This window comes from Brevundimonas sp. NPDC046655, from assembly GCF_044901625.1.
Classification (GTDB): Bacteria; Pseudomonadota; Alphaproteobacteria; order Caulobacterales; family Caulobacteraceae; genus Brevundimonas.
This window is the reverse complement of sequence record NZ_JBJDPV010000002.1, coordinates 55,108-111,450: the sequence shown is the minus strand read 5'-3', so window position 1 is coordinate 111,450 and position 56,343 is coordinate 55,108. Positions and strand designations below refer to the sequence as shown.

Here is a 56,343-nt window from a genome sequence, read left to right as displayed (position 1 = left end):
GGTCTGCACCAGCAGGGCCGCGATCAGGGCGACGGGGACCTTCTTCACCTGTTCCATCACGCGCCCACCCCCGCCATGCGCCGCCGTTCTTCGTCCGTCAGGAAACTCGCCGCGTTCAGTCGCGCCCACAGCGCATCGCGCTCGACCTGCAGGGCCGGGACCGCATCCAGATCCGGCTCGATCCGGCAGTCGCTGAACCGCCCGCCCAGCCAGCCCGTCATCGCCCCCGCCGCCTTCCTCACCAGCGGGATCACCGTCCCGCGCCAGAAGGCGGCGTTGGCCTCGCGATAGTTGGCGTAGGTCGCATCCCCCGGTATCCCCAGCAGCTGCGGCGGCACCCCGAACGCCAGGGCGATCTCCCGCGCCGCCGCGTGCTTGCCGGCGATGAAGTCCATGTCGTGCGGCGTCAGGCTCATCGGCTTCCAGTCCAGCCCGCCTTCCAGCAACAGCGGCCGCCCGGCGTTGCGCGCCCCCGCATGGGCCTCGCCCAGTTCCGCCTTCAGCGCCTCGAACTGCTCGCCCGTCAGCCGCTCGCCGTCCTTGGCGCCGTAAACCAGAGCCCCCGACGGCCGCGCCGCATTGTCCAGCAGCGCCTTGTTCCAGGCCCCCGAGGCGTTGTGCACGTCGATGGCGAAGGCCGCCGCCTCCAGCGGCGAAAACCCGTAGTGATCGTCAGTCGGATGGAACAGCTTCAGGTGCATGACCGGCGACCAGCCGTCACCATGCCGCGCGATCCGCACCGCCTGCCCGCCGACTGCGTATTCATAGGCCTCGGGCCAGCCCGCGCGACCCGGAACCACCTTCACCCGGTCGGGCCGCAGCGCCCATAACTCGTCCGGCGCGCCGTCGCCATCGACGTCTCCCGACGCCTCGACATAGGCGTTGCCCGCCGTCTGCAACGCGCCGTAAAGCGCCTCCATCAGTTCCCCGCCCGACTGCTCGGGATTGGGCTTGGCCAGCAGCCGCGCCAACGGATGCTCCGTCGTCCGCACGCCCGCGACCATGACCATCAGCGGCGTCGACGCCGCCGCCTCCGCAATCATCCGCACGCAGCGATAGGCCACCGCGTTCTTCGCAAACCCCTCCTCGGCCAGGTGGGCATAGTCGCGCGGCGTCCACCGCGCCCGGCCCGCTCCCGTCAGGGCGATCAGCGGCCCTGCCCGGCTATCCTTGACCTCAGGCGCAGACACGCGCCGCCGACCAAACGGTCGTCGCCAATCCATTGAAATCTCCATGTCTGTCTTCCTTCTCCCCTTGTGGGAGAAGGTGGCCCGCCAGGGCCGGATGAGGGGTGTCGGCGCGAGGGTTGACCGGAAGCCATGCGCCAGCTTCTACGCACCCCTCATCCGTCTTGCTCCGCAAGCCACCTTCTCCCAGAATAGGGAATGTAGGGCGGGTAGGTGAGCAAGAACCTCTTGGTTTTCAGATCGCTGATCGACAAGGAGCGCCCGCTCTAAATGTCGTGCCACCCAAGGTGCCACTTTGCGACAAGATCGGGAAAATCCTTGAACGACAACGTTCTAACTGTAGCACAAAAACGTACTGCAGTGCGAACTGCAGCTATTCGATCACCGGCATGCCCTTGAAGATCGCCGGCGACGGCGGCGGGCCGTCGGTCCAGTGCCAAGTCTGGCGGGTGCGCATCAGCTCCTGCGTGATCTGGGCGGGGACGGCCGGGATGTCGACCGGCGTCGGGGCGTAGGTGCCCGACGGAGCCAGGTTCAATCGGAACCGATGCGGGAAGCCGCCGAAGCGCACTTCGATCACCATGTCGCGGACCATGCCGTCAGGAATGACGATCTGTTCGGCCAGGATGGCGCCGCCGTGGGCCGTGCCGGGATCGATGGTCGTCGTCTCCAGCATGGTCCGTCCCAGAGTGGAGATAGTTTGCCGCAGGCGTCGCTGGATGTGGTCGTGCGACGCCTGCAACTGCCCTGAGGCGCTGCGGTAGGCGATGTCGTGGCGGCGCGGATGGTCCTCCATTTCCTGAACGGTGAGGAAATACTCCACCGCCGCGTCGGCCCAGGCCAGGTTCATCTCGCGCTGGGCGGTCGTGCGCGCGCTGTGGCGCAGATAGTCGAAGTCCTGAACGCTGTAGGGCTGCCCATCCAGATAGAGCCGCACGTCCTCCGAGCCGATGTTGATCGGGTAGCCCGAGGTGTTGAAGGCGGCGATCGAGAAGAAGAACTTCTGGGTGTCGTTGTACCTGACCGGCAGCAGCATGATCGCTCCGGACGGCCCATTCGACACCATCAGGGCGTTGCCGCGCGAGAAGCGGACGCCCACGCCGTGATCGGCGGTCGGGATCATCCGTACCTCCGGTAGCGGCGTGGTGGCGCAACCGGCCAGGACAGCCATGGCAGCTACGACCGCAGTCTTCGGAAACATCGACTTCATCCTCACGATTGTCCCCTTCTGTCAGAACTGAACCGGCGTGCCGGCGATGCGGCCGCAGAACTGGTTCCAGGCGCCTTCGAAGTAGGCGGTGTTCAGTTCTTCGCCGCCGTCGATCAAAGCGGAGGCGTCGCCTGCACGATCCACGCCGGCCTCGAAACGCTGAAAACCTGACATGCCGCCATAGGCGTTTCGGCCGTTCACTTCGCCGCAGAACATCGTCGAACCGTTGGAGTGCTCGATGCGGCGTACATTCCGGAACTGGGCTGACGACGGATCGCGCAGCTTGTTCGTGACCGCCTGACGCGCTGCCGTACGAATGCGCGTCGGCGTCCAGTTCACGGGCGGCGTTCGGGCGCGTTGGGCCTCAACGCAGGCCGCATAGGCGCCGCTGGCGATGTTCCTCATCCGCGCCATGACCGCATTGGGGCTACCGGGCGGGTAGCCGCCATTCGTGGAACAGGCGTCGGCTTGCGCAGATGCGGCGCCTCCGAACGAAACGACCGCAATCAGAACCGAAATGGCGAAGACAATCTTCTTCATCAGAACCCTCCAGATTTAATATGTAGGATATATCCCGTGGTTTAACGAGCGGTGAAGCTGTCGCTTGCCGCCATGAACGGACGGGCGCTGGTGGCGTGGAATCTCAAGAAGCTGCGGACCGAACGCGGCGTCTCGCAGGAGCGTCTAGCTGCCGACGCAGGCATAGATCGCGCCTACTTGAGCGAGATTGAGCGCCAGTTAGGCAACGCGTCTGTCGATCTTCTGGATCGACTCGCTGGTGTGTTGGGAGTGTCAGTTTCGGCGTTCTTCGTGCGGCCTGAGCAAGACGAGAACGCCCCGCAGTCTCTGCGGAGCGGCCGTCGCCCCAAGTCCTAAAGAGGGCTCCTGGCTCTGGATCGTCTTAAGAAGGCCCCCCTTCCGTTGGCCATCCCCCGACGTAGCTATTGCAAACTGTCCCTGCGGCCATGAGCAGAGCATTATCAACCGCCGCGACGAAACTGAGGAAGGAGTTGGTCTTTCGACTGTTCGCGTGATCGGCTACGGTCCCTGCTTGGGGGAGAACCAAGTGGCAGAAGCACCGCAAACACAAAAACTCCGGGACTATCGCGTGGATTGCTGGTCCGTCATGACCGGCATGACCGTCGATGACTACCTTGCCTTGGTTGAGGGCGCGTACCGAAAACGTGGGGGCTTGAAGGGCCAACGCGAACCGCTCAAGACAACGACCGGACGCCGTATCCGCGGGAGGATGGTCGAGGATATCAGACGAGGCGCCATTCTACCGCCGGTTGTGATCGGAGTCGTGATCACCGATGATCTGGATTCCATTGAAGCCATGAGCCCCGACGAGGTAATCGCGCGGGTGACGGCAGACTGGATCGACTCCATCTCAATAATCGACGGCATGCAACGGACCACGGCGCTTCTCGATGCCGTAGAGGCTGATCCGAAAGTCGGTGAGCAAACCGTGCGCGTCGAATGCTGGTTAGCCCAGAGCACGGACAGTTTAATCTATCGCATGCTGGTGCTGAACACAGGGCAGGTTCCTTGGAACATTAAGCGCCAATTGCTGGTGATCTATGCGCCCTTGGTCGAGCAAATGAAGGCGAAGATCAATTTTGAACGACTGCTTAGCTTGGAGAAGGCGGAGCGGCGCTACAAAGGCGGCGAGTTCAGCGCTGACAGCCTAGTTGAAGCGTATCTGGCGTTCGGCATCCGGCGGACGGAGATCGACACTCAGGAGACCTTAGCCGACGAATTCTCACGCTTGGACATAGCAGAGGCGATCGCCTCCAAGAAATACGATCATTATTTCTATCCAATTGTCCAAATTCTGGTGGACGTGGACAAGGCGTTCTCGCGGCTGGAGGCCTCCGATACCGAGGGCTCGGACGAGACCGTGAGCTCGAAATTCACTATCGGCCGGAATATTTTTGACAGCCAACCAGCGCGCATCGGCTTCATCGTCGCCTGCGCCTTGACGGTCCTCGGGCGGTTGGGAATGGATCGAACAGATGCCGACAGCCAAGTGGCATTGGAGGCGATCCAAAGCGCTGCCGCTGAACTCGTGCAAAAGCTCGAGCATATGTCGCCAGAAGACCTGACGGCCTTCTTATCGCTTGACGTGCTACGGGAAAAGCTTGGTGGGCAGAAGCGATCGGCCGTGGGACGGCACGAGCGGGCATTCTTTGAGACAGCGTTCAAGGTGCTGATCGAGGAGAACTTCGCCGTCCCCTCAATGGGGGTGTGCTGGAGAGCCTGACGTGTCCCGCAATCGTATCGACATGAGCAACGCCCTCTTCGGTCGCCTCGCAGATTTCGCTGCTCAGCTCGATGATCCTGTCATCAATCCTGAGGCAGGGCGATGGATCAAGAACGAAGATGCGGGCGACTTGAGGCTGATGTCCCACGCCGAATCCGATGTGCGGATCGTGACTCGCCAAATTCGCTTGGTCCGCATCGAGCACGAGGGAGCTCTTTACTTCTGCACCTTTGGTTTGCCGGAAGCCGATGAGATTCCGCCAGACCTTGAAACGGTTGACGCTACGCCTGGAGTGTTCGCCTTGGCTGTGTTGGAGGCTCAGGTGCGGCCGCCAACGAGCGTGACTGCGGCCGCCATCAAGCAGGCTTTGGACGAGCAATTCATCAACAATGGTGGAGGCTACGGGGGGCACGAACTGTCTGACATCGCACCCCTGTTCCCGTCACTATGCGTTTACCGCGCCACGGGCGTGGCAGACTATCACAACTTGACTGATAGGGTCCTCGGATCGATCCTAGTTCGGACCTACTTCGATGGACCAATTTCGCTCGAACCGGAGACGGTAAAAGTCCTAACGCGGGTTTTCGAAGCGGACTCGCCGCTTATTCCTTATCGCAATCTAGTCCAAGGAGTGCTGTCGATCTCCTGGGAAAACCTGTTCCTTGAGGCGTACCGCTGCGTTGAACAGCTCTACGGCATGAAGCGTTTCAGTACGCTGAAGGCGCAGCTCAATATCGCTGCATCACCGCGCGAGTTGGCCAAGATTATTGAAGATCAACTCTCTTGGCGCCCTAAGGAGTCGGAGGCCTTTGTGGGCCTCGCCTCATTGTGCGGCGAGGCATTGGTGTCGACGGTTTGCACCGGACTATCTGTGCAGGCAGACACGCATGACAAACGCTATTCGCGAATGGCGGAGGAGCTGTATGGCCTTAGGAATATGATAGTGCATTACCGCCCAGCGCACGAGGCAGTGCAGAAGAACGATGCAGACTGGAATATCATAATTCGCGGGATGCTCGATATCGTAGCGCACCTATACAACGACCATGCGGTCGAGTTTTTCGGCCCGGCCGCATAGTGGCTGTGCGGTACTGAAACCACGTCAGGCGTTAGTGCGCACCTAGGAGTGTCCAAGTTTAGAGCCCACTAAAGGTCTTGACGTGGCGCTGGATCTCCTACGACCTCAGTATAAAGCAAGGCCGCCAGCAGCAGCGCCCCCTAAGATCAGCAGCGGCATCCAGCGCGGCTTGAGCCGCCACGCAGCGGCCAGTGCGGCGATGAAGATCAAACCTGCGATCCACAACGACGGCGCCGATTGGGCTGTGGTCCAGGCCAGTTGAAGCGAAGTGGCGGCGATGACGCCGACAACGGCGGCCGCCACGCCTGCCAGGAGGCGGTGCAACGCCGGGTTCTCGACCACGGCCTCCAGGTGATTGAACAGCACCATCGAGAAGGCGAAGGCGGGCAGGAAAATGCCGGCAGTGACCGCCAGCGCGCCCGCCCAGCCGCCGACCACATAGCCCGTGAAGGTGCCGAAAATCACCAGAGGCGCCGGCAGAACGCCGGCCAGCGCCACGCCGTCCAGGAAGACGCCGTCCGGCAACCAGCCGCGTCCGACGGTGTCGGCGCGTACATAGGGAATTGCGGTGTAGGCGCCGCCGAAGGTCAGCAGGCCGCCCTTCAATCCGGCGACGAACAGAGCGGCGAGTTGAGGCGACGGCTCGGCCGAGATCGCGACCGCAGACGGGGCGATCTCCAGATGGAGGCCGAACAGGATGGCGGTGAAGACGGCGACAACGGCGATGGCGACGCCTGCCCACGGCCGTTGCTCCAGGGCGTAGATCAGGCCGCAGGCGGCAAGCGGTATCCAGAAGGGCGCATGGAGGAGAGAGGCGATGAAGGCCCCGATCGCCAGCATCCACAACAAACGGTCTTCCAGGACGTGGGAGCCGATCCGATGCACGGCGCGGATGATGATGGCGACCACGACGATCTGGACGCCCAAAAGCAAGCCGGTCAGGCTCGACTGCCCGGCGATGAAGCGCTCATAGAGCCATGCCGCCGCCAGCATTAGAACGAAGCCGGGCAACATGAAGCCGAGGCCCGCGAGCAGACCGCCGATCCGACCGCGCGCCATCATGCCCATGTGGACGCACAGTTCGTGGGCTTCAGGTCCGGGAAGCACCTGCATCACCGCCAGAAGGCGGTTGAAGCGCGGACTGGAAATCCATCGCTCTTCATCGACGAGGGTGCGGCGGATCATGGCGATCTGGGCGACGGGGCCGCCGAACGCCAGGAAACCGAAACGCAGGAATTTGAGAAACAGCGCCGCCAGCGAAAGGCGGGGCGGACCGAGGGTGTCTGGCGACGTAGTCATGGCCTTGCCTCACGGGTCGCGCGGACGACGACGTGCGTTTGACGCATCGCACCAGCAGGGCAGCCGCGACTGCCTGCCCGCCGATCATAGCGTTACCGGAGGCGGATTGGCAGGGCGACGTCCTGCCGGTTGGAAGCTGACGTCACAGGTACTTGGTGATTTCCCGGAACTCGGCCATCGCCTGCTTCGCCTCGACAGGGTCGCCGTCAGCGGCATGGGCCAAGCAGTGGTCGATGTGGTCGTGGATCAGGGTCTTCTTCGCCGCTGCGACCGCCTTCTCGATGGCGTGAAGCTGTTGGGCGAGATCAACGCAGGCCCTCCTGTCCTCCATCATCTGGATGACGGTCCGCATATGCCCCTCGGCGCGCTTCAGGCGTTTGATGACTTCGGGATGAGACGCGTGAGAGATGTGTGCCATGCAATTTGACCTATCCCCCTGGTGGGGATAGGTCAAACGCGAAAACGCCGCATCGAAAGGCCCGTGATGTTCTCTCCCCTCAGGAACGCCGCCTATCGTCACCTGTTCATCGCCCAGGTGGCGGCCCTGCTCGGAACCGGCATGGCGACCGTGGCCCTGGGCCTGCTGGCGCATGACCTGGCGGGCGCCAGCGCGGGTGAAATCCTCGGCGTGGCCCTGGCGATCAAGATGATCGCCTATGTCGGGGTGGCGCCTTTCGCCAGCGCCCTGGCGTCTCGCCTGCCGCGCAAGACCCTGCTGGTCTCGCTGGATGTGGTGCGCGCTGGCGTTGCGGCTTCGCTGCCCTTCGTCAACGAGGCCTGGCAGGTCTACGGACTTATGACGGTGCTCTACGTCGCCTCAGCCGCCTTCACCCCGGCTTTCCAGGCCATGATCCCCGACCTGCTGGAGGACGAGGGCGAGTACACTAAGGCCCTGTCCTTGTCCCGACTGGCGGCCGATCTGGAAAGCGTCGCCAGCCCCGTGCTGGCGGCGGTGCTATTGGCCTTCATCAGCTATCACAACCTCTTCGTCGGGACCGCGCTGGGCTTCATCCTGTCAGCGGGCTTCGTCGTGACGGCGGTCCTGCCCAAGCTGTCGGCGTCGCAGAGCCTGCCGTTCCTGCGTCGTCTGACCGGAGGCGTGAAGCTGTTCGCCCTGACGCCACGCCTGCGCGGCCTGCTGGCGGTTAGCCTGGCGACGGCGGCGGGCGGCGCCATGGTCTTCGTCAACACTGTCGTCCTGGTGCAGTCGAACTTCGGCCTGTCGCAGCAGGCGACCGCCTGGGCCTTGGCGGCATTCGGAGGCGGGTCGATGACGGCCGCCTTCCTGCTTCCCAAGACGCTGGAGCGGGTGACGGATCGCAGCGCCATGGTGTCGGGCGCCGTCCTGATGACCGCCGTGCTCATCGCCGGTGCGCTGTTCGCCCGCAGCTATCCGGTGCTGATCGGTCTGTGGATCGTCATGGGCTTTGGCTACTCGCTGACCATCACGCCTGCGGGCCGCGCCCTGCGGCGGTCCTCGTCGGCGGCGGAACGGCCGGCCCTGTTTGCGGCCCAGTTCGCCCTGTCGCACGCCTGTTGGTTGATCGCCTATCCGGTCGCGGGGATGGTGTCGGCCGAAGCTGATCCTCAGATGGCCTTCGTCGTTCTGGCGGGACTGTGCGGCCTCGGCGCCCTTCTGGCGCTCTTCGTCTGGCCTGCGCACGATCCGCTGAACCTGCTGCACGACCACCACGACATGGAGCCGGATCACGCGCACCTGAGCGAGGGAATGCGCCCCGATGCGGAAGGCGTAGCACACGCCCACCCTGTTGTGATTGATGACAATCACCGCCGGTGGCCCAAGAATCGCGTGTGACGCCGTAAAGAAATCAGGGCGCGCCGTGCAACGGCGCGCCCTGTCTATAGGTGTCGGGATTTACGTCAGACGACGCGCTTGATCTCGGTATAGGCGCCAATGGTTTTAAGGGTGATGGTTACGGGCTGACCGGTGCGGTTGCGCCAGAACCAGCCATGGCTACCGGTAAAGGCCGCCGTCAGAACGCCTTCCTCCCTTTGGGAGGAGCCCTTGCCGTAGCCGTGGTAGGAGACGCCTGGTCGGTCTGCGTGGGTGTCGAAGTTGATCTTGCCGCCGCTGCTGGTCCAAGTGAAGCGCGCTGTCGCGCCTTCTTCCATGACCAGCTTGATCTCGGCACCTTGATCAGGCTGCAGCGTCAGGACGGTTTCGTCCGTGCGGCCGACGCTGGGCGTGGCCGTCGGGGCGGCGGCTGGAACGGTGGCGGCTGGCGCAACGGGGCTCGGCGACGCCGCCACAGGGACAGCATCTACAGCGGCCGCGTCAGCTGCGGCGTCGGCTTCGGCCTCCTTGGCGAGTTGCTGCTTGATGCGGCCCATTTCGGTGAGACCGAAGACCGAACCGATGCGGGTCGGATCGACGCCGTATTCGGCGGGCAGGACGACGGTGACCAGGAGCACGGAGGCCACAGCGGCGGCGATGCCGGTCGACTTCAACAGTTGGCCCGTGGTCGGCAGGTCGGCTTTGGAGGGGCGGTTTGCATTGTACATGAGGGTGTCTCCGATCACATGACGAAGAAGCCGACGAGCTGATAGCCCGTCAGAATGAAGCCGAGCGTCATCAGCACGACGTTGGTGAGGTAGGCGTGTTTCCAGAAGCCGTTCGTGCGGCGCCAGAAGCCCATCAGGATGAGGATGCCGCCCAGGGCGAGCAGTTGTCCGATTTCGACGCCGATGTTGAAGGCCACGAGGTTCCACAGCAGGCCGTCGGGCGAGAGTTGGAAGTCCTGCAGCTTGGTGGCGAGACCGAAGCCGTGGAAGAGGCCGAAGATCATCGTGGCCGCCTTGGTGGAGGGCTGGAAGCCGAACCACCTTTGATAGGCGCCCATGTTGTCCAGGGCCTTGTAGACGACGGACAGGCCGATGATGGCGTCGACCAGATAGCTGGAGACGCTGATGTTCATCAGCACCCCGAGCAGGAGGGTCGACGAGTGGCCGATGGCGAACAGAGTCACATAGATGCCGATGTCCTTCATCCGGTAGAGGAAGAAGATCACGCCAAACAGGAACAGCAGGTGGTCGTAGCCGGTGACCATGTGCTTGGCCCCCAGATAGACGAAGGGCCAGAACAGGAAGCCTGAAGTCTCCTGGATGTAGCCCTTGTCGCCTGCGGCGACGCCGTGGGCGAGGACCTGGCTGAGCAGGCCTTCAAGGAAGAGGAAGCCGACCGCCAGGACCGCCAGGGTCCAGGGTGATCGAAGCCACGACAGTCGGTCGCGGCAGGGTGCGGAAGTCATGTGCATCCTTGCGATTGGAGGGAAAGCGCGACGTCCGCCGTCATCGGCGGGCATCGGTGATGGGTTGAGGCGCTGACGAGCGGCCGCCCCGAAACAGGGCGGCCGACCGCTTCAGAGCGCCCGACGGCGGCGGAAGGGGAGGTGGTCCAGCCAGGCGGGCCTGGGCCGATCCGTCGGGGCGTCCCGGCCGTGCACCAGGCTGTAGAGCGCCGGGAGCACGAGCAGGGTCAGGATCGTCGAGGAGACGATGCCGCCGATGACGACGGTGGCCAGCGGACGCTGGACCTCCGCGCCGGCGCCGACGTTCACCGCCATGGGGACGAAGCCGAGGCTGGCGACCAGGGCGGTCATCAGCACCGGGCGCAGGCGCGTCAGCGCCCCCTCCCGAATGGCCTGGCCCACGGGCTTGCCCTCTTCGATCAGGCCCCGGATGAAGCTGACCATGACGACGCCGTTCAGCACGGCCACGCCCGACAGGGCGATGAAGCCGACGCCGGCCGAGATCGACAAAGGCAGGCCCCGCAGCGCCAGCGCCGCCACCCCGCCGGTCAGCGCCAGGGGCACGCCGGAAAAGACGATGGCGCTGTCCCGCCAGGAGCGGAACAGCGCGAACAGCAGGCCGAAGATCAGCAGCAGGACCGCCGGAACGACCAGTTGCAACCGCTTGGCCGCCGAGATCAGCTGCTCGAAGGTGCCGCCATAGGAAATCCAGTAGCCGGCGGGCAGATCGACTTCCTGTTCGACGCGCTCGCGCACCTCGCCGATGAAGGAGCCGAGGTCGCGGTTCCGAACATTGGCGGTCACGACGATGCGGCGCTTGCCGTCTTCGCGACTGATCTGGTTCGGGCCGGTCTCCAGCGCGATCGTCGCGATCTCGCTGAGCGGCACGAAGCCGCGCGGCTGACCGTTTGCACCCGGAAGCGGCACCTGAATGCGGCCGATGGCGTCAGTGTTGCGCCGCAGGTCTTCCGGCAGGCGCACGACGATGTCGAAGCGTCGGTCGCCCTCGAAGATTTGCCCCGCCGTGGCCCCGCCCATGGAGGTCGAGATCACCGACTGAACGTCGTCGATGCTCAGGCCCAGGCGCGCAATGGCGTCCCGGTTCGGCGTGATCTGCAGCATGGGCAGGCCGGTGACCTGCTCTGACTGCGGATCGGCGGCGCCGGGCACGGAGCCGACGATCTCCTCGATCTGGGAGCCGAGCGCCACGAGTTGATCCAGGTCGTCGCCGTGGACCTTGATGGCGACGTCGGCCCGGACGCCGGACAGCAGTTCGTTGAACCGCATCTGGATGGGCTGGGTGAACTCGTACTTGCTGCCCGGCACCGCGTTCACCGCCTCTTCCATCTCGCGAACGAGCTGGAGTTTCGGCTTGCGGGGATCAGGCCAGTCCTTGCGGTCCTTCAGCAGGATGAAGGTGTCCGCGACCGAGGGCGGCACAGGGTCGGTGGCGACCGCCGCCGTGCCGATCTTGGCGACGACGCGTTCGACCTCCGGGAACTTCGCCAGACGGGCTTCGAGAGCGGTCTGCATCTCGACGGCCTGGGTCAGGCTAGTGCCGGGGATGCGCAGGGCGTGCATGGCGATGTCGCCTTCGTCCAGGTTCGGCACGAACTCCGAACCCATGCGTGAGGCGATCAGGGCCGCGCCCACGACGAGGGCCACGGCTACGGCGACCATGGCCACGCGCGTCCTCAGGGCGAAGTCGAGCGCCGGCTGATAGCCGGTGCGCGCCCAGCGCATCAGGAAGCTGTCCTTCTCCTGCACCTTGCCGGTGACGAACATCGCCACCGCCGCCGGCACGAAGGTCAGGGACAGGACCAGGGCGGCGGTCAGGGCGATGACCACGGTGATGGCCATGGGGTGGAAGGTTTTGCCCTCGACCCCGTCCAGGGCGAAAATCGGCACATAGACCAGGGTGATGATCAGGACGCCGAACAGGGACGGCCGGATCACTTCGCTGGACGCGCGCGCCGCCAGGGAGAAGCGTTCGTCACGGGTCAGCAGGCGGCCCTGCTGATGCTGGGCTTCGGCGAAGCGCCGCAGGCAGTTCTCGACGATGATGACGGCGCCGTCGACGATCAGGCCGAAGTCCAGCGCGCCCAGGCTCATCAGATTGCCCGACACGCCGGTGCGCACCATGCCGGTGATGGTCATCATCATGGTGATCGGGATGACCGCCGCCGTGATCAGGGCGGCGCGGAAGTTCCCCAGAAGCAGGAACAGCACCACGATCACGAGCAGGGCGCCCTCAAGCAGGTTCTTCTCGACCGTCTTGATGGCCCGCTCGACCAGGTCGGTGCGGTCATAGACGGGCGAGGCGACCACGCCGTCCGGCAGGGCCTTGGCCGCTTCCTCCAGCCGGGCCGCCGCCGCCTGGGCGACGACGCGGCTGTTTTCACCGGCCAGCATCAGGACGGTCGCCAGGACCGTCTCCTTGCCGTTCTCCGTCGCCGCGCCGGTGCGAAGCTGTTCGCCCAGGCCGACTTCGGCGACCTCGGCGATCCGAATGGGCACGCCGCCGCGCGTGGTGATGACGATGTTGGACAGGTCCTGCGTCGTCGAGGCCTGACCCGGCACGCGGATCAGCCACTGCTCGCCGTAGCGTTCGACATAGCCGGCGCCGACGTTGGCGTTGTTGCGCTCCAGCGCCGAAACGACCTCGTCCATGGTGACGCCGAAGGCGGCCAGCCGTTCGGGACGGGGCGTGACGTGGTACTGGCGCTCGAAGCCGCCGATGGTGTTGACCTCGGTGACGCCGGGCGTGTTGCGCATCTGCGGACGGATGACCCAGTCCTGCAGGGTGCGAAGGTCCTCAGGCGAGTAGGGCGTGCCGTCGGCCTTGCGGGCGCCGGGCTTGGCCTCGATCGTGTACATGAAGATTTCGCCCAGGCCGGTGGCGATCGGCCCCAGTTCGGGCGACAGGCCGGACGGAAGCTGGCCGCGCGCGGTCTGAAGCCGCTCGTTGACCAGTTGCCGCGCCCGGTAGATGTCGGTCCCGTCCTCGAAAACGACCGTCACCTGGCTCAGGCCGTAGCGCGAGACGGATCGGGTGTAGGACAGGCCCGGCACGCCGGCGACCGCGGTCTCGACCGGGAAGGTGATGCGTTGTTCGGCTTCAAGCGGCGAATAGCCGGGCGCCTCCGTATTGATCTGAATCTGGACGTTGGTGATGTCGGGCGTGGCGTCGATCGGCAGCTTCTGGAAACTCCAGACGCCGATGACGACCGCCACGAGGACGAGCGCCAGCACGACCCAGCGATGCCGGATCGACAGGCTGATGATGCGTTCAAGCATGGTGACGCATCCCCCTAGTGGTCGTGGCTCGCGCCGGACTTGTCGATGTCCGCGCGAATGAGGAAGGCGCCGTCGACGACATAGGTCGTGCCCGGCTCGATGCCGCCCAGGACCTCGGTCCACTCTTCGGTGCGACGGCCCAGGTCGAGCATGCGCACCTCATAGGTGTCGCCGACCTTGGCGTAGACCACGGTGAAGTCGCGGAACGGCTGCAGCGCCTTGGTGCGCACCGCCAGCGGCACCTCGCCCTGGCCGACCTGCACCAGTCCCGAAACCCCGAGGCCCGGCCGCCAGACGCCGCCCTGGTAGGGCAGTTCGACATGGGCCACGAGGGTCTGGCTGAGCACGTCGTCGGCCGGCAGGATCGCCTCGATGACGCCGCTGGCCGTGTGCTCGCCCGCCTGGCTCTTGATCTCGATCCTTTGACCGACGCGAACGCGTTCGGCGTCGCGCGGATAGAGGAAGAACTCGGCGTGAAGCCGGGTCGGGTCGCCGATCGTCAGCATGGGGGCGCCGCCGCCGGTGATGGAGCCGGGATTGACGTTCTTGGCGGTGATCACGCCCGAGATGGGCGCGGTGACCGAATAGGTCTGGAGGCTTTCGCTCGACTCCACGCGGGCGACGACCTGCCCGCGCGAGACGCGCTGGCCCAGTTCCACGGTCATGGACATCACCCTACCCGGATAGCGGGCGTGAACCTCGGCCTGGCCCTCCGGCGTGATCTCGACCCGGCCGCTGAGCGGCAGGCTCTCGCCGAGAACGGCGGGGCCGGCCTGCTGGGTGGTGACGCCGCCGGCTTGGGCGGCGTCGGCGCTGATGACCGTCCGGCCCTCATAGGACTGATAGGACCAGGCCGAGCGCTTGCCCGCGCGAACGGCGCTGACCGCGACGTCGAACGAGTGGGGCTCGGACACGACGCCCGGACTGGCCAGGTAGTCGTTCTCGGGGGTGAAGACGAAGCGATCCACCTTCGGCCCCAGGCGGCTCAGGGCGATGTTCGCCTGCACCTGCTTGGGATCGAGCGGCTTGTCGTTCAGGTAGGGATAGAGGCGGAAGAGCGGTTCCGGCCCTTCCTCGTAGATGGTCACCTCGATGGCGAAGTCGCCGTCGCGAAGCAGGCGGCCGTTGTGCGGTCCGCGTTCGTAGTCGGCGGCGGCGGCCGCCTCGCCTTCGGGCTTGGCGGCCTTGTCGCCGCCGCCGCAGGCGGCCAGCGTCAGGGCGACGGCGGCCAGGACGCAGCCGAGTGCGGTTGCGGAAGTGCGGGACGTCTTCATGGTTGGGTCTCCAGGCCGAGCAGGTCGGCGTGCGCGCCGGTCAGGCGGTCGAGCCGCGCGCGGTCGTTGTGGAAGGTCTGCAGCACCGCGACGCGACGGGCCTTGGTCTGCAGCAAGGCCGCATGGGCGCTCATCACGTCGTTGTAGGTGAAGCCGCCGCGCGCAAAGCCCTCGCGGACCAGGACGACGGCCCGTTCAGCCTGGGGCTGGGTTTCCTCAGCGATGCGCCGGGCTTCATTGGCGCGGGCCAGAAGCTGCACCTGGAGGCGGGCGATTTCCCGCTCGCGCTCAAGGCGCAGGGCGTTTTGATCGGCCTGGGCCGCCAGACCGTCAGCGCGGGCGCGGTCGATGGCGCCCTGGTTCCGGTCGTAGCGCTGCAGCGGCACGGACCCGCCGAAGACCAGAGCCACCTCATTGTCCCAGATGTGCCGGACGCCGACGCTGACCGTGGGATCGGGCACGGCGCGCGCCTGCTCCAGGCGAACCTGGGCGTCGGAGATAGCCTGGCGGGCGCGGAAGGCTTCGAGGTCCGCTTGGGCCACAGCGCCGGCGGCGACGCGAGCGGCGCTGGTGTCCTCGAAGTCGGAGGCTCCCATTCGGAAGTCGGCGGCGCCGTCCCAGAACTTGGCCAGGACGATGCGCGCGACGCGAACGGCGATCTCGGCCTGATCGAAATCGATCTGGGCCTGAGCTAGTTCGGCCTCGGCGCGCGCCCCCGCGAACAGGGGATCGCGGGCCGCGTTCACGCGACGCTGAACTTCCGTCTGGAAGCGTTCCGCGAGCGAAAGCCGCTCCCGCGCGATCTCCAGCTGGGCTTCTGCCGCCATGGCGTCGACCCAGGCGCGCTGCACCAGTTCGAGGCGATCCAGTTGCGCGATCTGGGCCTGGGCCGTGATCAGCAGGCCTTCGCTTTGCGCCAGGCCGGTGCGGGCGGATCGATCGCCGCCCCGTTCCAGCTTCTGCTCATAGGTCAGGGTGGTTTCGGTTCGCCCCAGAATGTCGCCTCCGCCCAGGGTGGGCAGGTTTTCGACCATCAGACCCAGGGTCGGATTGGGACGAAGGCCGGCCTGGCGGACGCCGGCCTCGACGCCGCGCAGGCGCGCGTCGAGACCCGGTCGCGCCGGATCGGCGGCGGCGGCGCGCCGCAGCGCGCCTTCAAGGGTGAGGGCCGGACCAGAGGCGGCTTCAGCAGAAGCCGGCGACTGGGCAAGCGCGATGGCGGGCGGCGACCATGCCGCCGCCAGGGCGAGCGCGAGGGCGGATACGGCCGCGCCTCGCCCTCGCCATCCGGCAACGCCGGATTGGGAAGGTTTCAAGAGATGTCTCCAACAGGACGCGCACGGCCATAAGGCCGCGCAGGATCAGCTTTTCAGGCGATCAGGCGTTCTGTCTGGGAGGCTGGAGCGGCGCGTCGAGAACGGCGCCGGGCGGCACGGCGTCGGGCGCCGGGCCAAGGTCGAGCGAGGTCACCACGCCCGCGCCGATCGGATGGACAGGCGTCGCCAGGGCCACATGAATGTCGCCCCCGCTGTGATGGTGATGGCTGAGAGGGGATTTGCCGCTTTCATCGGCGACATCCATCGCCTGAGCGTTAGCCGAGCCATCGTCGTTCGTCGCCGCGTCATGGCTGTGACCGTGGTCATGGTCGTGAGCCAGATCGGCTGTGTCTTCATAGGAAACGCCAGGGAACTGAAGGCCGTGTTCGATCCTGTGCTGATTATTCTGCACGCCATGCATCTGCACCGCGACCATGACGGTCACGCCCAGGCAGACGCAAAGGAAACGGAACAAGCGTGGCAAATCGAAATTCCCCGATCGAATTTCGTTACGGGGAAACCGTCCACGATGCAACTGCGTGAAGGTCGCAGCGGTTTGGCCCTACTCGCCTTTATAATCGCGCCGTCGCTTCAGTGGCTCCTGGTCCGGAAAGCGTAGCTGCACTCCGGCTCCGAGCATTCCTGCAGGGATGAATACGACACCAGCGTCTTCCAAAGTTGCAACAAGCAACCGTGCATTTGCCGTTGTGACGGGCGCAGCGGCGTTGGTGCTTTCGGCCTTTCGAACGGTGTTCAGCGCCAGCCCCGTACGCTCAGCCAGATCGGACACGGACATATTCAAAAGCCCGCGCGCTGCGCGCAACTGCGCCCCAGTAACGACGGCGCCGGAGGGGCTTGTGTCGCGCTCAGAATTCATGATTGACCAATAGCACCATATTTGATAAATAGCACCAATACATGAAGGGAGGTGCCTCTATGAATGACGTTAAACCGGATCAACCGACTTGTCCGCTCCATGGAAAGCCGAGCCAACGCCGAACCTGCCGAAGCTGCAATGCTGCCTACATGCGCGGCTACCTTAGCGTTGCGCGTAAAACTCGTCCCACTTCCGCGCTTTTGACGCGAGCACGTCAGCGCGCTGTCCGTCAGGGCGTACCCTATACGCTTCGGCGTCAGGACATCTCCATGCCGCGCCGTTGCCCCGTTCTTGGTCTGCCCTTGACCGTGGGTACGGCGAGGTCCGCCAGTTCCCCCTCTCTTGATCGGATCAATCCCGCCAAAGGCTATCAGCCTGGCAATGTCAGGGTCATCAGCGACCAGGCTAATCGCTTGAAAAGTAACCGCAGTCTTGAAGAGGTCGTCCGACTGAGCCAGCGAGGGGCGCCTGAACGACGCGCGCAATATGCTGCCGTTGCGGCCTACATGGAGCGGGAAGCGCTCTTGGCTGAGGTGAAGCGAAAGGCGGCTATTGACCCGTCGCCGAGTAAGCCTTGGCAGGTGATTGCTGATTTCTTGGAGAACCGCTTTCGCGAATACATTCCACGATAATCACGATTCAATGTAGATTTTGTTTACGCTAATACTGAATTAACCAACAAATCGTCTAGTTTTTGCTATTTTTTTCTTGACTAATGTTTTCGGTTAAGTTTTCGTAAATCTCACTATTAACTCGCACTGACCCACAGGAGATGTGCAACGAAGCAAGGAGAAACCATGAAGAACGACGAACGTGATGCGCCCAGCCTGAGCCCGCTGGAGAACCGCTGGCTGACAGCCGAAGAAGCCGCCGCCTACATCGGCGTGAAGGTCGAGACGCTTTCGAAATGGCGCCTTCGCGGCCACGGCCCTCGCTACTCGGCCGCCTTGCGGCGCGATCCGCGCTATCGCCTGTCCGACCTCATGGAACACATGGCCGCTCAAATGGTGTCCAACACCCGCGAAGCGCGCACCGTTCGCATCTCCTATGCCGCTGACCATTCCCCGATGACGCTACGGCGACCGATGCGCCCGTTGCGATCGGTGCAATCCACGGATCGTGGTTAGTCTCCCCGACGCGCGAACCCTTCACTCGACGGCTCCATCAATTTCACGCCGCCTCGCATACCTGAGAGGCGGCGTCCTCGTACCCCGCCGGCCTAAACATCAGCGCGCCGTCAGGCGCTGGCAGCGCGATCGGCGCTCGTGGATGTGGGGCTTTGGGCCCATATGAACGTTGCCAAATTGAAGGGATGAGGCCTCACCAATTGTAAGACGCCGCATGTCAGAATCTCTGACACGCGGCGCCTGGGGCTGCCTCAAATGCATTGACAGTTATTGTCGGAATTTGCGGCAGGAGAAACGTGCTTCCGGGACGTTACTGCTTATCCGAAGGCGCAGGGCTAAACGCGTGCGGCCCCACCATTCGAGCGATTTCATCGCTCCAGGCATTCTGAGCGGCCCGCACCTTCTCGCGCATTGTACGAACGTTGTAGCGGCGCGAAGGCTGGTTTTCATCGTAGTGGTTGATGACGTGCTCTGCGACACGCTCCGGAAAGCCCAAGTCTTCTTCAATGACAGTGCGTCCGTATCGTCGACCGTCGTACAATTGCAGTTCTTTCGACGGAAGTTCGCCAGCCTCAACCATCTGGTTGCGCATGGCCATAAAGGCACCTCCCATCGACCCCCTCAAGAGGTGGTCGCCGCGCCCACATGTCGGGAAGAGATACGTGCTGGAACTGCGCTCCATCTGCGTCTGGATCAACCGCATAGCCAGCGGAGTCAGAGGCACATAGTAGGGCTTCCGCTTTTTCTTGGTCAGATGTTTCGGAACAATCCAGGTGGCCTCCGACAAATTGATATGCTCCCGCTGCGCGCGAGCAACATCAACGGGTCGCTGGAGTGTCACCAGATAGATCAGCGTCGCAAGCGCGACACTGATCCGCGTGTCCTTACCGGTGGCGCGTGCGACGTTCGCATGCCAGATTTTGGCAAATGAATCCGGATCAAAGTACTCGGGACGTTGTTCCAGATTGTCTTCAAAGAGGGCCGGGAACGACGCGGGGTTTTCGGACAACCACTCCCGATCAGAGATCGCCCAGTTGTACATTCTGCGGACAATGGACTGGATTTGGTTGGCCGTGGAATGCCCATTGAATCGGGGATGGCGGGCATCTATCGCAATCTGGCTTTGGATGCTGCGAACCAAATCCTTCATCTCAGGTTTCGAAATTTCCCTGAAGGGACGATCGCCTATGCGTGGCAACACGAAGCGCCCCAGCAGGTAGCTTCTCGCCTTCTTATCCCCCTCCGAAAAATGCGGGTGGGCCTCGTCGAACAACTCCGCCAGGGCGCTGACCGTTTCCACCTTTCCGCGTTTCGCGGCTGCAATGTCGTCACGACGTTCAACGGCGGGATCAATTCCTTCCAGTTGCAGCGCAGCCAACCGCTGAAGCGCTCCACGGCGTGCGTCTTCGGGCGGAAGGGAAGCTGCGCACAGCCGAAAGTCATTCTTGCTGCCGTCAGTCCTCGGATAGCGGATGTAGTAGCTGGCGGACCCTCCGGGCGTAATCTGGACGTACAGTTGGGGCACGTCTGTGTCCCATAGGCGCACCCGCTTTCCCTGCACATGATCGGCTTGCGCTTTGTCGATCAGCTTGCGCGTCAAGCGGGCGCGATTGCCCTTTCTGTTCTTGTGGTTTGTCATTCTTTACCTCGTTCAAAGTTCGAGGTTCGAGCAGCACTTCCCACGCCAGACAGACCACCCACCGTGCCACTAACAGTGGTCGTAAGTCGTCCTAAGTGATCCCAAATGGCCCCCGAGAGCCTCTCTGACAGCGACCAAAGGCAGCGTTCAGAAATGAGATAACAATCTGAATTACCGTCCATTTTTGGGACACTAGGCAATTCATGATTCTTCAGGCCTTCCTGCTCCCACAAGGGGAGAAGGAAGACCGTCACAACGCCCGCAACCTCGGCTGCGTCTTCCCGGCCAGCAGCAGATGGGTCAGCGCCCACACCAGGGCGTCGGCCCGATCGGGACTCTTGGCCCCCGCCGCCTCGCTCCCTAGGGCCATCATCTCTTCTTCCAGCGCCGGAAACGCCCCGCAGTGGACCACCCGCCCCTGTTCGTAGAGCGCCGCCACCGGCTCGGCCCGCGCCTTCTTCGATCGGCTGGCGTGGACCAGCTTCACCTGCGCCGGACAGTCGGCCTGCCCCAGCAGGGTCCGCACCATCTCCCCGCCCTGATTGGCCTCGGCCAGCACCAGATCGGCCTCGAACTCCGCCGCCGTCTCGGCGACGCGCCGCGCCCATCCGGCGGGCGACAGACCCCGCGCCGAACGATCCGCCAGCACGTATCCGGTCTTGTCCTTCCTGCCCGCCACCACGATGCCGCAGGCGTCGCCGTGGGCGCTGGCCGGCGGGTCCACCGCCACCAACACCCGCTCGAACTTCGCCGGTCGGTTCCCCCGCGCCCGCGCCAGATCCTCGGCCCGGAACAGGGCGCCGTCGGCCTCGACGATCAGCCCCTCCATCTCCTGCGCCTCCAGCCGCGTCCCGGCGTAGAGGGCCTTCAGATGGCTCAGGAACCCCGGCGCCAGATTGTCGGTATTGGCCGCCGTCGCCAGCCGCGCCTTGACCACCCCCGGCTCGGCCAGCAACCGCCGCAGCGCCGCGATCGGCCGCGGCGTCGTGGTGATCGCCAGCTTGGGATCGCCCCCCAGCCGCAGCCCGAACCTCAGGTTCGACAGCGTCGCCTCCGCGTGCCGCCAGGCGCAGAACTCGTCCGCCCAGGCCGCATGAAACTGCGGCCCACGCAGACTGTCCGGGTCCTCCGCCGAGAAGGCGTAGGCCGCAGACCCTGACGGCCAGATCAGCCTTCGTCGCCCCGCCTCCCAGCGCGGCCGGTTGTCCCTCGCGGCTTGGGCCTTCAGCCCTGACGGTCCCTCGACCATGACCTCGCGCACGTCGTGCAGCGCCGGCCCGACCAGGGCGAAGGTCCAGTCCTTCTCCCGCGCCAGTTCATTCAGCCAGAACCCCCCGGCGAAGGTCTTGCCCGACCCCCGCCCGCCCAGCAGCACCCAGGTGCGCCAGTCGATGTCACGCGGCGCGATCTGTTCGTCGTTCAGCCTCGGCGTCGCCCGGATCCATGCCCGCAACACCCGGATCTTCTCCTCGCGCGGCAGCGCCTCGATCCAGTCCCGCAGCAAGGGACTTGCGCTCGAAAGCTGCGACGAGATGATCGACACGGGCGAAGAATTCGGCCTGGAGCCCGGCCAGTTCGGCGTCGCTGACATCACGATCGTCTTCGCTCATTTCATCCTCTTCGGGGGTCTTGCGGGCGGGCCGCGACCGCAGGGCCGCCACCGCCTTGGCCGTCCGCGCCAGAACGCCCACCGCTCGCGCCCGCTTCTCGGCCTCCGCCACGTCGAGCGGAGCCTCCGCGGCGGCGACCACGGCGATCGCCTCGTCGGTCAGGGCCTTCAGCCGGTCAAACACCGCCTCCAGCCACCCCGTTTCGTCCCTTTTTCCCGCCATGCCTGAACCATAGCCGACCAGCGTCCTCAGGCTGGCGAACAGCCGCCAGCACAGATCAATCCCGGGGTTTTTCAGGGTTTGGCTGCGGCGACTGCGACAGCCGCCGAGGGATGACGTCAGCTCGCCAGCGCCGCCGGATCGCCGCCCGCCAGCCAGTGGGCCAGCGCCCCGGCCAGCTCGGGGATCTGGATCGGCTTGGCCAGATGCCCGTCCATGCCCGAATCCAGGCAGCGCGCCACCTGGTCCGCCTGGACGTTGGCCGTCAGCGCAAGGATCGGCGTGCGATGCCCGCTCCCCGCCTGCATCCGTCGGATTTCCCGCGTCGCCGTCAGCCCGTCCATGACCGGCATGTGCACGTCCATCAGCACCAGGTCATAGGTCCCGGTCTGCATCGCCTGCACCGCCTCGGCGCCGTCGCAGACCGTATCGATCTCCAGCCCCAGTCCGCGCAGGATGGCGCTGACCAGTTCCCGGTTCCCCGGCGCGTCGTCGGCCATCAGGATGCGCCCGCCGGCCAGACCGCCCGGCGTCGGCATGTCTTCGTCACTGGCAAGCCGCCCGATCACGCCGCCCTGAATCAGAGGCGTCTCGAACCAGAAGGTCGCCCCCTCGCCCGGCTTGCTGTCGACGCCGATCTCGCCGCCCATGATCTCGATCAGCCGCCGCGAAATCGCCAGCCCCAGACCCGTGCCGCCATAGACCCGTGTCGTCGAAGCGTCGGCCTGCGAGAACCGCTCGAACAGGACCTCGATCTTCTCGGCCGGGATGCCGATGCCGGTGTCCGTCACCGCCACCCGCAGCCGCCAGCGCCCGTCGGGGTCTGGCGCTCCGCCGACCCGCAGCGTCACCCCGCCCTTGCCGGTGAACTTCACCGCATTGGACAGGAAGTTCAGCATCACCTGACGCAACCGTCCGGCGTCGCCGGTCAACACCTCGGGCATGGCGGCGTCAGCCACCACCTTCAGGCTCAGTCCCTTGGCCTGGCACTGTCCCTCGATGATGGCCGCCGCTCCATCGACCAGGGCCGCGACCTGGAAGGGCTCGGGGTCCATCTCGATCGCGTTGGCTTCCAGCTTGGAATAGTCGAGGATGTCGTTGATCACCCCCAGCAGGGCCTCCGACGCCGTGGCGATGCGCTCCACATAGGTCCGCTCTTCGGGAGGCAGGGCCTCCGATCCCTGCAACAGGCCCGAAAAGCCGATCACGCTGGTCAGGGGCGTGCGCAGTTCGTGGCTCATGTTGGCTAGGAATTCGCTCTTGGCCTGGGCGGCCTTCTCGGCCCGCTCCTTGGCCTCGATGACCTCGTCCTCCAGCAGTTTGCGCTGGGTCATGTCGCGGATCACCACCACCACGTCGTCGACCTGGCCGTTCTCGTCCTTCAAGGCCTTGAAGGTGCACTCGACCCAGATGGTGTGACCCTTGCGGTGCACGGCGCGGTGCTCCAGCCGTGTCGGCGTCCCGGTCTTCACCGCCTCGCCGATGGCCTTCAGCACCAGATGGCGGTCCTCCGGGTGAACATAGTCCGTCGACTGCCCGCTCATCTCCTCGAAGGTCCAGCCCAGCAGTTGCTGGATGGCCGGCGAGATATACTTGCTCGACCCGTCCATCTTCACGCGAGTGATGACGTCGCCGATGTTTTCAGCCAGCAGGCGATAGCGGCCTTCGTCGCGCCGGGACCGCGCCAGGACCTTCTCCTGCTCGGTGACGTCCTGAAAGACGCCGAACATGGCGACGACCCGCCCCGTCTCGTCGACCTCGGTCTCGGCGTGGGTCAGGATCCGCCGCTCTTCACCGTCCGGCCGAACGATATGCAGCTTGGCCATATAGCCCTCGCCGTCCTCCAGTCCCCGCTGGATCATCTCGGTCAGGGCCTGACGATCGCCTTCGACATAGAAGTCCAGCGCGCTGTCCAGATTCGGGTCGAAGCTGTCCCGATCGACCCCATGGATGCGATAGACCTCGTCCGACCACTCGACGACGCCGGTATTGCGCTCCAGCCGCCAGTGGCCGACGCCCGACATCTGCTCGACCAGCCGCAGGGTCTCCAGACGCTCGTCGCGGATGCGCGCGGCCTCGATGCCGGCGATGATGTCTTCGGCCATGCCGGCCAGCAGCCTGAGTTGCTCCTGCTCCCGATCGCTCGGCATCGGCAGGCTGTGGTCGTGCAGGACGCTCAGGGCGCCGATCGGCGCGCCATCCGGCCCGCACACGGTCGCGGCGGCGAAGAACCTCAGATTGGCGTGCCCCGTGACGATGGGGTGGCCGTTCACGCGCGGGTCCAGGGTCGTGTCGGGGATCACCAGCACCGCCCCGCGTCCCATCTCGGTCACCAGGGGCGCCAGGCTATTCTCCCGCGGCGTCCGCGTGGAGCAAAGACCGGCGTTGGAACGGATGACGGCCTCGGTCGGCGTCAGCAGGGTCACCACCGCCGCCCGGCAGTCGAACATCGTCGCCGCCAGATCGACCAGCCGGTGGAACGGCCCGGCCGGGGCGTCGAGCGCCTCGATGCTCTTGGTGGTGAATGACAAAGGCGACCCCTCCCGTAGCCTTCCTTCTCGCCGATACGGGCGAACGAAACGTTATCAGCCGGGGTTTTTCGACCCGCGTTCGACCATCCATTCCGGCGCCTCGAAGTCCAGGGCGTCCTCCTCGGTGGCCAGGGCCGTCTCGGAAATCGTCTGGCGGCGGATCGAGACCCCGGCGGTATGCACCGTCTCGGGATCGCCCGAGACCAGCGGATGCCACCAGGCCAGTCCCCGCCCCTCATGCACCCGGCGATAGGCGCACGACGGCGGCAGCCAGCGCAGCCCGCCGATCTTGCCGGGCGTCAGCTTGATGCAGTCCGGCACGTGCTCCTGGCGGTTGGCGTAGTCCGAGCAGGTGCAGCGGTCCGGATCGAACAGCTTGCAGTGCACCCGCGTCGGCACGATCTCGCCGGTGTTCTCGTCCTCGAAGCGAATGACGCAGCACAGGCCGCACCCGTCGCACAGGCTTTCCCACTCGGCGGCCGACATCTCCGTCAGCGGTGTTGTTTCCCAGAAGGGTTTCATGGGCGGGGCCTATACGCGGCCAAGGCCGATCTGTCGCCCTTCTCCCTCCCCTTTATGGGGAGGGTGGTCGCGCAGCGACCGGGTGGGGAGGGCGAGGTGAAGCAGACGCAGCGCTTGATCAGCGAAAACGCCCCCACCCGTCTGCCGCTTCGCGTCAGCCACCCTCCCCATGAAGGGGAGGGAGAATTACTCAGTGCGTCACGCTCTTCGAGAACAGGTTGATCACCACCACCCCGCCGACGATCATCACCAGACCGACCACCGCCGGCAGGTCCAGCTTCTGCTTGAACAGGAACAGGCCGATCACCGAGATCAGCACCACCCCCAGCCCGCTCCAGATGGCGTAGGCCAGCCCCACCGGCATCTGTTTCAGCGCGATGGTCAGCAGGTAGAAGGCCAGGCCGTAGCACAGCGCCAGCCCGACCGTCGGCCAGAGCCGGGTGAACTGCTGCGACTGCTGCAACAGGGTCGTGCCCAGCACCTCAAAACCGATGGCGCCCAGCAGGGCGGCCCAGGTGATCGGGTTCATTCCGCCGCCCCGGCGCCCGGCGCCTCGCGCAACTGGGTCCCCGGCGTCATGAAGGACAGCAGGGCCTTGCGCTGCTCGCGCGACACTGGGTGGGTGCCGAACACGTCCGACATCCACAGGCCGTCCGCCATCAGCCGCAGCATCAGAGCGTCGTCGGCGCCCACCGGGTCGGTCGGATCATCAGCCGTGATCTTCTCGATCCACATGGTCCAGCGGCGCGCCAGCGGCGTCCGCACGGCGCAGGCGGCCAGCACGGCCCGGCCGATGCTGACGTCGCGCGGCGTCACCGGATCATTGACCACCGTCCGCAGATAGGCCCGCGCATTGCGGCCATAGGGCTCGGGGTCCTTCGCCGCCTCGGCCAGCACCTCGTCCACCATCATCTGTCCCAGATGGTCGATCATCCCTTCCAGCAGGACCTGCTTGTTGGGGAAGTGGTGCAGCAAGGCTCCCTTGCTGAACGGCAGCCGCTCGACCACCGCGTCCAGGGTGAAGCCCAGCGCCCCCTTTTCGGCGGCCACCTCGATGGCCATGTCGATGATCTCGGCGCGAGTGGCCTGGGGCGAGCGGCGGCGGGTTTGTGCGTCCATCCGCCCCCAATACCGTCCAGACGGTATGTAATCAAGCGATGGCCTGTCGCACCCCCTTCGGTCTATAGGGACGGCCCTCCTTCCCGCTTTACCGGTCGCATCGTCTTCATGGCTGCACGTCCCCCCCTCGTCGCCCTCAAGGACGTCCGCCTGCAGGACGGCCAGCGCCCGCTGTTCGACGGGGTCGATCTGGCGGTCGAGCCGCGCAGTCGCGCCGCCGTGGTCGGCCGCAACGGGGCCGGCAAGTCGACCCTGATGAAGATCGTCATGGGCCTGATCGAGCCGGACAGCGGCGACCGCGCCGTCCAGGCCGGCACCCGCTTCGCCTATGTGGCCCAGGAGCCGGACATCACCGGCGACACGCTTCTGGACTACGCCGCCTCCGGCGGGGCCGAGCGCTGGACCGCGGAGAGCTGGCTGACCACCTTCGGCCTCAACCCCGAAAAACCCGCGCAGAACCTGTCCGGCGGCGAGACCCGCCGCGCCGCCCTGGCCAAAGCTTTTGCCGAGGAGCCCGACGTCCTGCTGCTGGACGAGCCGACCAACCACCTCGACATCCTGGCCATCGAACTGCTGGAGAACGAGCTGGTTCAGGCCCGCTTCGCCGTCCTGGTGGTCAGCCACGACCGCGCCTTCCTGAACAAGGTGACCAACACCGTCCACTGGCTGGACAACCGCCGCGTCCGCACCCTGAACAAGGGCTTCGACGCCTTCGACGACTGGGCCGCCAAGGTTCAGGAAGAAGAGGCCCTGGCCCTCGAGAAGCTGACCAAGACCATCGAGCGCGAGACCGAGACCTTCTATCGCTCCATCACCGCACGGCGCACCCGCAACGAGGGCCGCGCCCGCAACCTGGCCGCCCTGCGCGCCGAACGCGCCGAGAAGATGAAGGACGTCCCGCGCGGCCTCCATCTGGGGGTCGATTCCGGCGCGGTGTCCGGCAAGCTGGTGGCCGAGCTGAAGGGCGTGACCAAGGTCTTCGGCGACCGCACCATCTTCAGGAACCTGACCACCCGCGTCATGCGCGGCGACCGTCTGGCCATCGTCGGCCCCAACGGCGCGGGCAAGACCACCCTGGTCAAGACCCTGCTGGGCGAGCTGGCGCCCGACGAGGGGACCATCCGCCTCGGCGCCAATCTGGAACCCGTCTATCTGGATCAGTCGCGCGAGGGGCTGAAGTCGGACATGACCCTGTGGGACGCCCTGACGCCCGGCGGCGGCGACAGCATCATCGTGCGCGGCTTCTCCAAGCACGTCGCCGCCTACGCCAAGGACTTCCTGTTCCAGGAAAGCCAGCTGCGCCAGCCCATCTCGACCCTCTCGGGCGGCGAGCGCAACCGCCTGCTGCTGGCCCGCGCCCTGGCCAAGCCCGCCAACATGCTGGTCCTCGACGAACCGACCAACGACCTCGACATGGACACCCTCGACAAGCTGGAAGAGCTGCTCGAGGGCTATGACGGCACCCTGATCCTGGTCAGCCACGACCGCGACTTCGTCGACCGCCTGGCCACCTCGACCATCGCCATGAATGGGCGCGGCGACATCGTCGAGACCCCCGGCGGCTGGCAGGACTTCCTGCGCCAGAACCCCACCTTCCTCGCCCCGCCCCCGACCCACGCGGAGAGCGCCCCCGGGGCGCGTCGGGTCGAGAAGGCGGAGCCTTCTGACCGCGCCCCCAAAAAGACGGTGAAGCTGTCCTACAAGGACGCGCGGCGTCTGGAAGAGGTCGAAAAGCTGATGGAGACCCTGCCGGTCGAGATCGCCAGACAGGAGGCCATCCTCGCCGACCAGAGCCTCTACACCCGCGACCCCGCCGCCTTCGACCGCGCCATGAAGGCCGCCGACAAGGCGCGCGCCGACCTCGAAGCCGCCGAACTGGACTGGCTGGAGCTGGAAGAGAAGAAGGCCGCCCTGGCGGGGTGAGGCCGCGCCTTCGCCGCGAGCGGACGGGCTGGAGGTCAGCTAAGGGTGGAAAGCCAATCTCTCAGCTGTCGGCTCGGCGCCGAAGATGTATGAGCGGATAGGGCCTTCCCTGACCATCAAGAGCAGATCGCCCGATCTGTTCGAAGCCTAGATGTTCGTAGAAGCCGAGAGCCTTCGGATTCTGCTCGTTCACATCGACCGTCAGGTCTGGATGCGCGGCAAGAGCCTTATGAACAAGGGCTTTGCCAATACCTTTGCCATGTTGATCCGGGTCTGCAAAAAGCGCCTCAAGATGCCCTTCATGCAAGAACATGAAGCCGAGCGGCGCATCAGAACCATCAACGGCAAGAAGCAGGGACACCTGCGGGAAAAAGCCTAGAAGCTCAGCCTCGATGGCATCGCGGTCGCCTGTGGCAAGGAAGTCGTGGGTAGCGTCAACGGCCGCGCGCCAGATCTCCATAACGCAAGGCAGATCGGAAGGGATGGAAGGGCGAAAATCTAACATGCTCTGTCTTTTCCCGTACCAACATTCGTCCGCTAAGGGTGGAAGGCGGAAGTTGGGTTATGGAGAATCAAAAGGTGAGGGATGCCAAAACGGCGAAGCCCTCTAGTCGTTGTCATTGAGGTGCGCGATCCACTTTTCGATGCCGGCAGTATCGGTAATCAGTCCGGGCCAGACACGGGCCGGAACCGCAGGCTCGTTGTTGGCTCGAGAGCTCTCCCGATAGACCTTCATCGGTACGAAGGCGGTAGCGCGGCCGCTAGGCAGCGGAATGTAACGAATTTCATTGTACAGCGTGTCGGCGGAGGTTTCATGCCCCAACTGGACAGCACCCAAGGCGGTCAAAATGTCGACGGCATCCAGGCAGGCAGACGCGCAGCCGTAGTCCGTCAGGACGTATGTCTGGCCAGCGACCGGGTTTTCGAGGTCGGTTGACCTCGTCGACTTTCCCTCGTCCGTTTCATGGAAGAGACGATTACCGGCGTCCCTTGCGGCCTTCATCCCATCAATCAGGCGGTTCAGGTAGGCGAGCGTGTCGGGCTGGCCGTTGAACTGGTCGCGATAGCTTTCGAGCTTGGCTAAATTGTCGGACGAAGCGCGCCAGTCTATGCTGGTTGATCTCACAGCATGGGCATCGAAATAGTCGGCGCCCCATATCGTTTTCGCCAGGGTGCTTATCCAGGTCGAGGACCCGCCATTGTTGCCGCGAAGGTCGAAGACAAGAACGGGCGCAGCGCGTAGTTCGGCTACCCTTACCTCGGTGGCCGTGAGCAAGCTGGTCAGCTGCTGGCCCTCGGGCGTGCGCGGATCCGCGGTGAAGTTACCTAGCTCGATCCAAAGCCCGTGGGCCCAAGGCCTGATCGTCGTGGAGGCCGCGAACCTTTCGCCACCGGCGGCTGCGATCCCTGCGTCGCGGTCAACTGGAGCGAGGGGGCGCCAGGAAAGGGTTTGGCGCGTGGTGCGGCCATCTATCGTGAAGTCACATTGCTCGGGACGCCGGACATAGGGATTGCCCGCGTCGACCAAGGTCCAGACCGCATGGCTGACCCGGGTCGAGCGCAGGGACCAGCGGCCGACCTCACGTCCGATCATCTCATGTCCCAAGGCATCGGCGGGACGACCATCGCAGGCTACCAGAATCGAGCCTATCGGAGGGGCTACAGCGTCGCGGCTGAAGACAACCTCGTATCGATCTCCGCCAGGCGCTGAGCGAAGCCCAACCAAGAATCCGGGCCACTGAACAAGCGTCGGCTCCGGATTGTCCTTGATGTTTGTCAGCCCGAGGTGACCGTCGTCGAACGAGGACGCGTATTCGGTCAGAGCTGCACGCCAAGCGGAATAGCTGTCTGCGGTTTGGGCGCGATCAAGTGCGAGCGCCAATCCCGCTTCCAACGAGACATTGAAGGCCGGATTCGCAGCGTCGACGGGTCCAGGGTGGTTATCCGCAATCAGGTCGTGGAATGCTTGCGCATCTTCTCGCAAGGCTTGCCCCCAAGGAACCGCATGTGGCTCAACCTGTGCCGCCGCCCCCTCAGGCGCGGCAACGCAGAGGCCCAACAAGGCAGCTGTGATTGCATATCTCATGGAAGCTCCCCGAACTAAGCCGAGCGTGAGGCCTCAACGGGGTGTCAGCTAATTAAATATCGGTCATGCCAAGCCTCTGGGCGGGGGGCATGCCGGCACCTGTTCACTGGGCCAAGCATGCGCGCCTGAACGTCCGCAACGGGGCGAAAGCGGACTTCTCCTAGCCGTCACCCCGGACGGCCCGAAGGACCGATCCGGGGTCCAGGCGTTCAACGCAATGGCACGGGCGCAGAAACCACAGCCGTCTGGGTTCCGGGTTCGCTTCGCGCCCCGGAATGACGGCCCGAGATCAACTTACCGCCGCGCCATGGTCACGGCGCCGATCTGTCCGCCGATCGGCAGAAGGCGGACCCTCATGCTGGCCGCGCCGCTGAATCCGCCGCGCGTCCGGTCGGTCAGGGTGAAGATCATCCTGAAGCCGTCCTGGGCCATGACGACGACCAGCTTGCCGTCCCGGATGCGACATTCGGCGGGCTCGCCGTCGAGGACGCAGGTGAGCCGTCCATTGGCCTGAGCCGCGACCGTCAACGGAAAGTCGAGCTTCCGCCCCCCGTCCCTGGCCTTGAAGGTGATGCTGACGTCCTCACGCTCGGAAGGCGTGATCGCCAGCCTCCAGTCGCCGACCACCTCCCGGCTGGTGATGGGCGCTTGAGCCCAAGCCGCCCCGCCCATCACCGACGACAAAAACAGAGCCGCACCCGCCGCCTTCAGCCTCGCCATGACGCCCCCCGAGATTCTCCCCCGCCAGCATCGGACGCCCACGCTGAACTGACCCGTGAATTTTCAGCAAGATTCGGCAGGGGCCGCCCGCCTCAGCGCAGCACCTCGTTGACGTCCGCCAGGACCACGTCGTGCATCTGGTTCAGATAGGCCTCGTAGTAGCCCTTGTGCGAGGCGCCCACGAGGGTCAGCATCTTCACCCCCGGCTTCGCCCCCATGACGTCGCGCATGTTGGCGACCATACGCAGGTTCCGCGTCTCATAGGCCGCCAGATACATCCGGCCGAAGCCCTCGGGCGAGGGGTCCTTCTGGGCCGCGCCGAAGTCGCTCTCATAGGCCCGGCGCATCGCCTCGGCGCTGTTGTAGTAGCGATAGAGGTTCAGCAAACCGTCCGGCTGCGACAGCCCGGCCGTGACCGGCGCTTCCGCCGCCTTGCGCTCTTCGCTCGCCGGATTGTTCCAGACCTGACGGATGGCCCGGACGAAACCCTTGATGTCCGCCGGATAGCGGTCCGCCGAGTGGTCGTCGACGCTCCACACCCGCTCCAGCCCCAGCCGCGCGGCCAGGACGGCGGCGACGGAATCGCTCTCGTTGATGCTGTCGATCTGCTTGTTCAGCTGCGCCACCAGCTCAGCGTCCAACCCCTCGCCCTCGCGGCGCTCGGCCGGCGCCAGACGCAGCCACTGGACGAGGGCCGAGGTCGGCTCGCCCGCCGCCAGGAAGACCGCCGCCAGACGGCGACGCTGCTCGGGCGTCGGCGCCGCGGGCCATTCCGCCAGCAGCCGCTCGGCCTCGGCGTTGGCCGCCGGGACGTCCAGTCCAGTCTGCTGACCGGCGTGGTCGACGTCCGGGCAATAGTCGCCGATCGACTCGGCGTACCGCTGCGGATAGCGGCGCATGGCGTCGCATTGCAGGCCCGAGACGTTCTCGGTGGCGATCACCTCCGGCCCCCAGGCCGCCAGACGATCCAGCAGCGGCGCCAGCATCTCGGCCTTCACCGTATCGCCCATCTGGGCCAGGTGGGGCGAGCCCACCACCAGCACCTGATTGAGCGGCCCCGCGGGCGGCCCCTTCAGCTGGTCCGGGTGGAAGGCGGGGCGATAGGTCTGGGCGGCGGCGGCGGACGCCCCCGTCAGAGCCAGAACCGCGCCCAGGACCAGAAGACGGGCGGAAGAACGCGCAGTAATCACAGCTGACAACCTTGAAGGATCAAGAGCGCCGCCGACGACGGCTCAAGCGGGACCGTTAGACGAAGTCGTGTTCGCCGCCTCGTTAAATCCCGCTCATCTTCAAGATCCGCGCTTTCCTGTGGACCGTCGCAAACCCATGATCCTTGAGCGCGAATTCCGTCCGCCTACAGATATCCACAGACTTGTCCACCAGGGCCGGGGCGGTTCCGCACAGCCGGGCCGATCCGGGCGCTTGCCGGATAGCGGATTCCGCGAGAACGTCAACAGGCCAACGGGACACGGCGGCGCGGAAATCCAAGATCCAGCAATGGGTTAGAGGGCTTCAAGCGAACCGGTCCGGCTCTCTGACCCAGGGTCCCAAAGCCTCTTCGGAGGACGCGGAGACACCGAGGCAGGGCCACAGGCTCCCGATCCTTCAGCGCCTCGGCGCGGGGATCACGGAGAACCAGGCCGGGATCGAAGACGACGCGTCCCGACGACGCGCCCGACACGACCAGGGGCCGCCAGGAGACCAGCCGACGCCGCCGGGTTCGCCCGAAAGCGCCGCAGCGAAATCGGTTCGGACGCTCGCGTCCCTATGCGGATCTTCGTTTCGGAGAAAAGGCCAGGCCCTGACCCGAACGGCCAGGTCCAACCCGGACTTGGCGAGGGGACGTGATCGGGCTTCGGCCAGGGTCGCGTCCCCTCGCTCAATTCCGCTCGCTCAAAATCCCCTGGCCTGGTTCCAGTGTGCAGTGCGGCGCCGCCGACCTTTCCAAGTTCGCCGCCGCCGCCTAAACCATCCCTCAATGACCTTCGACCGACTCTCCCGCCGCAATCTGCTGCTGGGCGCCGCCGGCCTGACCGCCGTCAGCACCCTGTCCGCCTGTGGTCGCGCCGAGGCCCCGGTCGACGAATCCGGCCGGGTTCGCCTGCGCGTGGCCGCCGGGGGGCCGGTCACCGCCGCCCATGGCGGCTTTTATCAGGCCATCGCCACCGGGGCCTATGAGCGACGCGGCCTGAACGTCGAAATCCTGACCGGCGCCGCCGGGGCCGACGTCCCCGCCCTGCTGGCCGCCAGCGCGGTGGAACTGGCGATCGGCGTCGACAGCTTCGCCCCCATGCGGCTGATCGCCGACCGCGCCCCGGTCAAGGCCGTCGCCGCCTTCCTGCAGAAGGACCCCGTGGTCCTGATGGCCCGGCCCAACCAGCCGCTGGAGACCCTGTCGGCCCTGCGCGACCGCCCCATCCTGATGAGCCCCGCCGACCAGGCCGGATTCTGGAACTGGCTGCGGACCCGCTTCGAACTGGCGTCCGATCAGGTCCGCCCCGGCACGCCGGAGGACAACCTCAAGGCCTTCCGCGACGACCCGAAATCAGTTCTGGTCGGCCGACTGACGACGGGCGATCCCGCCATGATCGCGCGCGAGGCCGGGTTCCAGCCGCGCGTCCTGATCCCGGCCGACGACGGCTATCCCTCCTACGCCGGCCTGGTTCTGGCCCCCAACGCCTTCGCCCGCGACAACGCCCGGGCCCTGCGCGACTTCATCGCCGCCTCGGTCGAGGGCTGGCGCGACTATGTCCACGGCGACGGGTCCAAGGGCGACGCCCTGATCCGCCGCGCCAACCCCGAGCTGAACCAGCGGCTGCTCAACGCCGTGCGCGACAGCCTGCGCACCGAGGCCGTGGTCGACGGCGGCGACGCGGCCCTCTACGGCCTGGCGACCATGACCCCCGACCGCTGGCAGGCCTTCGCCGAACAGACCGAGGCCGCCTACCCCTCGCCCCCTGACTGGCGCGAGGCCTTCACCACCCAGTACCTGCCCGGTCGCGGCTAGGCGCGTTAGCAGCGGATTAAGTCGTGCGCGCCTAATCTGCCGACTGAACGCCGACCGCAGCAGGAGGCCGTCCGTGCGACGCCCGCCGATCACCGCCATCCTGACCGCCGGGGCCTGCGCCCTGGGTCTGGCCGCGCCCGCCGCGGCCCAGACGCCTGCGCCCCAGTCTGCTGCGCCCTCCAGCGCCAACGCCGCCGGTCTGCGCTACCTGTCCTGGCCCGGTCGCACCTACCGCCCCGCCACGGTCGCCCCGTCGCCCGAGGCCGCCGAAGCCGCGCCCGTCGTCGCCGCATCCACGCCCGGCCGTTCGCCCATCATTCCCCACGGGGGCCATCCCGCCGCTGCGCCCGCCCCGAGCGCCGCTTCGCGTCAGGGCCTGACGCCCGCCAGCGCCTGGATCGGATCACAGGCCCCTGCCTACGCCCCGCAACCAGCCCCTGCCTTCGACGGCGCCGCCCAGGCGCCCATGGTCCGCCCCTACGTCACCGCGACGCCCGCGCCTGCCCCTGCCGTCGCGCCCTGGAGTCACGGCCGCGTTGCCGCCGCCGCCCCGCCCCGCCCCGAGACCGCCCCGGCCCCGGCTCCAGTTCCGGAGCCCGCTCGCGCCGCGCACATGACGCAGGGCGGCTATTTCGCGGAAACCGCCGAGCCCTCGCCGCCGACCGCGCATCCAGCCACGCCGGTCGTTTCACAGCCTGCCCCCATCGCCGCGCCGCCCGAGCCGCGCGACCGGACGCCGACGCCCGCGCCCGTCGGGGTCGCGCCCCCGGCTACGGCTCCTGCCCCGGTTGCTGCCATGGCCGCCGCTCCGGCCCCTGCGGTCGAAGCTCCCGCAGTCGATCGCCCTGCGGACGCCGTCGCGCCCGATCCCATGGCGCCGCGCCGCGACGCTCCGATCTTCCGTCTGCAAAGACCGGCGCCCGTCGCCAGCGAAGCCCAAGCGTCCGGCGCCCCTGTTCAGGGTCTGGCGCAAGCTCAGCCGCAGGCTCAACCGGCCCCGGCCGCCGACGGCTCCGCGGCCCAGGGCGGCGCCCGCTATTATTCGGTCCACCGCCAGGCCGGACGCCAGCCCGACGCCACCCCCCTGCCCCCGCCGGTCTATCTGGACGCCCTGCCGGTGGAACTGAGCTCCACGCCCGCCTCGACCGACCTGGCCGAACCGCCCGCCGCCCCCAATCTGATCCGCAACGCGAACGGCCGTCTCCAGGCCCTGCCCGCCAACGAAGACCCGATCCTGCCATGAGCGACGGCGCCGCCCTGCCCCCGGCTACTGACGCCGACTCGCGTCTGCCCGACCTGATCGCCCTCGCCAAGGAGCCCTCCAGCGAGAAGCGACGCGCCCTGCTGCGCGAACTGACCGACACCTTCTTCGGCGCCGCCGAGCGCACCGAGGCCGAAACCGCCCTCTATGGCGCGGTGTTCAGCGACCTGACCGACGCCATGGAGGTCGCGGTCCGGGCCGAACTGGCCGAGCGTTTCGCCGCCGCGCCGGACGCCCCGCGCCAACTGATCCGCCGCCTCGCCAACGACGAGGCGGAGTCCGTGGCCCATCCGGTGCTGCGCGCCTCGCCGGTCCTGACCGAGGCCGACTTGATCCACGTCATCCGCTCGCGCGGCCAGGGTCATATCCGCGCCGTCAGCCAGCGCGCCTCGGTGTCCGAGGCTGTGTCCGACGCCATTGTCGAACGCGGCGACGACGAGACGCTTGGCGTCCTGCTGGGCAACGACGGCGCCCAGATGTCGCGCGCCGCCTGCGAGGCCGCCGTCGAGCGCGCCCGCGCCAACCCGGCCCTGCACGCCCCCACGGTCGAGCGCGCCAGCCTGCCGGCCGACCTGCTCAACGAGATGTATTTCGAGGTCGAGGCCCGCCTGCGTCAGCGCATTCTGGAACAGAACGCCCGCATGGATCCGGCCCTGCTCGAAAGCGCCCTGGCCGCCGGACGCACCCGCGTCGCCACCGACGACGGCGCCCTGCCGCCCGACTACGCCGAGAGCCTGGCCTATGTCGAGGAACTGAACGTCGCCAGCCAGCTGACCCCGCCGGTCCTGGCCCGCTTCCTGCGCTCGGGCAGCCGGACCTCCTTCCTGATCGCCCTGTCGCAACTGGCCGACATCGACTTCCACACCGCCCGCCAGATCGTCGAGCGGCGCGAACTGGACGCCCTGGCCGTGGTCTGCAAGGCCGCCGACCTGGATCGCGCCCTGTTCCTGACCTACGCCGTGGTCCTGCTCAACACCGACGGCGACGCCATGGGCAAGGCTCGCGCCTACGCCGGCATGTACAACGACCTGACCGTCGAGGCCGCCCAGCGCACCTTGCGCTTCTGGCGCATGCGCAAGGCCATGCACGCGGCGTAAACAACAACGCAACGCCTCTCCCTCCCCTTCATGGGGAAGGTGGTCGCGCAGCGACCGGGTGGGGAGGGCGTGGCGATATCGAACGCAGGGCCTGACTTGCCGAAGCGCCCCCACCCGTCTGACGCTTCGCGTCAGCCACCCTCCCCCAAGTGGGAGGGAGAAACGGCGCAAAACAAAACGCCCGCCCTCCTTTCGGAGAACGGGCGCTGCATCCAACCTGAAAGGTCGGGTCTTACTTCTTGGCGCGGGTGGCGCGGGCCGGTTTGCGGCCGCCCTGGCCCAGGCCCATCTGCTTGGCCAGGTCCGAGCGGGCCTTGGCGTAGTTCGGGGCGACCATGGGATAGTCCTTGGCCAGGCCCCACTTCGCCCGGTATTCCTCGGGGCTCATGTTGTATTTGGTGCGCAGGTGGCGCTTCAGCGACTTGAACTTGCGGCCGTCTTCCAGGCAGATCAGGAAGTCGGGCGTAATCGACTTGCGCACCGGAACCGCCGGTTCCTTGGGCTCGGGCTCGACTTCCACCGGCGCCGAAGACACGCCGGCCAGGGCCGCGTGAATCTGGGCGATCAGGCCGGGCACAGCGTCAGCCGAGACGGTGTTGTTGCTGACATAGGCCGACACGATGTCCGCCGTCATTTCCAGCAGTTCGGGTTTTTCTTCCATGGGGGTCGCCTGTTGCAGGAGCCAAACACGTTCGACTGATCAATCCCGACCCGTCGGAGGTTGGTTTCATACGTATGTTTGTCGAATATGGCAATGCAAGCTTAGAACCGCGTCCTGCAGGCGCATTCTTCTACTCATCTGCACTGAATTCAGTCGTCGCGCTTCAGCGACCGAAGTTATCTGCAAGCGCCAGCATCGCCGCGCGCTCGGGCGCGGAGTATTCGTCGATCAGTTCTTCGTCGCCCTCGCGGATCGCCCGAAGCAGGGCCGGCGTCAGGGCCGAGGACAAAGACCAGTTCCAGTAACGCAGCACCGTCTGGGCCCGGTCGACCGCCAGCATCTCATAGGTGATCTGCACCCGCTCCCAGTCCGGATGGACCTCGCCGTCAGCCGTCAGTTCGGGCCGGCGCATGGCGCGCCACAGGGTCTGCAGGTCCAGCCGGGACAGGCCGGTGGCCTTGCACAGGATGGCCAGGGGCTCGCCCCCGGCGTCGCCCATGATCTTGGCCGAGGTCAGGGGCTTGACGCCCGACAGATAGCCGATCTCTCCGACCAGTTCGCGCGTCATGCCCTGCCCCGCGGCGGCGACGGCGGCTTCCAGACCGCTGTACGGGCTCTTGTCGATGGCGGCGCGATTGCGTTGCCGTCGCTCGATGAACTGCAGGGCCTTGCGCGTCACCGGGTCGGACCAGCCTTCGGCGGCGGCCACGGCGAACAGGTCCTCGACGCTGTCCTGCAGGACCTCGCGCGACACCGCGAAGCGCTGCAGCACGATGCGGCGTTCCTCGGCCCCGCACCACCAGAACATGACATAGGCCCCCGACGGCCGCAGTTCAGGGCGCTTCAACAGCGACGCGCACAGGGCGCGGCTCTGACGGCTCAGGGCGACCACGCCCTCGATGGCGACCTGGGCCAGACGGGCCGAATTGTTCTTCAGCACCGCCTCGACGACGGCGTCTTCGCCGAAGCTCAGCAGAGTTTCGGTGACCACTTCCGACAGGCCGCGTCGCTCGGCGATCAGCAACCGATGCTCGATCCCGGCGTCGCGGGCGCAGCCGATCAGGTCGACGTCGGTCAGGGAGGCGCACTGCTCGATCAGGGGGGCCGCCACAGACGGCTCGTCGCGCAGCAGCAACCGCGCCAGACTGTCCGGCAGCTCCGCCAGGGGCGCCAGACGCACGGCCACGCGGCGTCGCTCATCGACCGGGGCCAGGCGCAGCATCTCGACCAGCAGGTCGCCCGTCACCGCCCGCTCAAAGGCGTTGATCCGACTGGCGGGCAGACAGACGACATCGGCCAGCCGCCGCAGCAGCGTCTGGCGCGCTTTCGACGGCCCGGTCGGGGCGTCGGCGTCGGAACTGACAGCCGGAATCGACATGGCTTCTACCCTAAGGCGAGCCGGTTAACCGCGCGTGAGGGGCAAGAACTCTCCCTCCCCTTCATGGGGAGGGCATAAAGCGGCCTGCCCTACAGCCCCTCGAACAGGGCCGTGGACAGGTAGCGCTCGGCGAAGCTGGGGATGATGGCGACGATGGTCTTGCCCGCGTTCTCGTCCCGCGCCGCCAGTCGGAAGGCCGCCGTCAGGGCCGCGCCCGAGCTGATGCCGACAGGAACCCCTTCGACGCGCGCCACCTTGCGGGCCATGTCGAAGGCGTCCTCGTTGGAGACCTGCTCGACGCCGTCGATCACGGCGCGGTCGACGATGGACGGAATGAAGCCGGCGCCGATGCCCTGGATCTTGTGCGGGCCCGGCGCGCCGCCCGACAGGACCGGCGAGGCGGTCGGCTCGACCGCGATCATCTGCACCGAGGCCTTCTTGGCCTTCAGGGCATGGCCAACGCCGGTGATGGTGCCGCCGGTGCCGACGCCGGCGACGACGATGTCCACTGCACCCGCCGTGTCGTTCCAGATCTCCTCGGCCGTGGTGACCTCATGGATGACCGGGTTGGCGGGGTTTTCGAACTGCGAGGGGCTGACGGCGCCGGGCGTGCGGGCCAGCAGGTCCTGCGACATGGCGATGGCGCCCTTCATCCCCTGCTCGGCGGGGGTCAGCACCAGCTCGGCGCCCAACAGGGCCAGCATCTTGCGGCGCTCGATCGACATGCTCTCGGGCATGACCAGGATCAGCTTGTAGCCCTTGGAAGCGGCGACGAAGGCCAGGGCGATGCCGGTGTTGCCGCTGGTCGGCTCGATCAGCACCGAGCCGGGCTTGATCTGACCCGCCTGCTCCAGCGCCTCGACCATGGCCACGCCGATGCGGTCCTTGACCGAGGCGATCGGGTTGAAGAACTCCAGCTTGGCCAGCACCGTGGCCTTGGGCTGATGCTCCGCCGTCAGGTTGGGCAGCCGAACCAGGGGCGTGTCGCCGATGGTGTCGATGATGCTGTCATAGACCCGGCCGCGCCCGGCCTTCTTGTGGCGGCTGGCGTCATAGGCGGTGTCGGACATGGGGAGGGCTCCGTTCGGCGGTTTCAGCCTAAGTGACAGCCCTTATACGCCCGAGGCAAGATCGCGCCGCACAGGAATTCTAAGCCCTGCCTTAGACGAAGCGCGGATGCTAGAATGGAGCGTCACGGAGATGCCGCCATGAAGCGTCTGGTTCTGTCGATTCTTGTAATCCTCGGACTGCTGGCGGCGGGTGGAGCCGCAGCCTTCCGCTTCAGCCCCTGGCCCTCGGCGCTCCTGGTGCGTCAGGCTTTCGACAAGGATTCGGCTCGCACCAACGCCGCCCTGGCCGAACGGGTCCCGGCAGGGGTCCGCTCGCAGCTGGACCTGACCTATGATCCGGCTGACCGGAACGGACGGCTGGACCTCTACCTCCCCCCGGCGGGCGCCGCGCCGGACGGCCCCTTGCCCATCGTCGTCTGGGTCCACGGCGGGGGCTGGGTGTCGGGCGACAAGGGTCAGATCGGCAACTACCTGAAGATCCTGGCCGCGCGCGGCTTCGCCACCGTCAGCGTCGACTACACCATCGCCCCCGAAGCGCGTTACCCGACCCCGGTGCGTCAGGTGAACGCCGCCCTGGGCTGGCTGGACGCCAACGCCGAGACCCTGGGCATAGACCGCAACCGCATCTTCCTGGCGGGCGATTCCGCCGGCTCTCAGATCGCCGCCCAGGTCGCCAACCTGACCGTCGATCCGGCCTATGCTCGCCTGACAGGAATCAAGCCCAGCCTGACGCCGAAGCAGTTGCGCGGCGTCGTCCTGCATTGCGGGGCTTATGATGCGGCGCTCGTCGACATGGACGGGCCGATGGCCGGCTTCATCCGCACCGTGGTCTGGGCCTACCTGGGCCGTCGCGACTTTCAGGATGATCCGCGCGTCGGCGAGATGTCGGTCATCCGTCACCTCAGCCCGGCCTTTCCGCCCATCTTCATCTCGGGCGGCAACGCCGACCCCCTGACGCCCCAGTCATCGCGTCTGGCCGAAGTCGCCAGGGACAGGGGCGTAGCCGTCGACACCCTCTTCTATCCCGCCGATCATCAACCCGCCCTGGCGCACGAGTATCAGTTCAACCTCGACCTGGCCGACGCCCGCACCGCCCTGGACCGCAGCGTCGCCTTCCTCAACCGCCACGCGGCGCCCCTCAACCCAGCCCCCGCCGCGCCGGGTCAAAGGGCAGAACCTCGCGGATCGAGATCAGGGTCTTGAAGGCCCGCACCCGGGCATCATCGTTCAGCACCTCACGCGTGAAGACCTCATAGGCCTCCATGGTCGGCACGCGGACATAGAGGACGAAGTCGGTCTCGCCGGTCACGTACCAGGCGGCCTGGACCTCGGGTCGGGCGGTCAGGCTCTCGATCAGGGCGTCCAGCACCCCTGTGCCCTCGCGTTCCATCTCGACCAGGACGTGCATGGTCAGGGCGCGCTCCAGTCGGCCTTCGTCGATCACCGCAACGTCGGCGACGATGACGCCGTCCTCACGCAGACGGCGCAGGCGGCGCGACACCGCCGATTCCGACAGCCCCACCTTGTCCGCCAGAATGCGCGCGGGCTGCAGATTGTCGCGCCGGACCAGATCCAGCAGCCTTCGGTCGAATTCGTCCAGTGTGACGGTTTCGTGCACCTGCCCTCACTCTAACGCTGTTTTCTTGCATTCTATCAGCAGATTTCAGCGAGAAACACAGACAGCTTTTCATTAGGTTCCCGGCCGATGTCCTCCCTGAGCCTTCACCTGAATTCGCCGCGCCTTTCGGCCGCCCTGCCCTATCTCGCTTTGGTCGGCGGGATGGTGTCGCTGGCGGTCGGGACCTCCTTCGCCAAGGGCTTGTTTCCGCTCGTCGGCGCCGAGGGGACGGCGGCCCTGCGCGTCGGCCTGTCGGCCCTGGTCCTGATGGCGATCTGGCGGCCATGGCGGTTCCGCCTGACTCGCGCCGACGCCGGTCGAGTGCTGTTGTACGGCCTGGTCCTGGGCCTGATGAACCTCAGCTTCTACATGGCGCTGCGCACCATTCCGCTCGGCCTGGCCATCGCCATTGAGTTCGCAGGCCCGCTGACCCTGGCCCTGATCCATTCGCGCAAGGTCGTGCATTTCCTGCTGGTCGGCCTGGCCGTCAGCGGTCTGGCCATGCTGCTGCCGATCTGGAGCGGGATCGAGGGGCTGGACCCGGTCGGGGTCGCCTACGCCGCCTTTGCCGGCCTGTGCTGGGCCCTCTACATTGTCTTCGGCAAGCGGCTGTCGCACATGCACGCCGGTCAGTCGGTGGCGCTCGGCATGAGCACCGCCGCCCTGGTCATCCTGCCCTTCGGCGCCTCTGCGGCGGGCCTGGCCCTGTTGGCGCCCGCGGTCCTGCTGATGGGTCTGGGCGTCGCCCTGGTGTCCAGCGCCCTGCCCTATTCGCTGGAGATGATCGCCCTGCGCCACATCCCCAAGCGCACCTTCGGGGTCCTGCTCAGCGTCGAACCGGCCATCGGCGCCATGGCGGGAATGGTGCTGCTGCATGAACAGCTCAGCTCTCTTCAGTGGCTGGCCATCGGCTGCATCGTGGCCGCCTCGATCGGCGCCGTCCTGACCGCTCCAAGGGGCCAGGCTCCGGCCGAGCCCGGCGCGCCCGCCTGACGCCCCGACGTCCATGAAGACTCTGCTCGCCTGCCTGCGCAGCCCTCTAGGCAACATCGCCGTCGGGCTGATCTTCGGCCTGATCCTCGCCGTCGTGATGCGGCTGGCGATTCAGCGCGTCTTCTAAGGCATCAGAACTCCGTCCAGGCCTCGGACAGGCCGCCGTTGGCCACGGCGCGCAGCCGCGTCCGCTGGCTATCCAGCGCGGGTGGCGGTCCGGACTGAAGACGAGGCGCAGACGCCAGTTCGCGCACGACGCCGCCCTTTTCCTGCCCTGTGCGGAAGCGCCCGACCAAGCGCGCCAGACCCTCCGCCTCGGTCTTGAGGCTGAGCGCGGCCGCCGTGCTCTGCTCGACCATGGCCGCGTTCTGCTGGGTGACCTGATCCATCTGGTTCACCGCCGCATTGACCTGACTGAGGCCCGACGACTGCTCCTGGGACGAGGCGGCGATCTCGGCCACCAGGGCGTCCATCTCGCCCACCTTGCCGGCGATGGCGTCCAGCGAGGCCCCCGCTTCGCCGACCAGTTTCACGCCTTGCGCCACCTCAACGGCCGAGGCCGAGATCAGGGTCTTGATCTCCTTGGCCGCCTCGGCGGAGCGCTGGGCCAGGGCCCGCACTTCCGAGGCCACAACCGCGAAGCCGCGCCCGCTGTCGCCCGCCCGCGCCGCCTCGACCCCGGCGTTCAGGGCCAGAAGATTGGTCTGGAAGGCGATCTCGTCGATGACGCCGATGATGTCGCTGATCTGGTCCGAGCTCTTGCGGATGCCGTCCATGGGGGCGATCGCCTCGCGCACCACCGCGCCCGAGCGGTCGGCCTGTCCGCGCGCCTCGCCCGCCACGGCGGCGGCCTGACGCGCGCCCTCGGCGCTGCGCTTCACCGTGGCGGTGATTTCGTCGAGGGCGGCGGCGGTCTCCTCCAGCGAAGCGGCCTGCTGTTCGGTGCGCCGCGACAGGTCGTCCGAGGCGCTGGAGATTTCATCCGAGCCGCCGCGCAGGCCTGACACCGATTGCAGCACCTGGGCCAGGGTCTGCCCCAGACACTCGACGGCGTTGTTGAAGTCATTCTTCACCTGGCCGTGGGCGCCGCTCATCTCCTGCTCGATGCGCGCCGTCAGGTCGCCGTCCGACAGACGCGCCAGACTGCCGGCCAGGGCCTCGACCAGGGCGTTCTGGGCCGCCTCGGCGCTCAGGCGTTCGGCTTCGCGGCGGGCGAACTCCTGTTCGGCCTCGGTGATGTCGACCGCCAGCTTGATGACCTTGGCCGGGCGGCCGTCCGGCCCCATGACCGGGTTGTAGCTGGCCTGCAGCCAGACCTCGCGCCCGCCCTTGGCCAGACGCCGGAACTTGGTCGCCACGAACCGCCCGGCGTTCAGGTCGCGCCAGAAGGCGGCGTAGGCGGGGTCAGCCGCCTCCGTCGGATCCATGAAGGTGCGGTGATGCTGACCCCGGATCTCGTCCAGGCTGTAGCCCATCGTTGTCAGCAGGTTGTCGTTGGCGTCCAGGATGCGGCCGTCCAGATCGAACTCGATCACCGCCTGGGATCGGCCGATCGCGGCCATCTTGCTGTCGAGGTCATGGAGCTTCTGCTCCACATCACGCTTCTGACGACCCTTGCCGAACATCCAGCCCGCTCCCTGGCGATGACTTGCTGATGACGCCACTGTTCGCGAAATGTAAAATCTGAAACCTTAGTTTTTCTGCGGTGCGGCATAAGGGCATTCCCGTAGGCCGGCTTCACCGCTCGTTAACCACGATGGCCCATTCGTTAATGGGTAAGGCACGGCGTTCGGATCGACCCGATCGCAGCCTGAGGGGCCCCCTGCTTGCGCAATCTCGTCGCCGCCGTTGAAGCGATCGACCCGCTGGTCGTCACCGGCAAGGTGGCGGGCGTCAGCGGCCTGCTGATCGAATCTCGCGGCGGCCTGTCGCGCCTGGCGGTCGGCGCCCGGGCCGAGATCGAGCGGCGCGGCCAAGCCCCCCTGCCCGCCGAGGTCGTCGGCTTTCGCGACGCCAAGGCCCTGCTGATGCCCTTCGGTCCGGTCGAGGGCGTGGCCCCCGGCGCCGACATCCGCATCATCGACACCGCCGCCAGCGTGCGCCCCACCACCGCCTGGCTGGGCCGCATCATTGACGCCTTCGGCCAGCCCATCGACGGCCTCGGCCCCCTGCCGCAAGGACCTGCGCCCTATCCCCTGCGCGCCTCGCCGCCGCCGGCCCATTCGCGCGGCCGGGTGGGCGAGCGTCTGGATCTGGGCGTGCGCTCGATGGACGTCTTCACCACCACCTGCCGGGGTCAGCGCCTGGGCATCTTCGCCGGTTCGGGCGTCGGCAAGTCGGTGCTGCTGTCCATGCTGGCCAAGCAGGCCACCTGCGACGTGGTGGTCGTCGGCCTGATCGGCGAGCGGGGCCGCGAGGTCCGCGAGTTCATCGAAGAGACCCTGGGCGAAGAGGGCCTGCGCCGCGCCGTGGTCGTGGTCGCCACCTCGGACGAACCGGCGCTGAAACGGCGCCAGTCGGCCTATATGACGCTCGCCGTCTCCGAATACTTCCGCGATCAGGGGCTGGAAGTCCTGTGCCTGATGGACTCGGTCACCCGCTTCGCCATGGCCCAGCGCGAGATCGGTCTGGCCGCGGGCGAGCCGCCGACCACCAAGGGCTATACGCCGACCGTCTTCACCGAACTGCCAAAGCTGCTGGAGCGCGCCGGTCCCGGCCCGATCCGGCCTGACGGCACCGAGGCCGGGCCGATCACCGCCCTGTTCACCGTCCTGGTCGATGGCGGCGACCATGACGAGCCGATCGCCGACGCCGTGCGCGGTATCCTCGATGGCCACATCGTCATGGACCGCAAGATCGCCGAGCGCGGCCGCTTCCCCGCCATCGACGTGCTGAAGTCGGTCAGCCGGACCCTGCCCGGCTGCCAGACCCCGCCCGAGCGCGAGTTGAATCGCCGCGCCCGTCAGTGCCTGTCGGCCTATGCCAACATGGAAGAGCTGATCAAGATCGGCGCCTATCGCAGCGGGGCCGACCCCATCGTCGACCGCGCCATCGCTCTGAACCCCGCGCTCGAGGACTTCCTCGGCCAGGACAAGGACGACCATACCAGTCTGGACGAGAGCTTCGTGCGGCTGGAGGCCATCCTCAACCAGGGCATGGTCGCCCCCTAGGGCCTTCGCCGACCGTCGTTCCAAAGTATTAACCCCCGCAACCGCATCGTGACGCCATGACCGCCTGGGCCCAATCCTTGATCCGCATCTCCAACTACGAGGTCGAGACGCTGCAGAAGCGCCTGGCCGAGGTCGCGGCCCGCAAGGCCGAGGCCGAGATGCGCGTCGCCGTCCTGGACGCCGAGGTCGAGATCGAGCGCCAGAACGCCCGCCTGGACCCGTCGTCGGGCATGATGCTGCAAGCCTACCTCAAGGGCTGGGCGCTGAAACGCGCCGAGGCTGAAGGCACGGTCATCGCCATCGGCGCCGAGGAAGAAGGCGCCCGCGACGCCCTGACCAGCGCCTTCGAGGAGCTGAAGAAGTTCGAGCACGTCGCCGAGACGACCCGCCTGAACAAGCTGCTGGCCGCCGCCAAGCGCGAAACCGCCGCCTTCGACGAAATGGGTCTGCGCCGTCGTGCCGAGGGCTGACGCCCGATGATCAATCGTCGCGCCGTCCTGGCGACGCCGCTCGCCCTGGCCGCCTGCGGCTCGGCCGAACCGCCGGCGGCGCCGCCGACCATCGCCCCGCTCAAGGCGACCGCCCCCTTCCCCGTCGGCCTCAGCGCCATGACGGGTCAGTTCGACGACCCGCAATGGGTCGATCTGGTCCGCACCCACTTCAATCAGCTGACCCCCGAGTGGGAGATGAAGATGGAGCGGATCTTGTCGCCGACGGGCGGCTATGACTTCTCGGCCGCCGACCGCATCGCCGCCTTCGCCCGCGATCACGGCCTGCGGCTCTATGGCACCACCCTGATCTGGTACGCCCAGGATCACCCTCACTTCCACGACCTGAGCCAGACGCAGTTCGAGGCCGACTACGACCGCTGGATCGCCACCGTCGCCGGGCGCTATCGCGGCCAGGCGGTCGGCTGGGACGTGGTCAACGAGCCGGTGGCCGAGAACGGCGACGGCCTGCGCGACTGTCTGTGGAGCCAGCGCCTGGGCCAGGACGGCTACATGATCCGCGCCTTCGAGCAGGCGAAGCTGGCCGCGCCCGACGCCGTCCTGTTCATCAACGACTACAACCTCGAGAACAATCCGAGGAAGGGCGCGACCTTCCTGCGCACCGTCGAGCGCCTGCTGAAGGCCGGGGCGCCGATCGGCGGTCTGGGCACCCAGTCGCACCTCGACATCGAGATCCCCGCCGGTCAGATCACGTCCTTCATGCGCGAGTTGGCCGCCTTCGGCCTGCCCATCCATGTCTCCGAGCTGGACGCCTCGCTGCGGGCCGACCGCCGCCTGGACACGCGTTCGCGCGATGAGAAGCTGGCGCAGCAGAAGGCCCGCGTGGTCGAACTGGCCGGGGCCTTCATGGCCCTGCCCCCGGCCCAGCGCTTCGCCTTCACCGCCTGGGGCCTGCGCGACACCGACAGCTGGCTGCGACGCGAGCCCGAGGACGACGGGCGCGACCAACCCCTGCTGTTCGACGCCCTGGGCCGACCCAAGCCGCTGGCGGCGGCGCTGGAGACGGTGTTCCGCGGCTGATTTACCGGAAGGCAACGCCGACCTGATCTAACGGCGTCATGAAGCTGATCCACGCCCTTCAGGACAACGCCGACCCCAACTCGCTGGTGTCCCGTTTCCGCCGCGCCCGCGCCAGGCGCGTCACCGCCCTGATCGAGGCCATCCACGCCGAGAAGGGCGCGGTGCGGATCATCGATCTGGGCGGCGAGCCGGAATACTGGAACCTGTTCCCGCGCGACTTCCTCGACGCGATGAAGGTCCGCATCACCCTGGTGAACCCCGGCGGCTTCGAGGCCGTGGACCAGACCCTTTTCGACAATGTCGACGGCGACGCCTGCTCCCTGCCCCAGTATGCGGACAACAGCTTCGACCTGGTCCATTCCAACTCGGTCGTCGAGCACGTCGGCGACTGGGTGCGGATGGAGGCCTTCGCCGCCGAGGCGCGCCGACTGGCCCCGCGCTACTACGTCCAGACCCCCTATTTCTGGTTCCCGATCGAGCCCCACTTCTCAGCGCCCTTCTTCCACTGGCGCAGCGAACAGAGCCGGGCGCGCGCCCTGATGCGTAAGGGTCACGGCTTCTCGCAGAAGGCCCCCGACGTCGGCGCCGCCATGCGCGACGTCCAGCACGCCCGCCTGCTGGACAAGACCCAGTTCCGCTTCCTGCTGCCCGACGCCGAACACCACGACGAGGTGGTGCTGGGCCTGACCAAGTCCCTGATCGCGGTGCGGGGCTGAGCCATCTGCCCTTGATGAGCGAAGGACACGCGCTCAAGCAGGCCGAAGGCCGTTAGCGCCCCAACAAAAACAAAACGCCCGCCGGTTTCCCGGCGGGCGCTTCAATCTTCGGACCTGAGTGGAGGCTCAGGGCGTCATTCAGGCGGCGACGTTGATCGCGCCTTCCGACGGGTCGCGCAGGACGTAGCCGCGGCCCCAGACGGTTTCGATGTAGTGCTTGCCGCCGGCGGCCGTCGCCAGCTTCTTGCGCAGCTTGCAGATGAAGACGTCGATGATCTTCAGCTCGGGCTCGTCCATGCCGCCGTACAGGTGGTTCAGGAACATTTCCTTGGTCAGGGTCGTGCCCTTGCGCAGCGAGAGCAGCTCCAGCATCTGATATTCCTTGCCGGTCAGGTGCACGCGGTGACCATCGACCTCGACCGTCTTGGCGTCCAGGTTCACGGCGATCTCGCCGGTGTGGATGATGGCCTGGGCGTGACCCTTGGAGCGACGGACCACGGCGTGGGTGCGCGCGATCAGCTCGTCCTTGTGGAAGGGCTTGGTCAGGTAGTCGTCGGCGCCGCCGCCGAAGGTCTTGACCTTGGTCTCGATCTCGTGGCTGCCCGAGAGGATCATGACCGGCGTATTGATCTTGCCGACGCGCAGCTGACGCAGAACCTCAAGGCCGCTCATGTCGGGCAGGTTCAGGTCCAGCAGAATGAGATCGTAGTCATAGATCTTGCCCAGATCGATGCCTTCTTCACCCAGGTCGGTCGTATAGACATTAAAGCCTTCCGACTTGAGCATCAGTTCGATGCTCTGGGCCGTGGCGTGATCGTCTTCAATCAGCAGGACGCGCATTCATGCCCCTCCAGGCAAAGCTTTGGTTCGGCCGCCAAGGGAGCGACAGCCGGGTAACCTTGTTCCAACGTTAACGGGTCAAAACCTTAAGAAGGGTTAACGGGTCCCGATATGAAACGCCTAAGGTGATTTGCGAATCGCCGTCCAGAGTCCCGAGTCAAGGATTCGTTAATTTATTAACCATGCGACGCGCCTTGCCCCCTTGACGCGCGCATCATCCCCCGTCGCGCATCCATCGCTCCACAGCCGATCCCGCGCCCCACAAGGCGAAACGACCGATTCTGACGTTAGTTAGGACAAGATTCCTAACCCACCCCTCTGTACGACACATGATGGGGACGACAGAAAAATAGGTTCGGGAGCAACTGACGACATGGAATCCTATCGGGCCGAGCCCTATCGCGTGCCGGTGACGGAGGGCGACCGCATCCGCGCCGACGCGGCCCTGCATCTGGCGGCCTACGCCTTCGGGGTTCCGGCCAGCGAGATGCTCCGGCGTGAACGGACGCGCCCGCGCGCCTGCCGCGCCCGCTGGTCGGCCATGTATCTGGCCCATGTCTCCTACGGCTGGCCGCTGGAGCGGGTCGGCCACGCCTTCGGCCTCAACCGGGCCACCGCCTCGACCGCCTGCCGCTGGGCCGAGGACGCGCGCGACGACGACCGGTACGACGCGGTGATGGATGGGCTGGAGTCGGGCCTGCGCGCTGTCTCGGAACTGCCCGCCGTCGACCTGGCCGTGATGGCGGGAGGCGGCCGATGAGCCGGATGCTGGAGCGCGCCCGCTCCCTGCTGGACCGCCCCGGCGCCTGGCTGGACCAGTCGGACGGGGCCTATCCCTTGCGGCTCGGCGGCGACCGGCGCGGGCGGGTGGTGCTGACCCTGGACGAGGCGGCGTTTCGCGCCCTGATCGAGCGCCCCGGCCTGAGGCGGCGCGACGGCGGCGGCTGGCTGCCCCGCCCGGCGCCCGCCCGCAACACCTCGCTGTCGCCCTCGCCGCCCGGCCGTCCCGGCCTGATCGAGGGCGAGCGCCCGGTCATGGAGGCCGACGGGCGCCTGACCACGCGCCGCGCCAATCTGGGCGAAAGCCCCGTCGCCTGGCTGGCCCGGCGCAAGGACGCCTCGGGCCGCCCCTGGCTGACCCCGGCCGAGGTGGCGGCGGGCGAACGCCTGCGGGCGGACGGCGAGATCGCCCTCAGCGGCCCCTCCCTGACCATGCGCTGGGACGCCCTGCCCCGCTCAAGCGGCGGCAGTTCCGCGCGCGTCGAGCCGAGTGACCGCGCCCTGTCGGCCTCGGCCCGCGTCGAGGCGGCGCTGAGCGCCTGCGGCCCGCGTCTGCGCGCCCTGGTCGAGCGCGTCTGTATCCACGGCACGTCGCTGCAACTGGCGGAACAGGACCTGTCCCTGCGTCGTCGCCAGGGCAAGACGGTGCTGAAGCAGGGGCTGCAGGCCCTGGCCGATCACTACGGGATCGGGTGAGAAACAGACGCCCTGAACGTCCGCTAAGGGTGGTTAGCCGACGTTCGATCGGTGGCCAGCTTTGTTGATTCCCCGCCAGAAGGTGATGCCGGAAGAGGCCATCAACACGCCCACGCAAAACCCCCATAGCTTTGCGGCAACTACCAGTGAGGGGAATACCCCAAGCCATAGGTCTTTCGACGTCAGAACATTCTGAACGGCGACGAAGATGGGGTTCAGCGCTAGCAGCAGGGCTCCAATGGGCCATGACAACAGGATGATCTTGCCCATTAGGCCGAAGAAATGGGCCCAGGGATTTTGGCTCGCAGGGGCATCGCTCATCAGCAAAGGTTACTGAAGCTACTTCTTCTGGGAAAGGCTTGGTGCGAGCGTCCGCAACGGGTCGATTTGCGAAATAGGTGTCCCGCCCGAACGCAGACTCGCGCGCCCCAGTCACCCCGCCGTCATCCCGGCCGTAGAGAATCGAAGAGCCGGGACTCAGGCGATTGCACCTGATGGGGCGAGGCTTGAAATCCGCCGCCTGGGTCCCGGGTTCTGCTGCGCAGCCCCGGGATGAGGGCGGCGAAGGTTTAGCCCGCGTGCAGTTCCTGCTTCACGCGTTCGGCCAGGGTCTTGATGTCCAGCGGCTTGGGCAGGAAGGAGACGCCGGTCTCGTCCTGCAGCAGGTCCGAAAAATCGCTCTCGGCGTAACCCGAGATGAACATGACCGGGGCGTCGCCGAGGAAGGGTCGGGCCTTCCTCAGCAGCGACGGACCGTCCAGCCCCGGCATGATGACGTCGGAGATCATCATGTCGATCTGGCCGGCCCATTCCTCGGCCAGGATCAGGGCCTCCTCGCCGTCGCAGGCCTCGATCACCTCATAGCCGCGCTGGCGCAGCAGGCGGGCGGCGATGCCGCGCACGGCGGCCTCGTCCTCGACGAACAGGATGCGGCCGGCGCCCGACAGGTCGCGCGGCGCGGCCTTGACCGCCTTTTCGACCACCGGGGCGGCGACCAGCTCCTCGGCCGAGGCGGCGGGCAGGAAGATGCGGAAGGCGGCGCCGGCGCCTTCAAGGTTCGTGACGCTGATGTGCCCGCCCGCCTGCTGGACGATGCCATAGACGGTGGCCAGGCCCATGCCGGTGCCTTCGTTGACCGCCTTGGTGGTGAAGAAGGGCTCGAAGATCTTGTCCAGCAGTTCGGGCGGCACGCCGGGGCCGGTGTCGGACACCTCGATCAGGGCGATCTCGCCCGCCGCCTCGCGCCAGCCCATGTCGCGGGCCTGGGCTTCGGTCAGGCGGCGGGTCTTGATGGTGACCACGCCCGCGCCCGGCTCGACCACGCCGCGCATGGCGTCGCGGGCGTTGACCGCCAGGTTCATGACGGCGGTCTCCAGCTGGCTCTTGTCGGCCAGAACCAGAGGCATGTCGCGGCCGTAGTCGGTCTCCAGACGGACGTCCTCGCGCAGCAGGCGGCGCAGCAGGACGGCGAACTCGCCGACCAGTTCGCCCAGATCCAGACGCTCGCGCCGCACCGTGGACTTGCGCGAGAAGGCCAGCAGCTTCCTGACCAGATCGGCGGCGCGGATGCCCGTCTGACGGATCTGGTTCAGGCCGTCATAGGAGGGATCGCCGACCGGGTGGCGCTCCAGCAACTCGGACAGCTGCATCTGGATGGCGGTCAGCAGGTTGTTGAAGTCGTGGGCCACGCCGCCCGCCAGCTGGCCCACGGCCTGCATCTTCTGGGCCTGCGACAGCTGCAGCTCCATCGACTTCTGGGCCGAGACGTCGAACAGCCAGACGCGGCGCTTGTCGCCTTCCGGCGCGACATAGAGGTGCAGGTGACGGTCGGGATAGGCGCGAGCCACCAGCTCGATCGGGCCGGAAGACCCGGCCGCCAGCTTGGCCTTCGCCTCGGTCACGCCCGCCAGATCGAACAGGTGGCCAAACGCCGCGTCGCCCGAGGCGGCCGGGCCGGTCAGGACGGCCAGGGCGGCGTTGGAATCCTCTGCCTTGCCCGCGAACAGGTCGTCGCCGGCGATCACCGTCGAACCGAAGGGCGCGCCGGCGGCCATGGCGCGGGCCTCGCCGCTGACCTTGGCGGGGGCGGCGACGGGGGCGGCTTGCGGCACCGGCAGGACGGCGTCAGGCGCGGCGCGGACCAGGAAACGCCCCTGCCCCGCCTGACCGATCAGGACCTCGATCTCGCGGGCGCCGATCTGGACGATGGCGCGGCCCTGATGGCCTTCGCGAGCCTGGGCGAAGGCCATGTAGAGGGCTTGCGCAGACTTGCCGCGCGGAAGCGAAGTGACGGCGCCGTTCTCCTCGGCCCAGGCGGCGTTGTAGGCCAGGACCTGACCGGACGGCCACACCAGCGCCGCGGGCTCGGCCATGGCGTCCAGCATCTCGACCGCCGTGTCGCCGTGAGCCCGGCGCACCTCGGCCCGGCCGAAGGCGAACAGCCAGATCACCGCCGTGGCGCCCGCCGCGAAGATCAGGATCAGACCGGGCGCCGTGAAGGCGTTGGCGCGAAACGCCGGATAGACCATGGCCGCGACCGCCAGGGAGAAACCCAGCGCCATCACCACCAACAGGGGATCAAAGGTCGGACGGCGCGTCATCGCCGCCTTCGGCCGGGAAATCGTCATGGCGTCCTGCCCGCGCGAATCATTAACCATCAGCATACCGAAGCTCGTTCGTGCGCCCTAACGGGACGCCTCTCCCTCCCCTTCATGGGGAGGGTGGTCGCGCAGCGACCGGGTGGGGAGGGCGTGGCGACAAGGGCGCAGCGCTTGATCAGCCAAGCCGCCCCCACCCGTCTGACGCTGCGCGTCAGCCACCCTCCCCATGAAGGGGAGGGAGAAACACGGCGCTGCAATATCACCGCCGCTTCCGTCCCTGCATGACGAAGCCGATCACCTTGGCCGCCGCCTCGAAATGTTCACGCGGGATGACCTCGTCCACCTCGACCGTCGCATAGAGGGCGCGGGCCAGGGGCACGTTCTCGACGATCGGCACGCCGCTCTCCTTCGCCAGCTCCCGGATGCGCAGAGCCACCGCGTCGACGCCCTTTGCGACGCAGATGGGGGCGCCGTCGCCCTGATCCGGCTCATAGCGCAGGGCCACCGAATAGTGGGTCGGGTTGGTGACGATCACCGTGGCGCCCGGCACCGCCTGCATCATGCGCTGGCGACTGCGCTGCATACGGATCTGACGCAGCTTGCCCTTCACGTGGGGGTCGCCCTCGGTCTGCTTGAAGTCTTCCTTCATCTCCTCTTTGGTCATCCGCATCCGCTTGGCGAAGCGGAACTTCTGCCAGATGAAGTCGGCCCCGGCGGTGAAGCCCAGGAAGATCAGGGCGGCGATCATCAGCGATCCCGCAAGATCCCGCGCGAAGGGCAGGATGGCGGCCGGGCTCATGGCCGCCAGGTTCTCGAACTCGCGGGCGTGGGGCTTCAGCACCCACCAGCAGACCGCGCCGATGGCGATCAGCTTCAGGAAGGTCTTGATGAACTGGACGATGCCGTCCGGCCCGTAGATGCGCTTGAAGCCGGACAGCGGGCTGACCGACGACCACTTGGGCTTGAGCTTCTCGGCGGTGAACATGAAGCCCGACTGGGCCAGATTGCCCCCCACCCCGCCGACGATGACGGCCAGCATCAGGGCCGCCAGGAAGGGCGTCACGGCCCAGACCGCCCTCATGCCGATCTCGACCCCGGCGCCCGCCTCCAGCCCGCCCAGCATGGCGTGCGGCTCGGCCAGGAAGGGCAGCATGTCCTCGGCCATCTGCTGCGAGAAATAGCCGCCGCCGATCAGCAGCACCGCCACGGCGCCGGCCAGGGACATGGCCGCCGCCACGTCCGGCGACTTGGCGACGTCGCCCTTCTTCCGCGCGTCCTCAAGTTTTCGCGGGGTGGCCTCTTCGGTTTTCGACTCGGGATCGGAACCTTCAGCCAAGGCTCCCTCCCGTGAACACTCGCGTCAGGGCGCGATAGCGGTCGATGAAGATGGTTCCCATCACGCCGAGGCTCAGCGCGAAGATCGAAAGGCCCAGAAGGACGCTGAGCGGAGCGGCGGCGAAATAGACCTGAAAGGCCGGCATCACCCGCGCCACCAGACCGGACGCCAGGTTGAAGATCAGGGCGAAGACCAGGACCGGCGCCGCCAGCTGGACCCCCAGCATGAAGCTCTGCCCCAGGGTCCGGACAGCCATGGCGGCGAAGTCGGCCGCGATCATCGGCTTGGCGGGCGAGATGGTCTCGTAGGAGCCCAGGATGCCGGCGATGAACAGGTGATGGGTGTTGGTGGCGAAGATCAGCGTCACCCCCAGCAGCATCAGAAAGGCCGACAGGGTCGAACCCGGCGAGGCCTGCAGCGGGTTGGCCGTCTGGGCGAAACCGAGGGTGGTCTGCTGCGAGATGATCTCGCCCGCCGTGACCAGGGCCGTCATGAAGCTGCGCAGGATGACGCCGATGGCCAGACCGGTCAGGACCTCGCGGATGATCCAGCCTGCCATGCCGCCCAGGGTCGGCGGCAGGGCCGGCAGGGTCCCCGCCACCAGCGGCCACATGACCAGCGACAGCAGCAGGGCCAGCGACAGGCGCACGCGCGGCGGCACATAGCTCTCGCCGATGCCGGGGATGGTCATCAGGATCGCGCCGATCCGCGCGAAGATCAGCCCGCCGGCCCAGATCTGATCGGCGGTGGCGTAAGGCTCCATGCGGCGACTACATCCCGGCGATGCGGGCGGCGATCTCGCGCATGAAGCCGCCCAGCAGCGCCCCCATCAGCGGCAGGAACAGCAGCAGCGAGACGAAGATGGCGATGATCTTGGGCGCATAGATCAGGGTCTGTTCCTGAATCTGCGTCAGGGCCTGAAACAGACCGATGACCACGCCAACCACCAGGCCGACGACGAGCACGGGGGCGCACAGCTGGATCGTCAGCCAGATGGCGTCACGGCCAATATCCAGAACTTCCGCGCCGCTCATCACCACTCCCGGGAACTCGGCAGAAAATGCCGACAGGATGGTTAACAGGCCGTTTAGGAAACACAGCTTCATCCCTCGCCGATAGCGATGCTAGCGTCACCATATGGGCAAGAGACGACAAAGACCTGCGCTAGGCGGCAGCCTGCCGGCCCTTCTCGAAGCGCTTGCGGACCAGCTCGACCAAATGCGGCCATCCTCAGAGCTTGTGAATAAAGCCGTCTCGCTGCTGGAAAGCACTCCTCCTAGCCGATTTGTCGAGATCGACCGCCAAATCCGCGACCTTGGACGGCTCTATCACCACCGCTACCTGCCTGACGATCGGCTTGGCGGCTGGCTGCGGCTGCTTGCCCGTTCGAACCGCAAGACCGGTCCCAGCGCCGATCTGATTATGCTGAACCACCAGCCCGCCCTTGCTCCCATCTTCCTCAGCCACGGGGACGGGCGCGTACGAGAGGCCGCTCTCGATCATCTGACCGAGATCAAAGCGCCCTATATCGTCTGCGCGATTGCACTACGCCTGAACGACTGGGCAGGCCCCGTGCGCTACGCGGCGATCGAATGCGCCGATCGATTGCTAGGGGCGACGTCTCCGACCGTTCTCGCCGAGGCTGCGAAGGAAATCCTGCCTCGTCGCTCAACCTGGACCCGCGGCGACAGTGCCCTGTTACGACTGGATGCGGCCTTTGCTCGAGCCGATGTCGTGCAGGCCATCGTCAATCACCTTGCCGCCAGCGTCACTGGCCCGTGCATTCGCATTCTCGCAGAGGTCAGCCGCACGGACGTTGTCGACATCTGGCTTGAACATCTGGCCTTCAACGCCGCTCAGCCCAACGTTCGAGCCTTGGCCTATCGCTTCCTGATCGAAGAAGAAGCCGCGTGGCCGGAAGGCTTCGAGCACGTCTGGATCGATAAGACTTACGGCATGGAACGCAGGATTCGACGCTACGGAAATCGCAGCCTCAGCATCACGACAGACCGGGCGCATCTAATCGCCGCCGGGGCAAAAGACCGAGCCGCCGCTGTCCGTCTTGCGGTCGCTGACTCATTGGTCCGACACCGGCACAGTCTGCCTGACCCCGCAGGACTGGCCAAGGAGTTGAGCAAGGACAAGCACCCCGGCGTCCGCCTGCGCGCACAGTTCGTTTTGGACAACGTCTGATCTGACGGCTGGATTGATCGGCCGGTCCGGCTATATGGACAAGCCATGACCGACCACGCGCACAAACCCTCCGTCTCGCAGGCCGAAGCCGAAGCCGCCGTCCGCACCCTGATCCAGTGGGCGGGCGACAATCCCGACCGCGAAGGTCTGCTGGAAACGCCCAAGCGGGTGGCCAAGTCCTATCGCGAGCTGTTCCAGGGCTATGAGGTCGAACCGCGCGAGTATCTGGAGAAGACATTCGAGGAGGTCGGCGGCTACGACGAACTGGTCGTGCTGAAGAACATCCGCTTCGTCAGCTTCTGCGAGCACCACATGCTGCCGGTCGTCGGGGTGGCCCACGTCGGCTACCTGCCGACCGACCGGGTCGTCGGCATCTCCAAGCTGGCGCGCGTGGTGCGCGGCTTCGCGCGTCGCCTGCAGATCCAGGAAAAGATGACCTCGGACATCGCCCACGCCATCCAGGACGTCCTGCGTCCCCACGGCGTCGGCGTGGTCATCGAGGCCGAGCACAGCTGCATGACCATGCGCGGCGTCGACGTCCCCGGCGCCAGCCTGTCGACCAGCTGCCTGCTGGGCACCGTCCGCGAAGACCCCCGGACGCGCGAGGAGTTCCTGCGCCTCGTCCGGGGCTGACCCTCGCGCCCTAGGCCCTGATGAAGGCCAGCAGGTCGGCGTTGATGACGTCGGCGTGGGTGGTGCACATGCCGTGCGGCAGGCCGGGATGGATCTTCAGCGTCCCGTTCTTCAGCAGCGGCGCCGACAGCCGGGCCGAATCGTCGATCGGCACGATCTGATCGTCGTCGCCGTGCAGGACCAGGGTCGGCACGGTGAT

55 protein-coding genes and 1 pseudogene (2 of these 56 cut by a window edge) are annotated in these 56,343 nt (G+C 66.6%); 20 read left to right on the top strand and 36 right to left on the bottom strand.

From position 1 onward, the window contains the following. The 4 genes from ACI2KI_RS08260 to ACI2KI_RS08245 all read right to left on the bottom strand — a co-directional run. Positions 1–57: the beginning of a hypothetical protein gene (locus ACI2KI_RS08260; RefSeq protein WP_404619133.1), read on the bottom strand. The gene continues 168 nt to the left of window position 1, outside the view; 57 of the gene's 225 nt are visible here — the first part of the coding sequence; the start codon lies at positions 55–57; the stop codon falls past the left edge of the window. Further along, positions 57–1,235, bottom strand: a complete 1,179-nt coding sequence (locus ACI2KI_RS08255; RefSeq protein ID WP_404619131.1) for a phage portal protein — start codon at positions 1,233–1,235, stop codon at positions 57–59. Before ACI2KI_RS08255 ends, ACI2KI_RS08260 begins: the two co-directional genes overlap by 1 nt. Positions 1,236–1,560: 325 nt before the next feature. Further along, the gene (locus ACI2KI_RS08250; RefSeq protein ID WP_143255462.1) at positions 1,561–2,388 is read right to left on the bottom strand and encodes a hypothetical protein; all 828 of its coding nucleotides are present in this window, start codon (positions 2,386–2,388) and stop codon (positions 1,561–1,563) included. A gap of 30 nt (positions 2,389–2,418) precedes the next feature. Continuing rightward, a complete protein-coding gene (locus tag ACI2KI_RS08245) occupies positions 2,419–2,937 on the bottom strand; it encodes a hypothetical protein (RefSeq protein ID WP_076224212.1) in 519 nt (172 codons plus the stop codon). Between the two features lie 51 nt (positions 2,938–2,988). Here ACI2KI_RS08245 and ACI2KI_RS08240 point away from each other — a divergent pair, with 51 nt between their 5' ends. From ACI2KI_RS08240 to ACI2KI_RS08230, 3 genes are all read left to right on the top strand, one after another. Then, the gene (locus ACI2KI_RS08240; RefSeq protein WP_232624015.1) at positions 2,989–3,273 is read left to right on the top strand and encodes a helix-turn-helix domain-containing protein; all 285 of its coding nucleotides are present in this window, start codon (positions 2,989–2,991) and stop codon (positions 3,271–3,273) included. Positions 3,274–3,523: 250 nt separating this feature from the next. Next, positions 3,524–4,660 carry a hypothetical protein gene (locus ACI2KI_RS08235; RefSeq protein ID WP_076224209.1) on the top strand — a complete coding sequence of 379 codons (1,137 nt, stop codon included), beginning with the start codon at positions 3,524–3,526 and terminating at the stop codon, positions 4,658–4,660. A 1-nt stretch (position 4,661) separates the two neighbouring features. After that, positions 4,662–5,738: a hypothetical protein gene (locus ACI2KI_RS08230; RefSeq protein WP_076224207.1), complete on the top strand. Its 1,077-nt coding sequence runs from the start codon at positions 4,662–4,664 to the stop codon at positions 5,736–5,738. Positions 5,739–5,843: 105 nt separating this feature from the next. Here the strand turns inward: ACI2KI_RS08230 and chrA are convergent, their stop codons facing one another. Then, complete coding sequence (gene chrA / locus ACI2KI_RS08225; RefSeq protein ID WP_076224205.1) at positions 5,844–7,037, bottom strand: chromate efflux transporter; 1,194 nt, start codon at positions 7,035–7,037, stop codon at positions 5,844–5,846. A 142-nt stretch (positions 7,038–7,179) separates the two neighbouring features. Then, positions 7,180–7,455, bottom strand: a complete 276-nt coding sequence (locus ACI2KI_RS08220; protein ID WP_076224204.1) for a metal-sensing transcriptional repressor — start codon at positions 7,453–7,455, stop codon at positions 7,180–7,182. A gap of 66 nt (positions 7,456–7,521) precedes the next feature. On the opposite strand from ACI2KI_RS08220, the gene ACI2KI_RS08215 reads away from it, so the two are divergent. Further along, positions 7,522–8,853: an MFS transporter gene (locus tag ACI2KI_RS08215; protein WP_076224202.1), complete on the top strand. Its 1,332-nt coding sequence runs from the start codon at positions 7,522–7,524 to the stop codon at positions 8,851–8,853. 65 nt (positions 8,854–8,918) lie between these two features. Here the strand turns inward: ACI2KI_RS08215 and ACI2KI_RS08210 are convergent, their stop codons facing one another. The 7 genes from ACI2KI_RS08210 to ACI2KI_RS08180 all read right to left on the bottom strand — a co-directional run bounded on the left by ACI2KI_RS08210 (position 8,919) and on the right by ACI2KI_RS08180 (position 16,983). After that, positions 8,919–9,560, bottom strand: a complete 642-nt coding sequence (locus ACI2KI_RS08210) for a transmembrane anchor protein (RefSeq protein WP_076224200.1) — start codon at positions 9,558–9,560, stop codon at positions 8,919–8,921. Positions 9,561–9,574: 14 nt separating this feature from the next. Continuing rightward, the gene (locus tag ACI2KI_RS08205) at positions 9,575–10,306 is read right to left on the bottom strand and encodes a HupE/UreJ family protein (RefSeq protein ID WP_076224198.1); all 732 of its coding nucleotides are present in this window, start codon (positions 10,304–10,306) and stop codon (positions 9,575–9,577) included. A gap of 111 nt (positions 10,307–10,417) precedes the next feature. Beyond that, a complete protein-coding gene (locus ACI2KI_RS08200; RefSeq protein WP_046653314.1) occupies positions 10,418–13,603 on the bottom strand; it encodes an efflux RND transporter permease subunit in 3,186 nt (1,061 codons plus the stop codon). A gap of 14 nt (positions 13,604–13,617) precedes the next feature. Continuing rightward, complete coding sequence (locus tag ACI2KI_RS08195; protein ID WP_076224196.1) at positions 13,618–14,877, bottom strand: efflux RND transporter periplasmic adaptor subunit; 1,260 nt, start codon at positions 14,875–14,877, stop codon at positions 13,618–13,620. Then, on the bottom strand, positions 14,874–16,193 hold the full coding sequence (locus ACI2KI_RS08190) for a TolC family protein (RefSeq protein ID WP_083673975.1): 1,320 nt from the start codon (positions 16,191–16,193) through the stop codon (positions 14,874–14,876). The genes ACI2KI_RS08195 and ACI2KI_RS08190 overlap by 4 nt, the downstream gene beginning before the upstream one ends. A 61-nt stretch (positions 16,194–16,254) precedes the next feature. Then, entirely contained in the window at positions 16,255–16,629 is a 375-nt protein-coding gene (locus ACI2KI_RS08185) for a hypothetical protein (protein WP_232624029.1), read from the bottom strand. A gap of 126 nt (positions 16,630–16,755) precedes the next feature. Continuing rightward, entirely contained in the window at positions 16,756–16,983 is a 228-nt protein-coding gene (locus ACI2KI_RS08180) for a hypothetical protein (protein ID WP_232464046.1), read from the bottom strand. Positions 16,984–17,339: 356 nt separating this feature from the next. On the opposite strand from ACI2KI_RS08180, the gene ACI2KI_RS08175 reads away from it, so the two are divergent. Further along, on the top strand, positions 17,340–17,702 hold the full coding sequence (locus ACI2KI_RS08175; RefSeq protein WP_404619123.1) for a hypothetical protein: 363 nt from the start codon (positions 17,340–17,342) through the stop codon (positions 17,700–17,702). Positions 17,703–17,867: 165 nt separating this feature from the next. Further along, complete coding sequence (locus ACI2KI_RS08170) at positions 17,868–18,197, top strand: helix-turn-helix domain-containing protein (protein WP_052748048.1); 330 nt, start codon at positions 17,868–17,870, stop codon at positions 18,195–18,197. Positions 18,198–18,507: 310 nt separating this feature from the next. Here ACI2KI_RS08170 and ACI2KI_RS08165 read toward each other — a convergent pair whose 3' ends face one another. The 7 genes from ACI2KI_RS08165 to ACI2KI_RS08135 all read right to left on the bottom strand — a co-directional run bounded on the left by ACI2KI_RS08165 (position 18,508) and on the right by ACI2KI_RS08135 (position 25,837). After that, positions 18,508–19,836: an integrase arm-type DNA-binding domain-containing protein gene (locus ACI2KI_RS08165; protein ID WP_128720229.1), complete on the bottom strand. Its 1,329-nt coding sequence runs from the start codon at positions 19,834–19,836 to the stop codon at positions 18,508–18,510. A gap of 250 nt (positions 19,837–20,086) precedes the next feature. Next, entirely contained in the window at positions 20,087–21,292 is a 1,206-nt protein-coding gene (locus ACI2KI_RS08160; RefSeq protein WP_404619120.1) for a DNA-packaging protein, read from the bottom strand. Next, the gene (locus ACI2KI_RS08155; RefSeq protein WP_292084165.1) at positions 21,231–21,668 is read right to left on the bottom strand and encodes a hypothetical protein; all 438 of its coding nucleotides are present in this window, start codon (positions 21,666–21,668) and stop codon (positions 21,231–21,233) included. Before ACI2KI_RS08155 ends, ACI2KI_RS08160 begins: the two co-directional genes overlap by 62 nt. Before the next feature lie 116 nt (positions 21,669–21,784). After that, a complete protein-coding gene (locus ACI2KI_RS08150; protein ID WP_404619118.1) occupies positions 21,785–24,196 on the bottom strand; it encodes a PAS domain-containing protein in 2,412 nt (803 codons plus the stop codon). A gap of 54 nt (positions 24,197–24,250) precedes the next feature. Then, a complete protein-coding gene (locus tag ACI2KI_RS08145) occupies positions 24,251–24,718 on the bottom strand; it encodes a YcgN family cysteine cluster protein (protein ID WP_404619116.1) in 468 nt (155 codons plus the stop codon). Positions 24,719–24,908: 190 nt separating this feature from the next. Further along, a complete protein-coding gene (locus ACI2KI_RS08140; RefSeq protein WP_404619114.1) occupies positions 24,909–25,247 on the bottom strand; it encodes an SMR family transporter in 339 nt (112 codons plus the stop codon). Next, positions 25,244–25,837, bottom strand: coding sequence for a TetR/AcrR family transcriptional regulator (locus ACI2KI_RS08135; protein WP_404619112.1), 594 nt, complete (start codon positions 25,835–25,837; stop codon positions 25,244–25,246). The genes ACI2KI_RS08140 and ACI2KI_RS08135 overlap by 4 nt, the downstream gene beginning before the upstream one ends. A gap of 108 nt (positions 25,838–25,945) precedes the next feature. On the opposite strand from ACI2KI_RS08135, the gene ACI2KI_RS08130 reads away from it, so the two are divergent. Beyond that, the gene (locus ACI2KI_RS08130) at positions 25,946–27,760 is read left to right on the top strand and encodes an ABC-F family ATP-binding cassette domain-containing protein (protein ID WP_404619110.1); all 1,815 of its coding nucleotides are present in this window, start codon (positions 25,946–25,948) and stop codon (positions 27,758–27,760) included. Positions 27,761–27,821: 61 nt separating this feature from the next. On the opposite strand, the gene ACI2KI_RS08125 is transcribed toward ACI2KI_RS08130, so the two are convergent. The 4 genes from ACI2KI_RS08125 to ACI2KI_RS08110 form a co-directional block, all read right to left on the bottom strand. Then, positions 27,822–28,265, bottom strand: a complete 444-nt coding sequence (locus ACI2KI_RS08125) for an acetyltransferase (RefSeq protein WP_404619108.1) — start codon at positions 28,263–28,265, stop codon at positions 27,822–27,824. Between the two features lie 102 nt (positions 28,266–28,367). After that, positions 28,368–29,744 (bottom strand): hypothetical protein, encoded by a 1,377-nt coding sequence (locus ACI2KI_RS08120; protein WP_404619106.1) that lies wholly within the window; start codon positions 29,742–29,744, stop codon positions 28,368–28,370. A 396-nt stretch (positions 29,745–30,140) separates the two neighbouring features. Next, positions 30,141–30,566: a hypothetical protein gene (locus tag ACI2KI_RS08115; protein WP_404619104.1), complete on the bottom strand. Its 426-nt coding sequence runs from the start codon at positions 30,564–30,566 to the stop codon at positions 30,141–30,143. A 92-nt stretch (positions 30,567–30,658) separates the two neighbouring features. Further along, complete coding sequence (locus ACI2KI_RS08110) at positions 30,659–31,756, bottom strand: DUF5694 domain-containing protein (RefSeq protein ID WP_404619102.1); 1,098 nt, start codon at positions 31,754–31,756, stop codon at positions 30,659–30,661. Between the two features lie 788 nt (positions 31,757–32,544). Here ACI2KI_RS08110 and ACI2KI_RS08105 point away from each other — a divergent pair. From ACI2KI_RS08105 to ACI2KI_RS08095, 3 genes are all read left to right on the top strand, one after another. Continuing rightward, entirely contained in the window at positions 32,545–33,573 is a 1,029-nt protein-coding gene (locus ACI2KI_RS08105; RefSeq protein ID WP_404619100.1) for an ABC transporter substrate-binding protein, read from the top strand. Positions 33,574–33,646: 73 nt separating this feature from the next. Beyond that, positions 33,647–34,816: a hypothetical protein gene (locus ACI2KI_RS08100; protein ID WP_404619098.1), complete on the top strand. Its 1,170-nt coding sequence runs from the start codon at positions 33,647–33,649 to the stop codon at positions 34,814–34,816. After that, the gene (locus ACI2KI_RS08095; RefSeq protein ID WP_292084177.1) at positions 34,813–35,931 is read left to right on the top strand and encodes a DUF2336 domain-containing protein; all 1,119 of its coding nucleotides are present in this window, start codon (positions 34,813–34,815) and stop codon (positions 35,929–35,931) included. The genes ACI2KI_RS08100 and ACI2KI_RS08095 overlap by 4 nt, the downstream gene beginning before the upstream one ends. A gap of 232 nt (positions 35,932–36,163) precedes the next feature. Here ACI2KI_RS08095 and ACI2KI_RS08090 read toward each other — a convergent pair whose 3' ends face one another. The 3 genes from ACI2KI_RS08090 to cysK all read right to left on the bottom strand — a co-directional run bounded on the left by ACI2KI_RS08090 (position 36,164) and on the right by cysK (position 39,040). Next, entirely contained in the window at positions 36,164–36,592 is a 429-nt protein-coding gene (locus ACI2KI_RS08090; RefSeq protein WP_404619096.1) for a MucR family transcriptional regulator, read from the bottom strand. A gap of 163 nt (positions 36,593–36,755) precedes the next feature. Beyond that, positions 36,756–37,970, bottom strand: a complete 1,215-nt coding sequence (locus ACI2KI_RS08085; protein WP_313472239.1) for a DUF2336 domain-containing protein — start codon at positions 37,968–37,970, stop codon at positions 36,756–36,758. 89 nt (positions 37,971–38,059) lie between these two features. Beyond that, complete coding sequence (cysK, locus tag ACI2KI_RS08080) at positions 38,060–39,040, bottom strand: cysteine synthase A (RefSeq protein ID WP_404619093.1); 981 nt, start codon at positions 39,038–39,040, stop codon at positions 38,060–38,062. A 138-nt stretch (positions 39,041–39,178) separates the two neighbouring features. On the opposite strand from cysK, the gene ACI2KI_RS08075 reads away from it, so the two are divergent. Continuing rightward, the gene (locus tag ACI2KI_RS08075; protein WP_404619091.1) at positions 39,179–40,243 is read left to right on the top strand and encodes an alpha/beta hydrolase; all 1,065 of its coding nucleotides are present in this window, start codon (positions 39,179–39,181) and stop codon (positions 40,241–40,243) included. Here the strand turns inward: ACI2KI_RS08075 and ACI2KI_RS08070 are convergent. Then, complete coding sequence (locus tag ACI2KI_RS08070) at positions 40,179–40,658, bottom strand: Lrp/AsnC family transcriptional regulator (protein ID WP_404619089.1); 480 nt, start codon at positions 40,656–40,658, stop codon at positions 40,179–40,181. The genes ACI2KI_RS08075 and ACI2KI_RS08070 overlap by 65 nt on opposite strands. Before the next feature lie 87 nt (positions 40,659–40,745). Between ACI2KI_RS08070 and ACI2KI_RS08065 the strand changes: the two genes are divergently transcribed. Then, positions 40,746–41,651: a DMT family transporter gene (locus ACI2KI_RS08065; protein WP_313472243.1), complete on the top strand. Its 906-nt coding sequence runs from the start codon at positions 40,746–40,748 to the stop codon at positions 41,649–41,651. A gap of 131 nt (positions 41,652–41,782) precedes the next feature. Here ACI2KI_RS08065 and ACI2KI_RS08060 read toward each other — a convergent pair whose 3' ends face one another. Further along, entirely contained in the window at positions 41,783–43,276 is a 1,494-nt protein-coding gene (locus ACI2KI_RS08060) for a methyl-accepting chemotaxis protein (protein WP_404619086.1), read from the bottom strand. A 201-nt stretch (positions 43,277–43,477) separates the two neighbouring features. Between ACI2KI_RS08060 and fliI the strand changes: the two genes are divergently transcribed. The 4 genes from fliI to ACI2KI_RS08040 are packed head-to-tail and all read left to right on the top strand — an operon-like array spanning position 43,478 to position 47,066. Next, on the top strand, positions 43,478–44,821 hold the full coding sequence (gene fliI, locus ACI2KI_RS08055) for a flagellar protein export ATPase FliI (RefSeq protein WP_292084186.1): 1,344 nt from the start codon (positions 43,478–43,480) through the stop codon (positions 44,819–44,821). A gap of 56 nt (positions 44,822–44,877) precedes the next feature. After that, positions 44,878–45,291, top strand: coding sequence for a flagellar export protein FliJ (locus tag ACI2KI_RS08050; protein ID WP_404619084.1), 414 nt, complete (start codon positions 44,878–44,880; stop codon positions 45,289–45,291). 6 nt (positions 45,292–45,297) lie between these two features. Beyond that, on the top strand, positions 45,298–46,350 hold the full coding sequence (locus tag ACI2KI_RS08045; RefSeq protein ID WP_404619082.1) for an endo-1,4-beta-xylanase: 1,053 nt from the start codon (positions 45,298–45,300) through the stop codon (positions 46,348–46,350). A 38-nt stretch (positions 46,351–46,388) separates the two neighbouring features. Beyond that, positions 46,389–47,066 (top strand): methyltransferase domain-containing protein, encoded by a 678-nt coding sequence (locus tag ACI2KI_RS08040; RefSeq protein WP_404619080.1) that lies wholly within the window; start codon positions 46,389–46,391, stop codon positions 47,064–47,066. 138 nt (positions 47,067–47,204) lie between these two features. On the opposite strand, the gene ctrA is transcribed toward ACI2KI_RS08040, so the two are convergent. Next, positions 47,205–47,906, bottom strand: a complete 702-nt coding sequence (ctrA, locus tag ACI2KI_RS08035; protein ID WP_207825828.1) for a response regulator transcription factor CtrA — start codon at positions 47,904–47,906, stop codon at positions 47,205–47,207. 373 nt (positions 47,907–48,279) lie between these two features. On the opposite strand from ctrA, the gene ACI2KI_RS08030 reads away from it, so the two are divergent. Together ACI2KI_RS08030 and ACI2KI_RS08025 are read left to right on the top strand one after the other, a co-directional pair. Then, complete coding sequence (locus ACI2KI_RS08030) at positions 48,280–48,666, top strand: chromosomal replication initiator DnaA (RefSeq protein ID WP_404619078.1); 387 nt, start codon at positions 48,280–48,282, stop codon at positions 48,664–48,666. Next, complete coding sequence (locus ACI2KI_RS08025) at positions 48,663–49,382, top strand: DUF6456 domain-containing protein (protein WP_404619076.1); 720 nt, start codon at positions 48,663–48,665, stop codon at positions 49,380–49,382. The genes ACI2KI_RS08030 and ACI2KI_RS08025 overlap by 4 nt, the downstream gene beginning before the upstream one ends. Before the next feature lie 33 nt (positions 49,383–49,415). On the opposite strand, the gene ACI2KI_RS08020 is transcribed toward ACI2KI_RS08025, so the two are convergent. The 5 genes from ACI2KI_RS08020 to fliQ all read right to left on the bottom strand — a co-directional run bounded on the left by ACI2KI_RS08020 (position 49,416) and on the right by fliQ (position 54,355). Next, a complete protein-coding gene (locus ACI2KI_RS08020) occupies positions 49,416–49,703 on the bottom strand; it encodes a hypothetical protein (protein ID WP_404619074.1) in 288 nt (95 codons plus the stop codon). 248 nt (positions 49,704–49,951) lie between these two features. Next, positions 49,952–51,982, bottom strand: coding sequence for a cell cycle histidine kinase CckA (gene cckA / locus ACI2KI_RS08015; RefSeq protein ID WP_404619602.1), 2,031 nt, complete (start codon positions 51,980–51,982; stop codon positions 49,952–49,954). A 259-nt stretch (positions 51,983–52,241) separates the two neighbouring features. Continuing rightward, positions 52,242–53,318 (bottom strand): flagellar biosynthesis protein FlhB, encoded by a 1,077-nt coding sequence (flhB, locus tag ACI2KI_RS08010; RefSeq protein WP_404619072.1) that lies wholly within the window; start codon positions 53,316–53,318, stop codon positions 52,242–52,244. Next, positions 53,311–54,081: a flagellar biosynthetic protein FliR gene (fliR, locus tag ACI2KI_RS08005; RefSeq protein WP_292084197.1), complete on the bottom strand. Its 771-nt coding sequence runs from the start codon at positions 54,079–54,081 to the stop codon at positions 53,311–53,313. The genes flhB and fliR overlap by 8 nt, the downstream gene beginning before the upstream one ends. A gap of 7 nt (positions 54,082–54,088) precedes the next feature. Then, entirely contained in the window at positions 54,089–54,355 is a 267-nt protein-coding gene (fliQ, locus tag ACI2KI_RS08000) for a flagellar biosynthesis protein FliQ (protein WP_199183609.1), read from the bottom strand. Between the two features lie 202 nt (positions 54,356–54,557). Here fliQ and ACI2KI_RS07995 point away from each other — a divergent pair, with 202 nt between their 5' ends. Continuing rightward, positions 54,558–55,511, top strand: coding sequence for a hypothetical protein (locus ACI2KI_RS07995; protein WP_404619070.1), 954 nt, complete (start codon positions 54,558–54,560; stop codon positions 55,509–55,511). A gap of 45 nt (positions 55,512–55,556) precedes the next feature. Continuing rightward, positions 55,557–56,144 (top strand): GTP cyclohydrolase I FolE, encoded by a 588-nt coding sequence (folE, locus tag ACI2KI_RS07990; RefSeq protein WP_404619068.1) that lies wholly within the window; start codon positions 55,557–55,559, stop codon positions 56,142–56,144. A 10-nt stretch (positions 56,145–56,154) separates the two neighbouring features. Here the strand turns inward: folE and ACI2KI_RS07985 are convergent. Further along, positions 56,155–56,343, bottom strand: a pseudogene (locus ACI2KI_RS07985) (alpha/beta fold hydrolase); it runs 641 nt beyond the window's last position.

Coding starts and splice junctions, on each gene's coding strand:
- ACI2KI_RS08220 (WP_076224204.1), bottom strand. CDS start 7,455: ATGGCACACATCTCTCACGCGTCTCATCCCGAAGTCATCAAACGCCTG.
- ctrA (WP_207825828.1), bottom strand. CDS start 47,906: ATGCGCGTCCTGCTGATTGAAGACGATCACGCCACGGCCCAGAGCATC.
- ACI2KI_RS08030 (WP_404619078.1), top strand. CDS start 48,280: ATGGAATCCTATCGGGCCGAGCCCTATCGCGTGCCGGTGACGGAGGGC.
- ACI2KI_RS08200 (WP_046653314.1), bottom strand. CDS start 13,603: ATGCTTGAACGCATCATCAGCCTGTCGATCCGGCATCGCTGGGTCGTG.
- ACI2KI_RS08045 (WP_404619082.1), top strand. CDS start 45,298: ATGATCAATCGTCGCGCCGTCCTGGCGACGCCGCTCGCCCTGGCCGCC.
- ACI2KI_RS08130 (WP_404619110.1), top strand. CDS start 25,946: ATGGCTGCACGTCCCCCCCTCGTCGCCCTCAAGGACGTCCGCCTGCAG.
- ACI2KI_RS08075 (WP_404619091.1), top strand. CDS start 39,179: ATGAAGCGTCTGGTTCTGTCGATTCTTGTAATCCTCGGACTGCTGGCG.
- ACI2KI_RS08185 (WP_232624029.1), bottom strand. CDS start 16,629: ATGGTCGCGGTGCAGATGCATGGCGTGCAGAATAATCAGCACAGGATC.
- cysK (WP_404619093.1), bottom strand. CDS start 39,040: ATGTCCGACACCGCCTATGACGCCAGCCGCCACAAGAAGGCCGGGCGC.
- ACI2KI_RS08205 (WP_076224198.1), bottom strand. CDS start 10,306: ATGACTTCCGCACCCTGCCGCGACCGACTGTCGTGGCTTCGATCACCC.
- ACI2KI_RS08065 (WP_313472243.1), top strand. CDS start 40,746: ATGTCCTCCCTGAGCCTTCACCTGAATTCGCCGCGCCTTTCGGCCGCC.
- ACI2KI_RS08040 (WP_404619080.1), top strand. CDS start 46,389: ATGAAGCTGATCCACGCCCTTCAGGACAACGCCGACCCCAACTCGCTG.
- ACI2KI_RS08235 (WP_076224209.1), top strand. CDS start 3,524: ATGACCGGCATGACCGTCGATGACTACCTTGCCTTGGTTGAGGGCGCG.
- ACI2KI_RS08135 (WP_404619112.1), bottom strand. CDS start 25,837: ATGGACGCACAAACCCGCCGCCGCTCGCCCCAGGCCACTCGCGCCGAG.
- ACI2KI_RS08090 (WP_404619096.1), bottom strand. CDS start 36,592: ATGGAAGAAAAACCCGAACTGCTGGAAATGACGGCGGACATCGTGTCG.
- ACI2KI_RS08085 (WP_313472239.1), bottom strand. CDS start 37,970: ATGTCGATTCCGGCTGTCAGTTCCGACGCCGACGCCCCGACCGGGCCG.
- ACI2KI_RS08250 (WP_143255462.1), bottom strand. CDS start 2,388: ATGTTTCCGAAGACTGCGGTCGTAGCTGCCATGGCTGTCCTGGCCGGT.
- ACI2KI_RS08145 (WP_404619116.1), bottom strand. CDS start 24,718: ATGAAACCCTTCTGGGAAACAACACCGCTGACGGAGATGTCGGCCGCC.
- ACI2KI_RS08155 (WP_292084165.1), bottom strand. CDS start 21,668: ATGGCGGGAAAAAGGGACGAAACGGGGTGGCTGGAGGCGGTGTTTGAC.
- ACI2KI_RS08095 (WP_292084177.1), top strand. CDS start 34,813: ATGAGCGACGGCGCCGCCCTGCCCCCGGCTACTGACGCCGACTCGCGT.
- ACI2KI_RS08115 (WP_404619104.1), bottom strand. CDS start 30,566: ATGGCGAGGCTGAAGGCGGCGGGTGCGGCTCTGTTTTTGTCGTCGGTG.
- ACI2KI_RS08175 (WP_404619123.1), top strand. CDS start 17,340: ATGCCGCGCCGTTGCCCCGTTCTTGGTCTGCCCTTGACCGTGGGTACG.
- ACI2KI_RS08020 (WP_404619074.1), bottom strand. CDS start 49,703: ATGAGCGATGCCCCTGCGAGCCAAAATCCCTGGGCCCATTTCTTCGGC.
- ACI2KI_RS08165 (WP_128720229.1), bottom strand. CDS start 19,836: ATGACAAACCACAAGAACAGAAAGGGCAATCGCGCCCGCTTGACGCGC.
- ACI2KI_RS08255 (WP_404619131.1), bottom strand. CDS start 1,235: ATGGAGATTTCAATGGATTGGCGACGACCGTTTGGTCGGCGGCGCGTG.
- ACI2KI_RS08210 (WP_076224200.1), bottom strand. CDS start 9,560: ATGTACAATGCAAACCGCCCCTCCAAAGCCGACCTGCCGACCACGGGC.
- ACI2KI_RS08195 (WP_076224196.1), bottom strand. CDS start 14,877: ATGAAGACGTCCCGCACTTCCGCAACCGCACTCGGCTGCGTCCTGGCC.
- fliR (WP_292084197.1), bottom strand. CDS start 54,081: ATGGAGCCTTACGCCACCGCCGATCAGATCTGGGCCGGCGGGCTGATC.
- chrA (WP_076224205.1), bottom strand. CDS start 7,037: ATGACTACGTCGCCAGACACCCTCGGTCCGCCCCGCCTTTCGCTGGCG.
- ACI2KI_RS08125 (WP_404619108.1), bottom strand. CDS start 28,265: ATGTTAGATTTTCGCCCTTCCATCCCTTCCGATCTGCCTTGCGTTATG.
- ACI2KI_RS08215 (WP_076224202.1), top strand. CDS start 7,522: ATGTTCTCTCCCCTCAGGAACGCCGCCTATCGTCACCTGTTCATCGCC.
- ACI2KI_RS08245 (WP_076224212.1), bottom strand. CDS start 2,937: ATGAAGAAGATTGTCTTCGCCATTTCGGTTCTGATTGCGGTCGTTTCG.
- ACI2KI_RS08060 (WP_404619086.1), bottom strand. CDS start 43,276: ATGTTCGGCAAGGGTCGTCAGAAGCGTGATGTGGAGCAGAAGCTCCAT.
- ACI2KI_RS08025 (WP_404619076.1), top strand. CDS start 48,663: ATGAGCCGGATGCTGGAGCGCGCCCGCTCCCTGCTGGACCGCCCCGGC.
- folE (WP_404619068.1), top strand. CDS start 55,557: ATGACCGACCACGCGCACAAACCCTCCGTCTCGCAGGCCGAAGCCGAA.
- ACI2KI_RS08140 (WP_404619114.1), bottom strand. CDS start 25,247: ATGAACCCGATCACCTGGGCCGCCCTGCTGGGCGCCATCGGTTTTGAG.
- ACI2KI_RS08050 (WP_404619084.1), top strand. CDS start 44,878: ATGACCGCCTGGGCCCAATCCTTGATCCGCATCTCCAACTACGAGGTC.
- cckA (WP_404619602.1), bottom strand. CDS start 51,982: ATGACGCGCCGTCCGACCTTTGATCCCCTGTTGGTGGTGATGGCGCTG.
- ACI2KI_RS08105 (WP_404619100.1), top strand. CDS start 32,545: ATGACCTTCGACCGACTCTCCCGCCGCAATCTGCTGCTGGGCGCCGCC.
- ACI2KI_RS08170 (WP_052748048.1), top strand. CDS start 17,868: ATGAAGAACGACGAACGTGATGCGCCCAGCCTGAGCCCGCTGGAGAAC.